The following is a 55581-nucleotide window of genomic DNA, read 5'->3' as shown; positions in this document are numbered from 1 at the left end:
CACCTCCCGCCCCGCGGCAGCCAGCAGGTCCAGCAGCTCGGCGAGCGTGAGGAACTGCTCCGCGGCGGTGCCCCGGTCAGCGGGAACTTCCATGCCCTTCCAGCTGCTAAAGTCCAGTTCCCGCAGCTGTGCCAGGGTGTATGCCGATACCGGGCCGGTCCCGTTGGAGGTCCGGTCCACAGCGGAATCATGCAGAAGGACCGGCTCAAAGTCGGCGCTGAGGTGGACGTCGCATTCAACGCCGTCGGCGCCTTCGGCCACCGCCTGAAGGTATGCAGCCCGGGTGTGTTCCGCGTACTGGCCGCTGGCTCCCCGGTGGGCATAGATCTGGATCGGCACGTGGGACCTTTCGCTCGGTTGGGCTTTCACCGTACGCGAGCGCGCCCTCCTCCCGGGACACCGACGCGTGGGCGCAGCGTGGCGCCGAAGCCGTGCTGCTGATTAGATGGCAGTGCGGTACAGGCGCGGGCTCGCCGCGCACCGGGAGACCGGAACCGCAGCCGAGCTGGGACTGGAGGAGCGCCGGTGAGCACACCGCTGCTGGAAAAGGATGCCGTTAAAGCCGCTGCGCTGCGCCGGATGAAACTGGTGGCCACCGGGCTGCTGGTGCTGCTGGGCATCATCTTCGTGGTCGCGTTCGCCCTCCAGGACCGTTACCCGTGGCTCCAGTACGTACGGGCCGCGGCCGAGGGCGGCATGGTGGGCGCCTTGGCCGACTGGTTCGCCGTGACGGCCCTCTTCAAGCATCCGCTGGGCCTGAAGATCCCGCACACCGCGATCATCCCGCGCAACAAGGACCAGATCGGGGCCACCCTGGGCGACTTCGTGGAGGACAATTTCCTCTCCGACGAAGTGGTCAAGACCAAGCTCGATTCGATCGGCATTGCCCAGCGGGCCGGCGCGTGGCTGTCCCGGCCCGAGGGCGCCGAGCGGGTTGCCACCGAAGGCGCGGCTGCGATCCGCGGCATCCTCAGGGTCCTCGACGACGAGGCCGTTCGGGACGTCCTGGAGTCGATGTTCCGGCGCCACATCGTGGATGTTCCCTGGGGGCCGCCCTTGGGACGGATGGCCGAGCGCGTCTTCGAAGAAGGCCACCACCACCAGCTCGTGGACCTTCTGGTGGACAGCCTCAACGACTGGGTGCACCAGAACCCGGAGGTGGTGGCCCGGCTGGTAGCCGAGCGGTCGCCGTCGTGGGTTCCGGGGTTCCTCGATGACCTGGTGGGAGAACGGGTGCAGGTGGAGCTTGGCCGGTTCCTGGACGCCGTGCAGGACGATCCGAACCACCAGGTTCGCCGCTCGCTGGATGAATACCTCCGCGGGCTGGCCTCGGACCTGCAGCATGACCCCGGCGCGATGGCCAAGGCAGAGCGGATCAAGGAACAGGTGCTCGACGATCCCCGGGTGAAGGAACTGATGGCGCAGACCTGGGCAACCATCAAGGGCGCACTTGCCAATGCCGTGGATGACTCGGACAGCGAGCTCACCAAGAACTTCACATCCGCCGTACAGGACTTCGGGACCCGGCTGGTCAGCGAACCCGAGCTGGCCGCGAAGGTCAATGCCTACCTTGGCGACGCCGCCGGCTACCTGGTGCGGACCTACCGCAAGGACATTGCCGGCGTTATTACCGAAACGGTTGAGCGCTGGGACGCCGAGGAGACCTCCGAAAAGATCGAACTGCAGGTGGGCAAGGACCTGCAGTTCATCCGCATCAACGGCACCGTGGTGGGCTCGCTCGCCGGCTTGGCCATCTTCTCAGTGGCCCACGCCATCTTCGGCTAGCCCGCGCTGGCCAATGCGGCCAGCGCTAGCCGCGGATCTCGGGGAGATCCCGGATTTCGGCGGCAAGTTCGCCGGGGATGGTGTCCGGCGCCTGGCCGAATGCCCGGTGCGAAGCCTTGATCACCGACCGGCCCATGGTGTAGTTGCCGGCACCTCCAATGACCGCCCCGACTCCGAGAGGCAGCGCCCGTCCCACGATCACGGACCCCTGGCGCGCCAGCATTTTCTTGAGGAACTGCTTGCGGATCGTGGAGCCGATCGTGCCGAGCATGCCCGAGGACGCTCCGCCCAGGGCACTGCCCCAGGGCTGGCCCTTGCTGAGCTGCTGCATCATGGCGGTGCCCTCTTCGCCGAGCATGATCGCCATGACCACCGTGCGGGAGCGGTCCGGGTCCTGTAGGCGCACGCCGTGCAGCTCGGCGACGGACTGTGCGTACAGCGCCGTTGCCTCGAGGAAGCCCACCGTGGCTGCCACGGAAAGCCCCAGCGCCGCTGCGGTACCGACCGCGGGAACAATCGCAGTCGCACCCACCGCGGCTCCTCCGCCGGCGACGGCGGCGAGGTAGTGGTGTTCCAGGATCTTCACCAGCTCAGCGGCAGACGCTTCCGGATGCTTTCGCTGCAGGCGCCGAAGATTGGCCAGGACCAGGGGCCGCTGGACTTCCACGGCCCGTTCGATGCCCCGGGCAATATGGGTCTTGGGACGTCCGTCGCGGTCAAAGACGGCTCCGCCCGCAAGCCGAAGTGCGCTGTTGGCTTTGAAGCCCATGGATGCTCCTTTGGTAGTGGAAACCGGAAGGCCGCTTATTCAGCCTACGCGACCGGCCGTGCAGCCGGACTTAACCGGAACGGGCCCACGGAATAGCTTCCGTGGGCCCGTTCTCGGCTGCGGGCGCTGCGCGCATGCTTGTCTTACTAGGCGCGGGCGCCGCGCTTCGTGATCATGCCGTAAACCAGCAGGACGATCACGGAACCGAGGATAGCTACGAGCCAGGTCTGGATCGAGAAGAATTCCTCGAGGCCAATGCCGAAGATCGCGTTGCCGATGAAGCCGCCCAGCAGGGCGCCTACAACACCGAGGACCATAGTGATGATGATGCCGCCGCCCTGGCGGCCCGGAAGCAGTGCCTTTGCAATGGCGCCTGCAATGAGTCCCAGAATAAGGAAAGCAATGATACCCATGTGAATACTCCTTGCTGTGTGAGTGACTGGTGAAAGTCTGCGTGACCTGTGGGCCACGCTTTCCATAAGCGTACTTCATAAGCATGCTTACGCGCAGCCGTTTTCTTGCGGATTCCGTCCGACGGGAAACATAACGCCTAGTCAGAACGCTAATAAGGTGCCTTATTTTTCTCTGCCGGAAGGGCAAAAGTGCGTAGGAAAATGACCACATCCCGCACTTCACCAGCGCCGATCCGGTGGCCCATGCCTGGGTAGGTGCGTGCGGTGAGGAGCGTGTTCTCCTCCAGCCACTGGCCCGCCGCAGCGACGGCGTCGGAATGGATCACCCAGTCCGCGCGGTCCCGCCCCCAAAAGAACGGCACCGGGCTGGCCAGCGGTTCAGCCATCGCCAGCAGCTCGCTGCGCACGATGAACCCGGACAGCCCAATCACGCAGGTGAATTCCTCCGGGCGGAGCCGCAGGGCGGTCACCGCCATCGCCATGCCCTGGGAGAAGCCCAGCAGTGAGACGCCGCTGAAACCACCCCGCCGCTTCAGATCGGAAACGGTGTTCAGGAGACTGCTTCCCGCAGCCAGGACGTCGGCCTCGTCCGACTCCAGCATTGGATCCAGCAGGAACCATCCGCTGCGCCCGCCAACGTTGTACGGACCCCGGAGCGCTGCGCCGGTAATGCCCTCCGGCAGGTGCGGAAAGAGTCCAGTCAGGGCGGACTCATCTGATCCGTAGCCGTGCAGCATGACAAGAAGATGTGTTCCAGCCCATGCCTCTTCGGGGACGGACCAGGTGACCGGATGCATGCCCCCAGCCTAGGTGCCGCGGAGCGTTCCCCGCGTTTGTGCCGCGCAACCGCCCGCGGTCCGCTCTCCCATTGCATTGCCCCCCACCGGGAACCTACCGTTGCAGACAGCGCATAGTCGTGCGTCGCGGCCACTGAATGCGGGGGCACATGTTCGCAGGAAAGAACCGGGGCGCCATCGTGACGCTCACCGCCAATCCGAGCCTTGACCGGACAGTAGAGCTGTCAGGGGTCCTTCTCCGCGGTGCCGTCCAGCGGGCCTCAGGGGCCCATGAGGAGCCCGGGGGCAAAGGCGTGAACGTCTGCCGGGCACTTGCAGCCTCCGGTTTTCCCGCTGTGGCGGTGCTTCCGGGAGACAACGCTGATCCGGTGATTCAGGCACTGCGAACCACGGGCATAGCGCACCGGAACCTGCCGATCGGCGCCCCGCTGCGCGCCAACCTCACCCTGACCGAACCGGACGGCACCACCACGAAGATCAACCTCCCCGGGCCGGAACTGGGCGCTGCGGCCCAGGAGAGCCTCCTGGCCCTGGCCGTCGATGCATGCGGAGGCCCCGAGGGAACCGAACCGGCAAGCTGGCTGGTCCTGGCCGGCTCACTGCCGCCGGGAGTTCCCGCGGACTACTACGCAGTTGTGGCCCATGCCCTGCGGGCGCGGTTCGAAGCCGCAGCCCCGCTGCTGGCAATTGATTCCTCCGGCCCTCCCCTGCTGGGAGCGCTGCTGCATGATGCAGCACCTGAACTGCTCAAACCCAACGGGGAAGAACTCTCCGAGGTAACCGGCGTGGCCACCGGGGAAGAGCTGGAAGCGGATCCGTCGCTGGCCGCCGGGGCCGCCATGACACTGATCGAACGGGGTGTGGGCGCGGTGCTGGCCACTCTGGGCGCCCGGGGCGCACTCCTGGTAACCGCCGACGGCGCGTGGCTGGCAACCCGGCCCCCCGTCGCCCCAAAGTCCACGGTTGGAGCGGGGGATTCCTCACTTACCGGCTACCTTCTGGCGCAAACCGAGGGACGAACCCCGCCGGAATGCCTGCGTCAGGCCGTGGCACACGGCGCAGCCGCGGCCTCGCTGCCGGGAACCACCGTGCCCTCTCTCGAACAAACAGATCCCGGGGCCGTAACCGTGAGCCCGCTGAACCTCCACCCAGTGCCCGCCTCCGCCGCCCGGCGTGGCCCGGCTGCACGCACGCCGAAGGAGCAGGACTGATGTCAGAACTTATTACCCCTGATTTGGTCACCTTGGACCAGAACCTTGGCGGCACACGGGAGTCCGTGATCCGGCACCTTGCGGAGAAAGTGTCGGCCGCAGGCCGGGCATCCAACCTCGAGGAGCTCTTCACGGATGCCATGGCGAGGGAACAGAAAACGGCCACGGGTGTTCCGGGCGGAATCGCTATCCCGCACTGCCGTTCCACCGCAGTCACTCAGGCAAGCCTGGCGATGGCCCGGCTGAAACCGCCGGTGGACTGGGGCGCCAAGGACGGGCCGGCGGACATCGTCTTCTTCATTGCCGCGCCGGAAGGCGCGGACCAGGAGCATCTGCAGCTGCTGGCAAAGCTGGCGCGGTCCCTGATCAAGAAAAACTTCACGGCATCCCTGCGCAGCGCGGCCACACCGGAGGCGGTTGTCGAACTGGTAGACGGCGCTCTGGGCCTGGGGCCCGTCCCGGAACCGGACCGGTCCGGCACTGCCGGAAGCCCTGCCGCGGATGCTGCGCCGGCAGGCTCCAGCGCCGCAGCAGAGCATGCAGCCGCCGGCGCGGCAGCCGGAGGAGCCGCCGCGGCTGCCGGCGGTGCACCCCGGGGCGCACATGCCGAAGGCACTGCCGGCCAGCACCGCGCCGGTGAGGCGCACGGCGGAGGCGGGACGGCGACGTCGGGCGACGCACCGGCGTCCGCGGCCGGCCCCCGGCCTGGGCGCCTGGTGGCGGTGACCGCCTGCCCCACCGGAATTGCCCACACTTATATGGCCGCAGATTCCCTCGCTGCCGCCGCGGCGGAGCGCGGGATCGACCTGCAGGTTGAGACGCAGGGTTCGGCGGGTTCCTCCCCGCTTGATCCCGAGGTGATTCGAAACGCTGACGCCGTCATTTTCGCCGTCGACGTCGATGTCCGGGACAAGGGACGCTTCGCCGGAAAACCGCTGGTCAGCGGTCCGGTCAAACGCGGCATCGACGAGCCCGGAGTCATGATCGACGAGGCCCTGGCCGCAGCCAAGGACCCCAAAGCGCGAAGGGTCTCCGGAGGAGGCGGCGGCGGGGACGAACGCGCTTCCGCCGGCGGTGAGAGTTTCGGCGGGCAGCTCAAGCGGGCCCTGCTGACCGGCGTCAGCTACATGATTCCGTTTGTTGCCGGCGGCGGCCTGCTGATCGCCCTCGGGTTCCTGCTGGGCGGATACGAGCTCTCCCTTGCGAATGATGAAGGCATCTTGAACGGTGACGTCATCCTGGACGGGACCAGCATCTTCTCGCTTCCCTCTGAAGGACTGATGGCTTACCTGGGGGCGGTCCTCTGGAAGATCGGCAACCTTTCCCTGGCCTTTCTCGTGCCGGCTTTGGCTGGATACATCGCCTACGCGCTGGCTGACCGGCCCGGCATCGCACCCGGATTCACCGCCGGATCCGTCGCACTGTTCATGGATGCCGGCTTCCTCGGCGGCATCGCCGGCGGCCTGCTGGCCGGCTACGCGGCCATGTGGATTGGACGGTGGTCGGTGCCGAACTGGCTCCGCGGCCTGATGCCCGTGGTGATCATCCCGCTGCTTGCCTCGCTTTTCGCTTCCGGCCTGCTGCTGCTGGTCCTCGGCGGACCGATCGCCGCCCTCACCCTGGCCCTGAACGACTGGCTCTCCGGACTCACGGGTGTCGCGGCTGTAGGCCTGGGTGTCATCCTGGGGCTGATGATGGGCGCGGACCTGGGCGGACCGATCAACAAGGTGGCCTACGCGTTCGCGGTTGCCGGCCTGAGCGAAGGAGCCTTCGACAACCAGGCGCCGTGGCAGATCATGGCCGCCGTCATGGCAGCGGGCATGGTGCCGCCGCTGGGCATGGCGCTGGCCACCGTCCTGGACAAGAGCCAGTTCTCCCTTGCCCTGCGGGAGAACGGCAAGGCAGCCTGGGTGCTGGGGGCGGCGTTCATTTCCGAAGGCGCCATTCCGTTCGCGGCGTCTGATCCGCTGCGCGTCATCCCGTCCACGATGATCGGCGGCGCCGTTGCCGGTGCCATCTGCATGGCCGCCGGGGTAACCTCCCAGGCACCGCACGGAGGAATCTTCGTCTTCTTCGCCATCGGCAATTTCCTGATGTTCCTCGTGGCAATCATCGCCGGCACCATCGCAAGCGCGCTGGTCCTCGTGGGACTCAAACGCCTGACTGCCCCCAAGACCACCGAGGAGCCCGTCGTTGCCTAGGAGTACGGTCTTTATTTACAGAGAGGTTCAGTGATGCGCACCATCAAGGGAATCGGAGTCAGCCCCGGCCGGGTTCTGGGGCCTTCACTGCGGATGCCCCCGCCCGTGCCGGAGCCCGACGCCGACTCCAAGTACGCGCCGGACAGTTCCGTTGACCAGGAGAAGGCCCGCCTGAAGGACGCAGCGGATGCGGTGCGGGAGGACCTCAAGCACCGCTCCTCCGTTGCATCGGGAGACGCGAAGGCAGTCCTGGACGCAACGGCGATGATGGCCGCGGATCCAATGCTGCTCAAGGCTGCCGGCAAGCACATCAATCAGGGCATGTCGGCAGAACGGGCGGTATGGGAGGCCGGACTGGAAGTCGCAGCCATGCTGCAGGGCCTGGGCGGATACATGGCAGAACGCACGCAGGACGTGCTGGACGTCCGCTCACGCATCGTTGCGCAGCTGGACGGCCTGCCCGCCCCCGGCATCCCGGCGTCGGACGTTCCGTTCATCCTCACGGCGGAGGAACTGGCACCCGCGGACACCGCCACGCTTGATCCGTCCCTCGTCATTGGACTGGTCACCAGCGGCGGCGGCCCGCAGTCCCATACCGCCATCCTGGCCCGTTCCCTGGGCCTGCCCGCGGTGGTCGGAGCCGCGAGCGCGGATTCGATCATCGACGGCGCGGAGATCTACCTGGACGGCGGAACCGGAACGGTGGTGGTCAACCCCGGAGTTGCCGAGCGCGAAGCGGCACAGAAATACGCAGCCCGTTCCTCACTTCCGGCGTTCAACGGAGCAGGCAGCACGTCCGACGGGCACCGGGTACCGCTGCTGGCCAACGTCGGGTCCGGAAAGGACGCTGAGGCCGCCGCTGCGGCCGGGGCCGAAGGGGTTGGACTGCTGCGCACCGAGTTCTGCTTCCTTGGCAGGGACTCCGAGCCCAGCGTGGACGAACAGGTTGCCGCCTACGGTGCGGTCTTTGACGCCTTCCCCGGGCGAAAAGTGGTGGTAAGGACGCTCGACGCAGGAGCAGACAAGCCGCTGCCGTTCCTGACTGACAAGAGCGAACCCAATCCCGCACTGGGTGTGCGCGGCTTCCGCACCGATCGTTCCGCGCCCGGCGTCCTGACCCGCCAGCTGGAGGCGATCGCGGACGCGGCAGGCTCGCATGACTGCGACGTCTGGGTCATGGCCCCGATGATCTCCACGGCCGACGAAGCGTCTGATTTTGCCGTGATGTGCGCGGCAGCCGGCCTGGCGACGCCTGGCGTGATGATCGAGGTGCCCGCCGCGGCCATCAAGGCCGAGGCGGTGCTTTCCAAGGTGAAGTTCGCTTCGCTGGGCACCAACGACCTCACGCAGTACTCCATGGCCGCGGACCGGCAGCTGGGCACCCTCGCGTCCCTGAATGACCCGTGGCAGCCGGCCGTGCTGCAGCTGATCGCCATGACCGTCCAGGGCGCCGCGCTGGCCGGGGCAGCGGACAGCGTACCGCGCAACGTTGGCGTGTGCGGTGAGGCTGCCGCGGACCCGGCCCTCGCCGTCGTGCTGACCGGGCTGGGCGTGAATACCCTGTCCATGACGCCTCGGGCATTGTCCACCGTTGGCGCGGTCCTCTCCTCAGTGACCCTCGCCCAGGCCCAGGAACTTGCCGGAACCGCACTGGTAGCCAGGACCGCTGCCGAAGCCCGGACCCGGGTTCGGAGCCAGCTCCCCCTCCTTGAACAGCTTGGCCTGTAGCGCAGGCCGGCAGAACACCAACCCGGAAGGAAAAACCCCATGCCAGAACGCGAAGCGACCATAGCCAGCAGGGTAGGGCTGCACGCCCGCCCCGCCTCGCTCTTTGCCGAAGCGGCTGCCGCCCAGCCCGTGGAAGTCACCATAGCGATGCAGGGCGAGCCGGCGGAGGAAGCCATGGACGCCTCGAGCATGCTCTCACTCATGAGCCTCGGCGCCTCCCACGGAGACGTGGTGGTGCTGCGTGCCGAAGGCGAGGGCGCGGACGCCGCACTGGATGAGCTGGTGAAGGTCCTCGAAACCGATCTCGACGCGACCTAGGAGCTCGGTCGCCGGCCACCGTCGGTACGGGGGCCGATACAAAGCGAAGCCAGCGGCCGTGGGCCGCTGGCTTCGTTAGCAACTTCACGCTGACCCCCCACAGGCAGCGGACGTTACATATTCATTAGTCTGGCACAGGGTCATGAATTTGTGAACAAAACCGGTGATTTCCAACTCACATTTTTGTAACGTTTCCCAAGCCTGAGAAGCCCCCCGGATGCCGCATCTGCCGCCGATGCGATACCCACATGACGGCAAGGCCGAGAGTCACCAGAATGACCGCTGAAAACGGGAGAAGCAGCATGAACACCCCGATGTCCGCGACCAGGGTGAGACCGGTGAAGACCACTACCAACGCCAGCCCCAGGCCGAAGAACCCGGACCCCACGCGGTGCGGCAGCCGGTAGCGGGAATTCCTTGCTGCGGCGAGCGCCGGCGCGCAGACACAGGCAGCGACATAGGCGGGATACAGCCGCCCAAGCATGCCGTAAACCTCCACGCTCACCTGGTCGCCGTAGTCCAGCAGTCCGGTTGAAGTCACGGGGATGTCGCTGGCCACGAAGAATCCGGCTGTCAGCACAGCCGTGAGCCCAAGGACAGCGAGCCCCACCGGCCCCACGATGAGCCGTCGCGCCCATTCGGCACCGTAGGCAGCCGCGCCGCGCAGGCCCAGAATCAGGAAGACGCCGTACAGCGAGTAGCGCAGCAGCAGGTTCGCGAGGTTGAACCCGCCCAGGAGCGGATCGATGAACTCGTAGAACACCGGCAGGCTGAGTCCGGTCGAGACGGCTATGAGCAGCATGCAGAAAAAGATGCTGCGGTTGCGGCCGCGGATGGCGTCCGGCAGCCGGAACAGCGCAAAAAGGGAACTCAGCGCGAACGCCGAGACCTGAACGGCAAATCCTGCGGTCATCCCAGATTCTCCAAGAGTGCGTGGTCATACTTATCGTCTTGTTCACGTTTGCGCAGCACCTTGGCCAGCGCGTCCAGCCTGTCCCTGGCGAGCGAGACAAGTTCAGCGTCGGTGAGCGCCGCCAGGGCCTCTTCGCGGCCCGAGGGCGGCCAGCCGCCCTCCTGGGGTTCCAGCACCCCGGTAACCACCAGCCCACTGGTCAGGGACACACCCGCCTGGCGCGCAGCCTCGACGGCGAGCTTCGTGGCCAGGCGTCCGGCGGTCAGCTGGGCGGAGATGTTCTGGGGAGCGATTCCCGTGGCCGCGGAAAGCTGGTGGCGCAGGTCCCCGGGATCCACGGCGTCGAACCATGGCCTCACCGCTATCGAGTCGGCATACGCTGCTACCTTTGGCACGGCCGGATGCTCGCGGTCCGCGCCGGCCCTGGCCAGGAGGTACTCCAGGATGCTCTGGTACGGGACCTGGCTGATGAGCTCGGCAGGGGACGGGGCACGGCGGCCTTCGGCCAGGCCCCTGAAACCGTCGAATTGGGAGAGCTCTGCTACCGGGTCCTGGCCGTAGGCCCGCGCCACGCGGACGACGGTTGCCACGGCTACGTTTCCCCGCACCAGCTGCTGGGCCAGGGTTGAGCGCTTGATACCCGTCCTGCGGCATAGATCCGCGGTGGATTCAGTGGGAGCAACACGGTTCCGCCAGTTCTGGAAAGCCTTAGCGGAGACCCCCATCTAACCCCCATAGCTGCTCGATTGGATTCCCTGCGACCGGATCAGTATACTTCTAGCACTGGCTCCCCCCTCTGCGTTCCCCCCATATGCAGAGGCGGGAGCCAGCTCCAATTAACGCCGGTTAACGCCGGCGCCTATGGTGATTCTCCGCTGAGCCGCGGACTGTCCGCGGCGAAACGCCGATTAGTCGGCCCGCCTCCTGGCGGCGTCCCTGGCCCGCTCCCAGGCAGCTTCAAGCTCATCCACCGCACTGCCGTAGCGATCCACGGCCGCATCGTCAGCCTCGACGGACCCGGCGGCTTCATGCGCCGCCATCGCCTCACGCGCCGCCCGGGCGAGCTGGCTGGTTTCCTTTTCGCGCACGTCTGTCAGACCCGGGAACTCCGCGCCCTTCCAGGGGTCGAGTTCATACGAACCCCATTCCAGCAGGATGGCTTCACGCCGCCGGGCGAGGGAATCAATGCGGCGGCGCCGAATTTTCTCCACCCTCGCACGCTTCCTGGCCCGGTGCCGGCGGTCAACCCAGTACCAGACACCGGCGGACCCGCACAGGGCTAGCAGACCGACTACCGCTCCGGCGCCTGGCGCAGCGAGTCCTGCCCAGGCGATCGCCGCGACAACTGTCAATCCACCGGTGAGGCCTACCCAAAAAAGCCGCTCGCCGTCCTGCCTGCGCAGCGCCGTGTCCAGGGCTGGGGCGCAGAGTCCCATAGCAGCGGCGGCCAGCAGGAGGGCAGGCAGTCCCGCCGGAAACCCTGGATCCATGCGCCGGCCTCCTCTCCTTGCGACCCGTCGATACCGGCTGCGCCACCAAAAACTTACCAAGTATGCTGATAAACAGTGTCTCCGCCGAGGTATTCGGAAGACTCAAGCATTGCATGACGTCTCATAGCTAAGGAATGACATGTTGGTACCTGCCCCGCGCGGTGAACTCACCTCCGCGCTCCTGAGCGTGCTCCAGGACGGCCCGCAGGCGACTGCGGAGCAGTACGGGAAGCTCGACGGCGCCGCTGAACGGGCCCTCGCCGGCTCAACGGACATCCTGCGCGCCGATGACCTGCAGCTGGCCCTCTTCCTGCTGTACGAGCTCCACTACAGCGGACTGGACGGCGTAGATGCGGACATGGAATGGCAGCCGGAACTCATCCGGGTGCGCAGGAAGCTGGAGGCCGCCTTCGAGGCCGCCCTCCGCCAGGCCGTTCCAGTACCCGAGGCCCCCTCCCCCGCTGCGGAAGAGGTAGCCCAGACCCTGTTCAAGCTGGCTGCCGGCGATGACGGTCCCAGCGTGGCCCGGTTCGTTGCCCGGCATGCAACAGAAGACCAGCTGCGGGAATTCCTGGTGCTGCGTTCGGTATACCAGCTCCGCGAAGCTGACCCGCACAGCTGGGCGATTCCCCGCCTGCCCGTGGGACGCGCAAAGGCGGCCCTGGTGGAAATCCAGGCTGATGAGTACGGCGGCGGGCGGCCGGAACGGATGCACTCCGCACTGTTCGCGCGCACCATGGAAGGTCTTGGGCTGGATACCGCGTACGGGCGGTACCTGGACCGCATTCCGGCCCTGGTCCTCGCTTCCTCCAACGCCATGTCCCTTTTCGGATTGAACCGGCGGCTGCGGGGCTGCATCGCCGGGCACCTCGCCGCCTTTGAAATGACTTCATCCATCCCAAACTCGTTCTACACCCGCGGCTTCAAGCGGGCCGGGTATGGTCCGGAGGTCACCTTCTACTTTGACGAGCATGTTGAGGCGGATGCGGTGCACGAACAGATCGCTGCCAGGGACCTCGCCGGGGGGCTGGCTGAAGCTGAACCCCACCTGTTGAAAGACATCCTCTTTGGAGCTGCGACCGTCCTCACGCTCGATGCCCTGCAGGGCGCGGAGCAGCTGGAGGCGTGGAAGGAAGGCCGGAGCGCGCTCCGGGAGGACGTCCTGTCCCGGGTTGGCGCACAGGCCCTGGACGCAGCAGCAGCGGGCGCAGGAGGAATGGCATGAGCAGGCAACCGGCACCGGGCGGAGATGCAGTGTCCGTGCCCGGATCAGAGGTCACCATCGTGCCGTCTGCCGGCGCTCGGGCCGGAGAACCGTTCGCTGTGACTGAGTGTCCGGGCGGCCCGCTGCTGGTGCGGGGGGACTTCGAGATCATGGACAGCAGCGGCAACGAGGTGCCGAAGAACCGGGAGACGGTGGCGCTCTGCCGGTGCGCCGGATCCCGGATCAAACCCTGGTGCGACGGCACGCACAAACTGCTTCGGCGGGCCAGCGAAAACTGACGGCTCCTGCCGCGGGCCAGCAGCCCCGGACAGCAGAACACCCCGGCTCCAGACGGAACCGGGGTGTTCTCGCTTTTCAGCGGCGGGTGGGCCCTGTGGGGCTCGAACCCACGACCCACGGATTAAAAGTCCGATGCTCTACCAACTGAGCTAAAGGCCCCCCATCGATACGGCGGCACACGGCTGCCACATCGACTTTTCCACTTTATCGCACCCCTTGGTAATCGTGGAAACCCCGCCGGGGGCAAGAATCAACCCCGGACGGGCAAGTGGTTCCCATCTGCCGCGAGCGGCTTCGATTCCAAACACCGGCGGGAGTATTCTCAAACCATGACTGAGTCGAATGCATCGGTTCCCCGTCACCACAAGCCCAAGCTGTACGCCCCCATGGACTTCGCCAACCATCCCGGCGGCGCCGATCCTGCGAGGGTCTCGGAAGCCGCCCACCTGGCAGCGCAGGCGCTGGTGCACCACGGCAGGGAAAGCGATGACCCCGAGGTCACCCGCCGGCTCGTAGAGCTGGCTGACCAGCAGGGCCTCGAGGCGGTCGCGGAGATCTGGGCCACGAGTCCGGCCAGGTCCCTGCCAGGTGCCCTTTGGCGCCTCTACGCCCTGAGGGCCGCGGTCCAGCAGAACCCGGAGAAGGTCGCTGGCCTCTATGCCGCCGGCATGGAGGCAGCGCAGGTCTCCAGGGTGGTCTCCGGCGTCGCCGAACCCATGGGTGCCGAGGAAGTGCGCACCATGGCGGACACGATTCTTTCGGGCGCCTTCGAAGGGGATTTCGACGTCGCCCTGGAGCGTTTCGCCGCATTCTGCCGGGTAGTTGCCCTCGGTGAAACCCATCACGCGGACTCAACGGAAGCTGCCAGCAGCACGCGGGCCACCGAGCTGACCCGCAATGCCCGGCAGCTGCTGCTCACCGCGGAAGATCTTGAGCATTCGGCCGAAGCATGGCGCCGCGGGGAGCTGGACTGAGCCCGGCGCACCGTGCCCCGGCTGTGGACACTCCGGTTGACATCAGGGACCCCGAGTAGAAGACTGAAAGTGGTGTCGGACCGCGGAACCCCCGGGCTTCAACTTAGAGCCGCTTCGAGCGGCCTTCCGCCGAGAGGCGCTCCCGGTCCGGCACCGTTACTTTTTTCCGCATCGGATATTCTTACCGGTGTGATGACCCCCCAGCGCAACAGGCCAGTCCGGTGAAGCTCCGGCTGTTTCCCGAAGAAAACGCCGGCCTTGACCTGCTGTCCCGAATGGCCGCACAGGCCGTCAGCGGTACGGCCACCCTCTCCGAGGCACTGGGAGCGGAGCCGGAAGAATTCCCCAGGCTCGCGGAGGAACTGCACGCCCTGGAGGCGGAGACCACCGATCTGCACTTTGCGCTCATGACGCAGATGCGCACCAGCTTCATCAACCCGCTCCCCCGGGAAGACCTGTACGACCTCTCCCTGATCCTGCTGGCCCTCATGGAGCGGCTGGACAGCGCAGCGGAGATCGTCTCGCTGTACAAGCTGACCAACGTTTCCCGCCGGGCTGCCGAACAGCTGGAGGTCCTGGGCCGGCAGGCCGAGCTCTCGGTGGCGGCCATGCGCACCCTTGCCTCACTGGAGGACCTGGAAGACTACTGGATCGAAATGCTCCGGCTCAGCAAGCGGGTGGAACGCACGCACCGCATGTGGCTCGCCGAACTGATCCACGACCACAAGGCCCTGTCCTACATCCGCCACCGTGACCTGGCCGACCAGCTGGCCGCAGCTTCGAAGGAGCTTCGCCGCCTGGGCACCTATGTGGGCAACATCCTGGTCCGGGAATCGTAGTTGACCACCTTACTGCTGGTGGCAGTGTTCGCTTTTGCGGGCGCCTACGCTTTCATCAACGGCTTCCACGACGTCTCCAACTCCGTGGCCGCCGCCATCCGGACCCGGGCACTCACGCCCGGTGTCGCCGTCGTGCTGGCCAGCGTTTTCAACCTCCTCGGCGCACTCATGAGCACTGCGCTGGCTTTGGTGCTGGCGGACCTGTTCGTGAAGCTGCCCGCAGGCAGCTCGGGCCTGGGCATCCTGATCGCAGCCCTGGCCGCTGCCTGCGCGTGGGGCCTGTGGACGTGGTGGCGGCGCATGCCTTCGTCCTCCACGCACGCGCTGGTGGGCGGAATCGTTGGCTCCTCCGCGGCCTCGCCCCTGGTGGGCGGCCCGAGCGTTTCCGAGTCCTTCGAGCTGCTCTGGGACCAGATTGCCCTGCCACTGCTGCTCTCACCCGTTCTGGCTTTTGTCCTGGCGTACCTGCTGGTGTTCCCGGTGATGTGGCTGATGCGGTACAGCTCGCTGCGGCGCGGGGATGCCGGCAACCGAATCGCGCAGTCAGTACTCTCAGCTGCGTTCTCACTGGGCCACGGCATGCAGGACGGACAGCGGACCATGGCGGTCCTGGTGCTCGGACTGGCCGCGGCCGGCTATTCCAGCGGCGCCGGGATTCCCTGGGGCGTGCAGGTGTTCGCCGGCGTCGCGCTGGCAGTGGGTGCGCTCTTCGGCGGCTGGCGGATCACCCATACCCTGGGCTACCGGCTGGTGCGGATCGATCCGCTGCGCGGAATGAGCGCCCAGGCCGTGGCCACGGGAATGCTCTTCCTGGGCGGACTCTGGCTCCACATCCCGCTCTCCAGCACGCAGACCATGACCAGCGCCGTCGTGGGCGCCGGTGCGAACCGCCGGTTTGCCGCCGTCCGGTTCATTCCGCTGCGCGAAATCCTCTTCACCTGGCTGGTCACGGCCCCGGCTGCAGCCCTGCTGGGCGGCATCTTCCTGCTCGCCCTCAGCCCGCTGCTCTAGGCCCGCAGCTTTCGGCCCGCAGCTTTCGGCCACGCACTGCCCCTAACCCCGCCCGGCTGCATCGAGATTGCAGAAACTGCCCGATACAAGACTGTAACGGGCAGTTTCTGTGATCTCGATAGGTTGGGTGGGACGGGGCCGGATTACCCGAAGCGGCCGGAAACGTAGTCCTCGGTGGCCTTCACCGTCGGGTTGTTGAAGATGACCGTAGTGTCGTCGTACTCGATGAGCTTGCCGGGCTTGCCCGTGCCGGCGATGTTGAAGAACGCCGTCTTGTCCGAAACACGGGCGGCCTGCTGCATGTTGTGCGTGACGATCACAACCGTGTAGTCGCTCTTGAGTTCCTCGATCAGGTCCTCGATGGCCAGCGTGGAAATCGGGTCCAGGGCGGAGCAGGGCTCGTCCATGAGGATCACTTCGGGGGACACTGCAATGGCGCGGGCGATGCACAGGCGCTGCTGCTGGCCGCCGGAAAGGCCGGACCCGGGCTTGTCCAGCCGGTCCTTGACCTCGCGCCACAGGTTGGCGCCGGTCAGGGACTTCTCAACCAGGTCATCCGCATCGGAGCGGGAGATCCGCTTGTTGTTCAGCTTCACGCCGGCCAGCACGTTGTCCCGAATGGACATGGTGGGGAACGGGTTGGGCCGCTGGAAGACCATGCCAATGTGGCTGCGGACCGTCACGGGGTCCACGCCGGGGCCGTACAGGTTTTCCCCGTCCAGCAGCACCTCACCCTCCACCCGGGCGCCGGGGAGGACCTCGTGCATGCGGTTCAGGGTGCGCAGGAAGGTGGACTTGCCGCAGCCGGAGGGGCCAATGAACGCGGTGACGGAACGCGCATCGATCTTGATGCTGACGTCTTCGACCGCCAGGAAGTCGCCGTAGTAGACGTTGAGGTCCTTGACGTCGATTCGCTTGGACATTTAGTTCCTTCTGTTCTGTTCCTGGGGAGTTCCCGTCCGGGTCCTCCCGTGCCGCCGGGGCGGTGAGGGGTCTGGGGTCAGCGGCCCGTCTTGGGCGCGAAGATGCGGGCAACCAGGCGGGCGCCGAGGTTCAGCAGCATCACCATGAGGATCAGCAGCAGCGCCGCGGCCCAGGCACGCTGGGTACTCGGGTCGGTGTTGGTAGGCGACGTGGGGCTCATCAGCTGCCGGTAGATGAAGGTGGGCAGGGATGCCATCCAGCCGGCAAAGACGTTCAGGTTGATGGTGTTCACGAATCCGGCGGTCACCAGCAGCGGAGCGGTTTCGCCGATCACGCGGGCAATGGCCAGCGTTACGCCGGAGGCGATGCCGGAGATGGCCGTGGGCACCACGACCTTCAGGATGGTCCGCCACTTCCGCACGCCAAGGGCGTAGGACGCTTCGCGCAGTTCGTTGGGAACGATCTTGAGCATCTCCTCGGTGGAACGCACCACCACGGGGATCATCAGGACGGAGAGCGCGACGGCGGCAACGAAACCGGTGCGCGTTCCCGGGCCGAAGACCAGGCCAAAGAATGCGGCGGCAAAGAGGCCGGCAACGATCGAGGGGATGCCGGTCATGACGTCCACGAAGAACGTGATGGCCCGGGCCAGCGGGCCGCCCTTGCTGTACTCCACCAGGTAGACGGCGGTCAGCAGGCCGATCGGCACGGAGATGATCGTGGCCCAGAGGGTGATTAGCAGGGTGCCCATGATGGCGTGGTAGGCGCCGCCGAGGACCGGCCCGCCGTTCGCCACGGTCTCGTTGTCCACGGTGCCGGTCATGCCGCCCATGGAGGTGAACAGGAAGTCCATGCTCAGTCCCGGGATGCCGCGGACCAGGACGGTGAAGATCACCGAGACGAGGGGAACCAGCGCCAGGATGAACGCGCCGTAGACCAGGTTGGTGGCGAACCGGTCGGCAGCACGGCGGCTGCCTTCGACAGCACGGGTGGCGATAGTGCTTCCGGCTACGAAGAGCACCGCGGCGAAGATGGCGAAGGTGGCGATGCTGAAGCCCAGCAGGGCCGAGAACGCGGCCCCGAGGACGATCGACGCGGCGAAGGCGGCCCAGAGGGCCCAGCCGGGAAGCTGGTTCTTGGTCAGGGACGCGGAGCGGGTCAGCGTGGTGTCAATCATCAGTTGGCTCCCGAGAATTCTTTGTGGCGGCTGATGATCCAGCGGGCAATGACGTTCACGATCAGGGTGATCACGAACAGCACCAGCCCGGCGGCGATCAGCTCAGAGAGGCGCAGGCCGTAGGCCTCGGGGAAGTTCAGCGCAATCTCTGCGGCGATGGTCTGGTTGCCGGGGCGGATGAGGCTGGCGATCAGGCCGCCGGAAGAGAGCACCAGGGCCACGGCCATGGTCTCGCCGAGGGCGCGGCCCAGGCCCAGCATGACGGCGCTGATGATTCCGGGGCGGGCAAACGGGAAGACCGCCATCCGGATCATTTCCCAGCGCGTGGCACCCATGGCCAGGGCAGCTTCCTCATGCAGCTTTGGCGTCTGCAGGAAGATTTCCCGGCTCAGCGAGGTGATGATCGGCAGCACCATAACCGAGAGCACGATTCCTGCGGTCAGCATGGTCTTGCCGGTCTGGCTCGCCGGACCCGCAAAGAGGGGGAACCAGCCGGCGTTCTCCGCAAGCCAGTTGTACGGGCCCACCAGGGCCGGCGCCAACACGGTCATACCCCAGGCGCCGTAGACGACAGAGGGAATGGCGGCCAGCAGGTCGACGACGTAGCCAAGGCTCTGGGCAAGCCGCCGGGGCGCGTAGTGGGAGATGAAGAGTGCGACGGCGATGCCCACCGGAGTGGCGATCAGCAGCGCGATCGCAGCGGCAATTACCGTGCCGATGACCAGCGGGAAGATGTAGGCGAGGAAGCCTGATCCGCCGGAGATGTCATCGGAAGAAGCGGTGAAGGTGGGAAGTGCCTGCCAGAGCAGGAAAGCGGCTACCGCAAAGAGGACGGTAAGGATCAGACAGCCCGCCAGCAGTGTGATGCCGGAGAAGACTTTGTCCCCCGCGCGCCCGGCACCGCCGGTGCCCTGTATTGACTTGCTTGACACTGCACAACCCTTCGAACTTCGTTGGCAACTTGCTTGATGTGGACAAGACACCGCACTCGCCAGTTTTCACTGATCGGGTGCCAGATTCAAGCTGGCCCCCGGCCCGGCAAATGCCCCCGCACCGCGCTCGTGGCGCCGTGCGGGGGCATCTGCCGGCTTCCCTTCGGTTAGGAAGCGGCCTTGATGGAATCAATCGCCTTGGCGGCCTGCTCCTGCAGCGCGGCGGACATCGGCGCGTTACCTGCGGCTTCGCTTGCGGCGGCCTGGCCCTCTTCGCTGACCACGTAGGAACCGAAGGCCTTGATCAGGTCAACGGTCTCCTGGCTCTCGTAGGTGGTGCAGTAGAGGTGGTAGGAGACCAACACCACAGGGTAGGCGCCGGATTCAGTGGTATCGCGGGCCAGGTCCATGGCCATGTCCAGCTCGGGACGCCCCTCGCCCTCGACCGGGGTGGAGGCCTCAACGGCCTTGGCGGCGGCGTCGGCGCTGTAGGCAACGTACTCCTCGCCCACCTTCACCGCCACAGTGCCCATAGATCCGACGGCTGAGGCGTCCGCGTAGGTGATGGCACCGTCGGTCGAGCTGGCTGCGGAGACGACGCCGGGGGTTCCCTGCGCGTTCTCCTGGCCGTCAAGCTCAGCCGGCCATTCGCCGCTGGCCTCGGTGGTCCATACATCCGGCGCCGCGGCGGCCAGGTATTCGGTGAAGTTTTCGGTGGTGCCGGATTCATCGGAACGGTGGACCACGGTGATGGCGGTGGCGGGCAGCTCGGTGCCCTCGTTCTGCGAAGCGATGGCCGGATCGTTCCAGGTGGTGATCTCGCCGCGGAAGATACCGGCGGCCGTGTCGGCGTCGAGGTTCAGCCCGTCCACGCCTTCAAGGTTGAAGGCGATGGCAATCGGAGAGATGTATGCGGGGACGTGCAGCGCACCGTCGGGACCGCAGGTTTCAAGGGAAGTCTGGACTTCCTCGTCCTTCAGGTAGGCGTCCGATCCGGCGAACTGAACACCGCCGGCAAGCAGCGCCTCGCGGCCGGCACCGGAGCCGTCCGGGGAGTACTGGATGGACGCGTTCGGGTTGGCCTCGCTGAACCCTGCGATCCAGGCGTCCATGGCCGAGGCCTGCGAGCTTGCTCCTGCGCCGGAGAGCGTTCCGGTCAGCGCGGAGTCCGAAGATTCGGTACCGGCTCCTGCGTTCGTGGCGTTGTCACTGCCGCAGGCTGCCAGGGCAAGCGCTGCAACCGAGAGTACGGCCGCGGTGCGGCCAATGCGGAATACCTTCACAGTCGTGGTCCCTTTCAAGGGTGGTATATCCGGCGCGTCAACGCCGGGAAAACTTTTCGCTGGAACGTCTTTCCGCGTTCCAAGAGACAGAGTTGCGCGCCAAGGTGAACAAAAAGTGAACTGCCGCCAAGCAGAACTGGAATAGTTCCGGGACACGTCACAGACTTCGTGGCTTCTCTTCCCGAAGGCCAGCCGTCCTAGACTGTTCCCATGCCAGCCCGCGACCGTCTCAGCGCCTCGAGCAGGTTCCTGCGCAACCGGTTCCGGATAGGCCTCAAGCGCAGCGGCGCGTCCGTGTATCCCGCACTGCAGATGACCATCTGCGCCGTGGGCGCCTACGCATTCGCTGAATACGTGCTGGGACACCAGGGGCCGCTCTTCGCAGCCACCGCGGCGCTCATCTCCCTTGGCTTCTCCCGGGAACCGCGCACCCGCCGTGTCCTCGAAGTGGGAATCGGCTGCACGCTGGGCATCACCATCGGTGAACTGCTGCTCCATGTACTGGGCAACGGTCTGTGGCAGGCCGCCGTCGTGCTCTTCGCCTCGCTGATGCTGGCCCGCTTCCTGGACCGCGGCGTCATTTTCACGACGCAGCTTGGCCTCCAGTCCCTGCTGGTGGTGCTGCTGCCGGCCCCGGACGGCGGAGTCTTTACCCGCAGCGTGGACGCGATCGTGGGCGGTGTCTTCGCCCTGGTTGTCACCATGCTTGCGCCGCGGGATCCGCGCCGCGAACCTAAATCCAACATCCGCGAACTGCTCAGCGAGCTCTCCGCAGTGCTGCGCCAGGTCGCCGATTCGCTGGCCCGCAGCGATTCGACCCTGGCGTGGCACGCGCTGGTCAGGGCCCGCAACACCCAGCCGCAGCTGGACATGCTCTCCCGCAGCATTCGGGACGCACGGGAGATTGCGCGCATCTCGCCGGCCTATAGAAGGCATTTGGCGGAGCTGGGAGACCTGCGCGGTTCCGTGGGCTACCTGGACCTGGCGGTGCGCAACAGCCGCGTGTTTGCCCGCCGCACCACCTCGGTCATCAACCACGCCTCGCTCTCGGATACGGCGGTGGACAAGGTCTCCGAGGTCATCAACGACACCGCCGACGCAGTGGACATCCTGGCCCGCGCGCTCGGCGGCGGGGAATCACAGCCAACCCGCGAGCGCCACCTGCGCCAGGCCCGGAACGAGCTGGCCGCCGTCGCTTCCCGGCTGCACCCGGCGTCCCTGGACGTGACGGACCTCTACGGGGATGCCCTGGTGATGCTTTTTCGGCCGCTGGTGGTGGACCTGCTCGAGGCCACCGGACTCACTCACGAGGAAGCTGTCAGCTACCTTTCAGAGGTCTAGCCGCCGGCTGCTGAACTGAATAGCATTGTCAGTGCCGGCAGATAGCCTGTTGGCATGGCAACAAAGACTTCCCGGGCGAAAACCGCCAACTACCGCTGCACTGAATGCGGCTGGACCGCGGTCAAGTGGGTTGGCCGCTGCGGTGAGTGCCAGGCCTGGGGCACAGTGGAAGAAGCCGGTGAGGTCCTGGCCCGCACTACGCCGGCATCAGTGGTGGCCCGCCCCGCACAACTGATTGCCGACGTCGATGCCACAACCGCCGCGTATCAGCCCACCGGTGTGGGCGAACTGGACCGCGTCCTCGGCGGCGGGCTGGTTCCCGGCGCGGTGATCCTCCTGGCCGGCGAGCCGGGGGTGGGCAAATCCACCCTCCTGCTGGACGTCGCCGCGCGCGTGGCCGGCCAGGGCCGGGACGTCCTCTACGTCACGGGGGAAGAATCCACGGCGCAGGTGAAACTGCGCGCGGAACGCATCGGTGCCGTCTCCTCCAGCCTCTACCTCAGCGCCGAGACCGACCTGGGGCAGGCCCTCGGCCAGGTGGAGCAGGTGAAGCCTGCCCTGCTGATCGTTGACTCGGTGCAGACACTGAGCAGCGCGGCCGTGGACGGCAGTGCCGGCGGCGTCAGCCAGGTACGGGAGGTCGCGGCGTCGCTCATCAATGCCGCCAAGACGCGGAACATGACCACCCTGCTTGTGGGGCACGTAACCAAGGACGGTTCAATCGCCGGTCCGCGGCTGCTGGAGCACCTGGTGGACGTTGTCTGCCAGTTCGACGGGGACAGGCACTCGCGGCTGCGGCTGGTCCGCGCGGTGAAGAACCGGTACGGCCCTACGGACGAGGTTGGCTGCTTTGACCTCACGGAGGACGGCATTGAAGGCTTGGCCGATCCGTCCGGCCTGTTTGTTTCCCGCACCAAGGAACCGGTTTCCGGCACCTGCATCACCGTGACGCTGGAAGGGCGGCGTCCCCTGGTGGCGGAGGTCCAAGCCCTGCTGGCGGAGACCGGCAACGCGCAGGCCCGCCGCGCCACCAGCGGACTCGATTCGTCCCGCGTGGCAATGCTGCTGGCCGTCCTGCAGCAGCGGGCCTCCATGAATCTCTCGAAGGATGACAGCTACGTGGCGACAGTGGGCGGCGTGAAGCTTACCGAACCGGCCACTGACCTCGCCGTTGCACTGGCGGTCGCCTCCGCGAAGATGAACAAGCCCCTGCCCGCGCGGCTGATTGCGTTCGGCGAGGTGGGCCTGGCCGGGGAAGTGCGTCCCATTCCCGGAATTGCCCGCAGGGTCCAGGAAGCCGAACGCCTGGGCTTCAGCCACGCCGTGGTGCCGGCTTCCCCGAACGGTCCCGGCCAGGTGCCGCCAGGCTTCAAGGTGCGGGAGGTCTCCACCCTTTCCGAGGCGCTGGAACTGCTGTTCTAGGGCGCGTCCCGGGCCGGTTATGTTCCCGGAGGCGTAATACTCCGGGAACTGAAGTGGCAGATGGGTGCAGGTTGCCCACTACTATGGGGAAGTGTCTGCGCATATCCACGCCCAGAACGCCCCGTGGGCCGGAGTGGCCGGAAGGAAGTGACCATGGCTCGCACCCCCGAGGATGCGCTAAAGGCAACACTCGCAAGGGTTGCGCCGGGAACGGCGCTGCGCGACGGCTTGGAGCGCATTCTCCGCGGCCGCACGGGCGCACTAATCGTCCTGGGGTTCGACCGCACGGTCGACTCAATCTGCTCCGGCGGGTTCGACATCGGCATTGAATTCTCCTCCACCCGCCTGCGCGAACTGGCGAAGATGGACGGAGCGATCGTCTGCGATAAGGACGGCGCCAACATACTCCGCGCTGCCGTTCAGCTGGTCCCCGACCACACCATCGAGACGCACGAATCCGGAACCCGCCACCGGACCGCCGAGCGGGTGGCCATCCAAACCGGTTTCCCGGTGATCTCCGTGAGCCAGTCCATGCAGATCATTCAGCTTTACGTCGGCGGCCTCCGTCATGTCCTGGAAGGATCCGAGCCGGTCCTGGCCCGCGCCAACCAGGCTCTCGCCACCCTGGAGCGGTACCGCACCCGGCTGGACCAGGTCACCAATTCGCTCTCCGCCCTGGAAATCGAAGCCATGGTCACCGTCCGCGACGTCGCCGTCACACTCCAGCGCCAGGAAATGGTGCGGCGGATCTCGGAGGAAATCTCGCAGTACGTCCTGGAGCTCGGCGTCGACGGCCGGCTCCTGTCCCTCCAACTGGAGGAACTGACCACCGGCCTTGGCCCGGGCAGCGAAATGATCGTCCGTGACTACGCGGATATCGGCGGCACCCAGGGCGACGTGGACCAACAAATCGCAACCCTGCAGGGCCTGAGCCCGTCCGACATGGTGGACTTGGGCAAGATCGCCGCCGTGGTCGGTTTCCAGCCCGGCCAGGATTCCCTTGAAGCAGTAGTCCAGCCGCGCGGTTACCGCCTGCTGAGCAACATTAAGAGCGTCCCGCCTGCTGTCTCCAACCGGCTCGTGGACCACTTCGGCGGCCTGCAGAACCTCATGGCAGCCAATATCGAAGACCTGATGCAGGTGGACGGAATCGGTGAACAGCGCGCCCGCACCGTGCGTGAAGGCCTCTCCCGCATCGCGGAGACCAGCCTGCTCGATCGGTTTATGTAGTCCGCCCGCTGCCTTGCTAATCGAGCTGGAAAACGGCCTTTTCGCTGGTCGCCTCGCCCAGCCTGGCCGTATAGACGTACCAGCCGGGGTTGGGGTTGCTGGCCACGGCCGCGCAGCCGGGAGCCGAGCGTAGCCGGTCCCAGGTGAAGTTCGCCTTCTCGGTTGCTCCCGGCTCGAACTCCTTCAGCAGGTCCTCAGCCCCGTCCTGGCAGTCCGCGGAGGAGAAAATCCGGTCCGACCCGGACGTGACGACGAATTCCATCTGCGTGGTGCCCACGTTGATCCTGCACGGTTCGGCGCCGGTATTGGTGACTGAAAGGGTCAGCAGCGGATTCGATCCTGCGGCGTAGGCGGCAGCATCCGTGGTTGCCTCCACCCTCACAGCGGACGGAGGGCACATGCCCTCTTCCGGGGGCGTGGCTTCGCCGCTGGCCTCAGGTGTGCTGCTGGTTTTCCCCTCGGCATCAGCGGCCGGACCGGGAGAACTTTCGGGCGCTGTCCGGAAAGGTTCAGAGGCGGGCGCGTCCTTGCCGCCGGAGAGTGTGGCGGCAACCACGACGCCGGCCCACACCACGGCTCCCAGTACCGCCAGCACCAGCAGGGCCAGGACCATCCTGCGGCGGCGGTAGACGGCTTGGCTTAGTTTCCGGTCGCTGCCCGTCCCGCGACCGGAGACACCGCTGGTTTGTTGCCCCGCGTTGCGCCGGGGTCCGTTTGCCGCCATGCGTTAAGGCTATGAACCCCGTCCGGGATTACGGTGCACCCCACGCCGGTCAGTAGAGTATTGCTGGTCATTACCGAGGGAGTTGCATGGAACCGGAGCACACGCGGCAGCTGCACGAGCGCATAACCTCCTGGTTCTCGGCGCAGGCCCGCGACCTGCCGTGGCGGCATCCCGGCTGCTCGCCCTGGGGCATTCTCGTGAGCGAAGTGATGCTGCAGCAGACTCCCGTGGTTCGGGTGCTGCCGGTCTGGTGTGAGTGGATGGAGCGCTGGCCGGAGCCTGCGGACCTGGCTGCCGAGCCCAGCGGTGAAGCAGTGAGGGCCTGGGGCCGGCTGGGCTATCCCCGCAGGGCGCTGCGGCTGCATGCAGCGGCCGTGGCGATCGCGGCCAACCACGGAGGAAGAGTCCCGGATACGCATGCCGCACTCCTGGAACTGCCGGGGGTGGGTGACTATACGGCTGCCGCGGTGGCTTCCTTCGCCTTTGGACGCCGCGAAACCGTGGTGGACACCAACATCCGCAGGGTCCACGCCCGGCTGGTGACCGGGAACGCACTGCCCTCCCAGTCGCTGACCGCTGCGGAGAAGAAACTTGCCGTTTCGCTGCTGCCCCGGGACGACGCAGAATCCGTTGCATGGAATGCCTCGGTCATGGAACTGGGTGCACTGGTGTGCACGGCCCGCTCCCCCCGCTGCGGAGAATGCCCGGTCCTGGACGAATGCTCGTGGGTTCGGGCAGGCCGTCCCGAACCGCACTATGTCCCCAAGGGACAGGCGTGGCACGGCACCGACCGGCAGGTCCGCGGAGCCATGATGGCTGTGCTGCGCGAGGCGGAAGGTCCGGTGCTGCGCGAACTGCTGCTTACCGGCCCGGTGGACCTGGTGGCTCCGGAGGCCGGAGCCGAGCTGGCTCCGCTGGCTGCGCTGCACGCCCTGGCTGCCCCGCAGGAGCAGCTTGAACGCGCACTCCAGGGCCTGCTGCGCGATGGCCTGGCGGAAGCCGCAGGTCCCGGCGTGCGCCTGCCTGCCTAAGCCAGAGGTCCGCGGCTAAATCTCCCCGAACCCGTTGCGTACCTCCAGGCCCAGCATCTCCACGGCCCGGGCCGCGTCCGGGCCATGGGCTGAAACGGTCAGCGTATCGCCGGCTTTCAGGCCCAGCGTCATGAGCATCATGACCGACTTGCCGTCCACCCCGTTAATGGTGATGTCCGCGTCCAGGTCCGCCATCGCCTGCGCGACGACGGCTGCCGGACGGGCGTGCAGGCCCATTGGATTGATGAGCTGCCAGGAGGCATCGTGCCCGCCGTCGTCGTCCTGGTCGATGTCATCCAGGGTGTCCGCGGGCGGGGGAAGGGGACCGCCGTCCTGCGCAGTTCGTACCGTTCTCCCGGCGCCCATGGTGGCCGTTACGCCCTCGGCGTCCCGGATCACGGCTGCCAGGTCCTGGCCCGTCTGGGCGGCGACGGCGGCGGCAACCGCACCCTCCACCAGCGGAGCGTCTGCCAGCCGCACCTTCTCCCGCTGGTCGGGCTCAAGGAACTCCAGCGCCATCTCAGCGGTCATCACGGCAGAGCCGAGGTCAGCCAGCAGCGCTGCCCCGGCACCGCCGTCGGCCCGGACGATGCCGGCCTGGATCTTCTCCAGGCTGGTCCCGATTCCGCCGTCGTCCGTGCCCCCGGCAGCGATGATCGCTACGTCGGGTGCCATTTGCCCCGCAAGTTCCGCAAGACCTTCAGCCAGCTTCTCGCTGTGGGAGACGATCACCAGCCCTACTTTCATGCCTGCCCCGCGGCCGCGCGGGCGGCCGCCTGCAGGATCAGTGCGGTGGACGCCGCGCCTGGATCAAGGTGCCCGGCACTGCGTTCACCGAGGTAGCTTGCCCGGCCCTTGCGTGCCACCAGCGGCTCCGTTCCGGCGAGGCCTCCTTCGGCGGCGTTGGCGGCCGCGGAGAGTGTCTCGACGGCGTCGGAACCTGCTCCAGCGGCCGTTTCCGCGGCTTCCACGGCCGGGGTGAAGGCGTCAATCATGGTTTTGTCTCCCGGCTCGGCCTTGCCGCGGGTCACGATGCCGTCCCGCGCCGCAGCCAGGAACGCGACGACGTCCCCCGCATCCAGCACTTCCTTGCCGGCGACTGCGGTGGAGCCGCGCAGGAACGCGGTGCCGTAGAGCGGCCCCGCTGCACCTCCCACCTTCGACATCAGGGTCATGGCTGCGAGCTTGAACACGTCTGCGGGCGTACCCGGCGTCCCGTCGGCGTCGAGCTTTTCAACAATGGCGGTGAAGCCCCGGTCCATGTTCTCGCCATGGTCAGCGTCACCGATGGCCCGGTCCAGGTCGATCAGCCGCTGCCGGTTCTGGTCCATCGAGGCCGCGGCACCGCGCATCCAAGTGTCGGCCCACTGCGCATTCAGTTCCATACTCAGGCTCCCCACCGCAGGGCCGCGGTATGGACCGGTGAATCCCACAGGTCGATCATCTCGTCGTCGAGTTTCAGCACCGTGATCGAAGCACCCTGCATTTCCAGGGCGGTGATGTAGTTCCCCACAAGTGAGCGCTCAACGTGCAGCCCGCGGTCAGCCAACATCCTGGCAGCATGCCGGTAGACAATGTAGAGCTCGCTGAGCGGTGTGCCTCCCATGCCGTTGACGAACAAAAGCACCCGCTCACCGCTGCCGGCACCGAGGTCGGACAGGATGGGTTCAACAAGCTGCTCGGTAATGGCGTCGGCGGCAGCCATGGGCATCCGGCGCCGGCCGGGTTCGCCGTGGATACCGACGCCGAGCTCAATCTCGTTCCCGGCGAGGTCGAAGCTCGGTTCCCCGGCATGCGGGACCGTGCAGGCGCTGAGGGCCACCCCCATGGACCGCACGCCGGCATTGACGCGTTCAGCCAGGTCCGTGACGGCGTCCAGGGAATCTCCCCGTTCCGCTGCGGCACCGGCGATGCGCTCCACCAGGACGGTGCCGCCCACCCCGCGGCGTCCGGCGGTGTAGAGCGAGTCCTCCACGGCGACGTCGTCATTAACCACTACGGACTTCACCTCGATCCCCTCAGCCTGTGCCAGCTCCGCGGCTGTCTCGAAGTTCAGGATGTCCCCGGTGTAGTTCTTGACGATCAGCAGGACTCCGGCGCCTGAATCCGTGTTCGTAATGGCGGGAAGGATCTGGTCCGGAGTCGGGGAGGTGAAGACGGCTCCCGGCACCGCGGCGTCGAGCATTCCACGGCCCACGTACCCGGAATGCAGCGGCTCATGGCCGCTGCCGCCGCCGGAGACCAGGGAGACCTTGCCGGAAACCGGGGCATCCCGGCGTGTTACGTACGCCGGCTCTGTGTGGACCTTGACCAAATCGTGGTGGGCCATGCCGAAGCCTTCCAGCGATTCGGCCACCACGGCGCGCGGATCATTTATGAGTTTTTTCATGGCTGACGCTCCTTTGCCCGGAGGCTCCACTGCGCTGGAACGGGCCCCTTCGCCCGCTCTCCTGAGTGAGGCAACCCTACCTCCGCCGGGGTGGGCCTGCACAGACTTGCGCCCTTCCGTTAACGCACTGAAGGAAGAGCCGGATTGGCCCTTCCTTCAGTGGTTCCCCGGCCGGCAGCGACAACAGCGACCGGGAGCGGTGGGTATCCCTAAGGACCCAGGAGGTCCCGCGTGGATTTACTTACCCTTGAAAGCGTCCTTGACGTTTTCGCCGGCCTGTTTCATGTTGGCCTTTGCCTGGTCTCCCTGGCCGTCGGCTTCCATGCTGTGGTCACCGGTGACCTTGCCGACGCCTTCCTTGATCTTGCCGCCGAGCTCTTCGCCCTTGTTCTGCATCTTGTCGTCTGCACCCATATCCGGCACCCGCTTTCTGATCGGCTGGACGGCCATCCGCATAAGCGGTTCGCCACGTGGATAACCGTCCGGCATTTCTTGATGCTAAGTACCCTTACTGTATCGTTTCCTGCGGCCGTTCTCCAGTGGGGCCGCAAAGTTCACCTGTGCGCGAACATCGCGGATCATGCGGGTATTGCCCAGGGTGTTCGGTTTTACCCGGGCAAGGTCCAGGAATTCAGCAACACCCTCATCATGTGAACGCAGGAGTTCCGAGTAAACCTCGGGATCCACAGCGCTCTGGCTTTCCATGACGGTAAATCCGTGGCGCTTGAAGAAATCGACCTCAAAGGTCAGGCAGAAAACCCGGGAGACGCCGATTTCGACGGCATCGGCAAGCAGCTGGTCCAGGAGCGCGTGCCCGACGCCGCGGCCCTTCCAATCGGGGTGGGCGGCCAAAGTGCGGACCTCCGCAAGGTCTTCCCACATCACGTGCAGCGCTCCGCAGCCAATCACCGCACCCTCGGCATCCTCGGCAATCCTGAATTCCTGCAGGCCCTCGTAGTAGGCAACGGTCTCCTTCGCCACCAGGACACGCTCCTCGGCCAGCGGCGCCACCAGGTCCCGGATGCGGAGGACGTCGGAGGTGCGGGCGCGGCGGATGGTGAAGGTTGCCTTCTGTGCGGTTGCAGTCATTGCTTCAGTCTAGGACTTTTGATGCTTCGGCTTGTTCGGCGGGGCGCAGGGTGCAACACGCAGGGGCTGCAAAAAAGGAGCCCCCGGTTTCCCGGGGGCTCCTTTTACCCGATGCACTGCGGCACGGGATTTTGCTTTACTGCCCGTCGCCCACGCCGGCTTCAATGGCCGACGGAGCTTCTTCGATGGCACGCGGGGCGCCGTGGCCGGTAAAGGTGAACTTGGCGTCGTCACCCTCACCTTCGACGTCCACCGAGACCGTTTCCCCGGGCTTGAGATCCCCGAAGAGGATCTTCTCGGAGAGCTGGTCCTCGATCTCGCGCTGCATGGTGCGGCGGAGCGGCCGGGCACCCATGGCGGGGTCGTATCCGCGGGTGGCCAGCAGCACCTTGGCGGCGGGGGTGAGCTCGATGCTCATGCCCTTCTCCGCAAGGCGCTTGCCGAGGCGCTCCAGGAACAGATCGACAATCTGGACAATCTCTTCCTGGGTCAGCTGCGGGAACACCACGGTGTCATCCACGCGGTTAAGGAACTCGGGGCGGAAGTGCTGGCGCAGCTCCTCCGTGACCCGTGCCCGCATCCGGTCGTAGCCGGTCTTGGTGTCCGTGCCGGACTGGAAGCCGGTCATGACGCCCTTGGAAATGTCCTTGGTGCCAAGGTTGGTCGTCATGATGATGATGGTGTTCTTGAAGTCCACCACCCGTCCCTGGGAGTCGGTCAGGCGGCCGTCTTCCAGGATCTGCAGCAGGGAGTTGAAGAGGTCCGCGTGGGCCTTCTCAACCTCGTCGAACAGAACCACGGAGAACGGACGGCGGCGGACCTTCTCGGTCAGCTGCCCGCCCTCTTCGTAACCCACGTATCCGGGAGGGGCGCCGAACAGCCGGGAAACGGTGTGCTTCTCGGAGTACTCGGACATGTCCAGGGTGATCAGGGCTTCTTCGTCGCCGAAGAGGAACTCTGCCAGCGCCTTGGCCAGCTCGGTCTTACCAACACCGGTGGGACCGGCGAAGATAAAGGAGCCACCCGGACGCTTGGGATCCTTCAGGCCGGCACGCGTACGGCGCATGGCCTGCGAGATCGACTTGATGGCTTCGTCCTGGCCGATGACCCGCTTGTGCAGTTCATCTTCCATCTTGAGCAGCCGCGTGGACTCTTCCTCGTTCAGCTTCACAACGGGGATGCCGGTGGAGTTGGCGAGGACTTCGGCAATCAGTTCCTCATCCACCTCCGCGATGTCGTCAAGGCCGCCGGACTTCCACTGGCGTTCCTTCTCAGCACGCTGGTCCTGGAGCTTCTGCTCCTTGTCCCGCAGGGAGGCAGCACCTTCGAAGTCCTGCGCGTCGATCGCGGATTCCTTCTCCATCTTCAGGGCGGAGATGCGCTCGTCGATTTCCTTCAGCTCCGGCGGAGCAGTCATTCGACGGATGCGCAGGCGGGCACCGGCCTCATCGATCAGGTCGATTGCCTTGTCCGGCAGGAAGCGGTCGCTGATGTAGCGCTCGGCGAGGGTAGCCGCCGAAGCCAGCGCGGCGTCCGTGATGGACACGCGGTGGTGTGCTTCGTAGCGGTCCCGCAGGCCCTTGAGGATTTCGATCGCGTGGGCAACGGAAGGCTCGTTGACCTGGATCGGCTGGAAACGGCGCTCAAGCGCTGCGTCCTTCTCAATGTGCTTGCGGTACTCGTCCAGCGTGGTGGCACCGATGGTCTGCAGTTCACCGCGGGCCAGCATCGGCTTCAGGATCGAAGCTGCGTCGATGGCGCCTTCAGCGGCACCGGCGCCCACGAGGGTGTGGATCTCATCGATGAAGAGGATGATGTCGCCGCGGGTGCGGATTTCCTTAAGGACCTTCTTGAGCCGTTCCTCGAAGTCGCCGCGGTAACGGGAACCGGCCACGAGCGAGCCGAGGTCCAGTGTGTACAGTTGCTTGTCCTTGATGGTCTCAGGGACATCGCCGCGGACAATCGCCTGGGCCAGGCCTTCGACGACGGCAGTCTTGCCGACGCCGGGCTCGCCAATCAGGACGGGGTTGTTCTTGGTGCGGCGGGACAGCACCTGCATGACCCGTTCCATCTCGTGTTCACGGCCGATCACCGGATCAAGCTTGCCTTCACGCGCTGCCTGGGTGAGGTTGCGGCCAAACTGGTCCAGAACGACCGATCCCGCGGGCTGGCCTTCCTGCTGCTGGCCGCCGGCGGAAACGGGCTCCTTGCCCTGGTAGCCGGAGAGCAGCTGGATAACCTGCTGGCGTACGCGGTTCAGGTCTGCGCCGAGCTTGACGAGGACCTGGGCCGCAACACCTTCACCCTCACGGATGAGGCCCAGCAGGATGTGCTCGGTTCCAATGTAGTTGTGCCCCAGCTGCAGCGCTTCGCGCAGTGAGAGCTCAAGTACCTTCTTGGCCCGCGGGGTAAAGGGGATATGGCCGGACGGGGCCTGCTGGCCCTGACCGATGATCTCCTGCACCTGTTCGCGGACGGCACCCAGGGAAATGCTCAGGGATTCAAGGGCCTTAGCGGCTACGCCTTCACCCTCATGAATGAGCCCAAGCAGGATGTGCTCGGTGCCGATGTAGTTGTGGTTGAGCATGCGTGCCTCTTCTTGGGCAAGCACGACAACGCGACGGGCACGGTCGGTAAATCTTTCAAACATGAGGCACACTCCTAGCTAACGCGTAATTCGATGCTACGGCGGTTGCCGCCGCTTAAGGGGCGTGTTCGCCATGGGCGTGACCTCCGGGGGCGTTTTAGCCCTGGGCGGCTCGGTAGGCCTCGATGATCTCGCTGTTCACGCGGCCGCGCTCGGAAACGGTGTAGCCGTTGCTGCGTGCCCATTCACGGATCTGCGCTGCTTCGTTGCTGCGGGAAGCACCTGTGCCGCGGGGGCGTCCGGTGCGTCCTCCGGTCTTGCGGCCGGCATCAACATACTGCTTAAGTGCCGCACGCAGGTTCTTCGCATTGTCATTGGAGAGGTCAATCTCGTACTGTGACCCATCCAATCCAAAACGGACCGTTTCATCGGCACTTCCGCCGTCGAGATCGTCTACCAGAATAATCTTTACCTTTTGCGCCATGACGAGGCTCCTATGCATGAAGTGGGGCAATGCTGTTTATTTCGAGACCACTTCGAGTATGGCGCAATTGGTAATGCCCCGTCAAAGCAGGAGAGGCATTTTCTTTAGTTATTCTTTTTCAGCCGAACCGGCAGGGTCAATTTCGGCACCGGTATCCGGCTGGACATTCTGATCTGCTTCGCGTTCAGCCTCTGCAAGGGCTTTTCGCTCGGACCGGTCAGCGTTCAACACTGCCTTCATCACAAAATAAAAGAGAGCGGCGACACATATGGAGGGCAGCAGTACTTCCACATATTCCATGTTCTAACCCATTTCAGGCTTTAGGAGGGGGAACAGTATTGTTTCCCGGATTCCGGCGTTCGTGAAAAGCATCACCAGGCGGTCGATGCCCAGGCCAATGCCGCCCATGGGCGGCGCCCCGTACTCCAGGGCCCGGAGGAAGTCCTCGTCCAGGGCCATGGCTTCGTCGTCACCTGCAGCGGCCCTGCGGGACTGCTCCGTCAGCCGCTCGCGCTGGATGACCGGATCGATGAGCTCGGAGAATGCCGTGCCGCGCTCCATGCCTCCGATGATCAGGTCCCAGGCCTCGATCAGGCGTGGATCCTCACGGTGCGGGCGGGCCAGTGGTTGGGCCGACGGCGGATAGTCGCAGACGAACGTGGGCTGCAGCAGCGTCGGTTCTACGATTTCACCGAAGAGCTCGATGACCAGCTTCTCCGCATCCCATTTGGGGTCCACCTTCACGCTGTGCTTCTCCGCTATTGCGCGCAGCGTCCCGGCATCGGTGTCCGGGGTGATGTCCTGGCCCACTGCCTCGGAGAGGCCCGGGTAAACGGACAGCCAGCGCCATTCCCCGTCCAGGTCAATGGTTCCGGCCGGGGTCTCGATCTGCCGGCTGCCTGCGGCATCCGCGGCGTTGAGGATGATCTCCTTGATCCGGTCCGCCATGACGTACTGGTCCGCGTAGGCCTCGTAGCATTCAAGCGTGGTGAACTCAGGGCTGTGCGTGGAGTCCACGCCTTCGTTGCGGAAGATCCGTCCCAGCTCGTAGACACGCTCGATGCCGCCGACGACGGCGCGCTTGAGGTAGAGCTCGGTGGCGATGCGCAGGGTCATCGGCTGGTCGAAGGCATTCAGGTGCGTCTCGAACGGACGCGCCGCGGCACCGCCGTGGATCAGCTGGAGCATGGGGGTCTCCACTTCCACGTAGCCGTGGCCGTGCAGGGTGTCGCGGACGGCGCGGATGATCGCCGCCCGCTTGTAGACCATGTCCCGGGCCTCGTCGCGGACCATCAGGTCCACGTAGCGCTGCCGGACCCTCGTTTCTTCATTCAGGTCAGCGTGCAGTACCGGCAGCGGGCGCAGGGCCTTCGAAGCCATGGACCAGGAATCAGCCATGACGGAGAGCTCTCCGCGGCGGGAGGAAATGACCTCGCCGCGGATGAAGACGTGGTCACCCAGGTCCACGGAGGCCTTCCATTCAGCCAGTGCTTCCTCGCCGATCGAGGCCAGGGACAGCATGGCCTGCAGGCGGGTGCCGTTCCCCTCCTGCAGGGTGGCGAAGCAGAGCTTTCCGGTGTTGCGGATGAACACCACGCGGCCGGTGACCCCAACGGTTTCACCGCTGGCTTCGTCGGCCTGCAGGTGTCCAAACGTGTCCCGGACCTGGCGGAGCGCGTGCGTGCGCTCGACGCCGACGGGGTAGGCTTCCTGCCCCCGTTCGAGCAGTTTTGCGCGCTTTTCCGCACGGATGCGCATCTGCTCGGAGGAATCTGCTGCTTCGGGAACGACATTAGAGGGGGTCACGGTTCTTAAGTCTACCCAGCCCGGTCAAAGCTGCTGACGGGGCACTATCGCGCAGCAGCCCGGGAATGCAGTTCAGCCGTGCAGTTCCGCGTTGTCGATCAGCCGGATTCCGCCTACCCGGGCGGCCACCAGGGCCAGCGCGGGCCCGGAAAGCACATCCTGTTCCCCGGCCGGGACCGGCTCGAGAGTGAGCGGATCTACAACTTCGAAATAGTCCAGCTCAACTCCCGGGGCTGCCGAGACGAGGGCTGCGGCGGCCGGCAGGTTCAGCGGCCGGCGGCTGGCGGCGTTCTCCTGCAGCCGCGCGAGGGCGCGGGAAAGGACCAGGGCACTGTTCCGGTCCGCTTCGGCAAGGAAGACGTTCCGGCTGGACTCGGCCAGCCCGTCAGCTGCCCGCACAATGGGAACGGGGTAGATCTGGACCGGGAAGTTCAGGTCCGCCGCCATGCGGCGGATCAGGGCCACCTGCTGAGCGTCCTTCTGCCCAAAGTAGGCCCGGAACTCGGCCGGTACTGCGGGCTGGACACAGTGGAACAGCTTGGCCACCACGGTGAGCACGCCGTCGAAGTGTCCGGGGCGGGAGGCACCCTCGAAGCGGGTTCCCAGGCTGCCGGAGCTGATCCGGACCAGCGGAGGGCCACCCGGGTACATGGTGTCCTCGCTCGGCGCGAACACCAGGTCCACGCCTGCCTTTCCCAGCAGGTCAAGGTCCGCGTCCAGGGTGCGAGGGTAACGGGCAAGGTCCGCGGGGTCGTCGAACTGAAGCGGGTTCACGAAGATGCTGGCCACCACCACGTCATTGTCAGACCGTGCGGCCTGCGCCAGTGCGGCGTGCCCTGTGTGGAGGGCTCCCATGGTGGGAACCAGGCCGAGTGCCGGACGGTCTTTGCCGGTGGCTTCCAGGAGTTCGGTTACAGCCTTGCTGAGTTCTGCGGGGGTTGTTGCCAACCGGGGGTGGTTCACCGGGGTCCTTCGGGTTCGGAATTAAGTACTTCAATAATTCTCTCTCCCTGCGCAGGTGTCAGCAGACCGCGTTCAACCGCCCGGCGGGCAGTGGCGGCTGAAAGTGCCTGGTAGGCCTGGGCCAGATCGGGTGCAGCATCGCGGCCCAGGGCGCGGGCATGCGCCTGGACGGTGCCCGTGTCTCCGCGGGCCACGGGGCCGGTCAGGGCATGCTCCCCCGAGGCCAGCGCGTTTTCAAGGGAGGCCCGCATCAGCGGGCCCAGCAGCCTGCCCGGCTGTTCCACGCCGAGGCCCTGCAGCAGTTCCGAAGACTGGGCCGCGATGGTCACCAGGTGGTTGGAGGCGTGGGCCAGCGCAGCATGGTAAAGCTCACGGTCCGCCTCATCGATAACCACGGGTTCGGCACCCATTTCAACCACCAGGGCCTGCGCGATCGGCAGCACAGCCGTAGGCGCGGTGACGCCGAAGGAGCAGTCAGCCAGGCGCGTGAGGTCGAGGCTGAGGCCGGTGAAGGTCATGGCCGGGTGCAGGGCCAGCGGGATGGCCCCCGCCCGCCGGGCCGGTTCCAGCACCGCGGTTCCGAAGCGGCCGGAGGTATGGGCCACCAGCTGCCCGGCCTGCCAGGCGCCGGTGGCAGCCAACCCGGAGACCAGCGGCAGCAGGGCGTCGTCGGGCACTGCAAGCAGCACCAGCTCGGAACGCTCGATGATGTCTGGGATTTCAAGCACGGGAACGCCCGGGAGCAGGTTCTCTGCCCGCTCCCGGCTGGCTTCGGAAACTGCCGAGACGCCGACGACGGCGTGTTCGGCAGCGCGCAGGGCGGCGCCCAGGACCGCTCCCACCTTGCCTGCGCCGACGACGCCGATGCCCAGCCGGCCGCGACGGCGCTGATCAGCGGTGTTCATTCCAGTGTTCCTCCATCTTTGGCCCTGCGGCCTGCGGTTCCTGTCCCGTCTCTTGACTTTCCCCCTGCGGTGGCGCTGCCGGGGGCACGGCCGGGCCGGTGGCGGTTTCGCGGTGCAGCCAGCGTTCGGTCCGGTCACGGCGCCGGGCATCCGCGGCGCGCACGGATTGCCCGTTGAAGAGTTCCAGCAGCACGGCCTGGTCCAGCTGCCGAATGCGCGGCGCAACCGGGCCGGGCGTCGAATGAAGCCGCAGGTCAGCGATCCGGAGTTTGCGTGCCAGCGGACCCTGTTCCAGCGCCATGGACTGGATCCGTTCGTGCGGGACCACGGTGAGGCTGCGCCACAGCCGGCCGGTCCGGCTCAGCAGCGCAGTCTCGGTGAGCGCATACCCGCTGCGCCGCCACTGCAGGGGCGCAACCCAGCGCGCCCGGCGCGGGGATGTGGTGAATCCGTGCTCCGGGCCGCTGCCTTGGAGTCCGGCCGTGAACAGTCCCACCGGATCTTCGGTGCCCGGGTTGGGCAGAACGAGCGCCAGGATCTGGAGGGTCTCCTGGATGGTGCCGGCGGGCAGCAGGCGGGTGCGTGCTCCGTCAGAGCCCGGCGAGGCGCCGTAGCCTGCCACGTTGACGGAAATCCGGTACCAGCCGGCCGGTCGCCACAGCAGGGGCTGTGTCACGGACACGGCCTGGATGCGGCCCGGGGGAACAGTCTGGGCGCGGGTATCCAGGAGTCCATAGCGGATGCGGACCCCGTCCCGGGAAACTGCAGCCCGGAAGTTCCAGGCCGTGCTGAGCATTGACCAGTATCCGCTGGCGACGGCCAGTCCCACGGGAATGAAGACAGCCAGGGAGACACCTTCGCCGGTGACCGCCGTGAGGGTCACTGCCGCGATGACGCCCAGCAGCAGAACCACGGTATTCCCGGAGAGCAGCGCCGCCCCGATGACCCGGCCGGGCCGAAGGGCAAGAATGGGGTATTCCGGTGCTTCCGCTGCGGTCCGGGCGGGTCCCGCGGCACCGTCCGGGTGGCCTGCGGTGTCATCGGCCGCGAGTTCCTGCCGGGTGTTGGCCCGGGCTCCGGACGCGCGTTCCAGAATGGTGGCGCGCAGCTCACGGGCATGGTCCATGCGCAGGTAGGCCAGGCGCACCGCCGATTCCCCGGCGTCGGCCACTTCGAAGCGGAGCTCGCCCAGTCCGAAGAGCCGTGCAAGCAGCGGCTGGTTGATGTCGATGGCCTGCACCCGGTCCAGCCGCGCCTGCCGGTGCTGGCGGAACAGGACGCCGGACCGGACCCGGACATGGTGCTCGCTCACCTGGTAGCGGGTGAACCACCAGGACAGGAAGAACACTACGGAGATCGCCAGGACCAGGATCACCAGCCCCATAACGGCCCAGATCAGCGGCGTGCCGTCCGGCAGCGGTCCGCTGGGCCGCTCGCGCAGGAAGAAGGCTTCAACCGAGTCCCTGCCCACGAAGTAGGCGATGGCGGCAAGGGCGATCCAGCCCCGCACGAGCGGGGAGACGGGATGGACCCGCTGCCAGTCACCGTCCGCGGTGCCGGCTGCCTCCGGTGTCGGCCCGCTCACAGCCCCGCCAGCTGCGCCTCGCCGCGCGCAGAAAGATGTTCCCGCAGCCTTGCGCCCTCGGCGGCGGGAAGCCCCGGAATGGTTGCGTTGGTGGCTTGGGATGCCGTGTGCAGCTTGAGCGTGCACAGGCCGAAGAGGCGTTCCAGGGGTCCGACGGCAACGTCCACGTACTGCATGCGCCCGTAGGGAACCACCAGGGTGCGCTGGAAGAAGATCCCTGAACGCAGCAGCAGGTCCTCGTTGCGTTCGGCGTAGCCGATGGCCTGCACCTGCCGGGGCACCAGGATGCCTCGCCAGATGAAACCGGCCAGGAAAACGGCCGGAAGCCCCCACGCGAGCCAGGCCGGGAAACCGGACCAGATGCCCAGACTGCGCAGGATGAGCGGAATGCTGGCCAGGGCCAGGGTGATGACGGCCTCCGCTGCAAGGGACAGCAGCCTCAGCGTCAGGTAGCGCTCAGAGACCCGCTGCCAGTTCAGGCCCTGCGGATCTATGGCCTGGTTACGCATACTCTCCCCCGCTGTTGTTTTCATCGTCGCCGTCTTTGTCCTCCGGCGGGAGCTTGCAGAACCGCTCCACCACCAGTCCGGTAGCTATCATGATCATCCCGCCTGCGGTCATGGCAAGTGAAGCCCAGGTGGGTGCATGGTTGGGGCGCATTTCCCACAGCCGCAGCTGGTCCAGGAAGATCCCGCCGTGCCAACCGAGCAGGAGCGCACCCGCGTACGCCGTAGCCTGCGCCAGGACCAGTGTCCGGGCGGCGGCGATGGGGTCCAGCGGTTTCTCCCGCTCACCGTCGCGCCAGCGCCGCACGCGCAGGCCAAGGAAGAGGGTGAAACCGACAATGAAGGCTAGCGTGAGGAGGGCCGTGAAGTTCAGCACCGGCGCTGGAAAACCGTTGCGCGTGGCCCAGGCGTTCACCTGCCAGCCGGCGATGCCAAAAACCACTGCCGTGACGGCGAGCCAGCGGTACCGGATACTCCTCACGGGATCCTCACTCCCCCTCGAAGGGTATGACGCCGGGCAGGTCCGGCGCATGGGCGGCCAGATCGGCCACCGGAACTCCGTCCAGCGTGGCGCCGGGATCCATCCAGGCCCAGGGCTGGAGCACGAAGGCCCGTTCCGCGGCACGCGGATGGGGAACGGTCAGGACCTCGTCGTCGATGCGGCTGGTGCCGTAGGTAATGATGTCGACGTCCAGCGTCCGGGGCCCCCAGCGCACCTCACGCGTGCGGTGGTGCCGGTTTTCAATGTCGTGGCAGTGGTCCAGCAGGGCATGGGCGTCCAGGGTGGTTTCGAACTCGGCCACCAGATTCAGGTAGTCCGGCTGGCCCGCCGGACCGCCCACGGGAGCCGTACGCGCCACTGGTGAAACAGCCACGAGCTTCATACCCGGGTGGTCTGCCAGGGCGGCCACGGCATCGGCCAGGGCGCTGCGGGATTCCCCGAGGTTGCTGCCCAGCGCAAGGACCGTGCGGACGGCGCTCATGCGCGTTCCCGGTGGATCTGGATTTCGACGTCGCCGAACGGAACGGTGATGGGCGCGTGCGGTTTGTGCACGGTGACGTCCACTGCCTCCGCCACGCCGAAGCCGGCCAGCACATGGGAGGCGATCCGCTCGGCGAGGGTTTCGATCAGGTTCACCGGTTCCCCGGCAATGATGGCGCAGACCTGTTCGGCAAGCTCGCCGTAGTGCGCCGTCAGGGTCAAGTCGTCAGCGGCGGCCGCCGGGCGCAGGTCCGTGTGGAGAACCAGGTCCACGGTGAATTCCTGGCCGTCGCGCCGCTCATGGTCGAAGACACCGTGGTATCCGGTTGCCGTCAGGCCGGAAAGGCGGATCCGGTCGCGGACGGGCGCAGGGTTCGCGGGCGCAGGGTTCGCCGGGAGAGCCACGCTAGCCCTGCCAGGCTGCGGCAACCTTGACCGCGTCCACGTTCGCGGCGACGTCGTGCACGCGGACGGCCCAGACACCCTGGCTCGCGGCCAGCGCCGTGGTGGCCAGGGTGGCGCTGTCGCGCTCGGCCGGCGGCGCGGCCTTGCCGGCCGTAGTCAGCAGGGAGCCGAGGAAGCGCTTGCGGGACGCACCGATCAGGACCTTGTGCCCCAGGACCGTCAGCCGGTCTACGTTGCGCAGCAGCGCCCAGTCATGTTCGGAGTTCTTCGCGAAGCCCAGTCCCGGATCCAGGATGATCTGCTCCGGGGCAACGCCGGCTTCGTAGAACCGGTCCCGCAGGGTGGTGAGTTCAGCAATGACGTCTTCAACGACGTCGTCGTAGCTGGCCTTCGGATCCTGGCTGCGGACGCTTCCGCGGCTGTGCATGAGGACGTAGGGAACCTTGGTGCGGGCGATCAGTTCCGGCATCGCCGGGTCCAGCTCGAGTCCGGAAACGTCATTGATCAGGCCGGCGCCCGCCTCGATCGCCTTTTCGGCAGTGGAAGCATTCATGGTGTCCACGCTGATCAGGGCCCCGGCTTTGACGAGGGCCTCGACCACCGGCAGGATGCGGCGCTGTTCCTCCTCGGCGCTGATGCGCTCGGCGTCCGGACGGGTGGATTCACCCCCGACGTCGATGATGTCGGCGCCGTCATAGTGCATCTTCAATCCCGCACGGATGGCGGCATCCGTGGTGTCATGCTGGCCGCCGTCGCTGAAGGAATCCGGGGTGACGTTCAGGATTCCCATCACCAGGGTGCGGCCTTCGGGCAGGTCCCCGAACCGCTTCTTCCTGGCCCCGGGCCGGATCACCGGCAGGGGGTTGGTGGCGGGACCGGTTCCGGGGGTGGCAGCTAGCGAATCCATCGAGTCGTCCTATCGTCCGAGTATCAGGCTCATTGCTTCTGCACGCGTGGCGGTCTCGCGCAGCTGGCCGCGCACGGCCGAGGTAACCGTCTTGGCACCGGGCTTGCGCACGCCGCGCATCGACATGCAGAGGTGTTCACATTCAATGACGACGATTGCGCCGACGGGCTGCAGGTTGGCCATCAGGGCGTCCACGATCTGCGTGGTGAGCCGTTCCTGGACCTGCGGCCTGCGGGCGTAGACGTCAACCAGGCGGGCCAGCTTGCTCAGCCCGGTGACCTTGCCGTCATGGGAGGGGATGTAACCGATGTGCGCCGAACCGTGGAACGGAACCAGGTGGTGCTCACAGGTGGAATAGAAGGGAATGTCCTTCACCAGCACCATTTCCTCATGGTCCAGGTCGAATGTGGTGGCCAGCAGGTCCGAAGGGCTTTGGTGCAGGCCGGCGAAGATCTCCGAATAGGATTTCGCCACCCGGGCGGGAGTTTCCCGGAGTCCGTCGCGGTCAGGATCCTCCCCGATGGCAAGGAGGATTTCGCGCACCGCCAGTGCTATGCGGGGCTGGTCCACCTCGGGGGCCGTCTCTTTCAGCCCGGTCAGGCTCAGTTCATCGTCGAAATCCGTCACTGCACGATCCTACCGTGGACGCTGGAAGCGGCTGGTCGGCCGGAGCCCTGGTGCTCCGGCCGTCCAGCCTTTCGGTTATTCGAGGTTCGAGGAGCCGGTGTGGCTGCCCCGCCCGCTGTTCTCAGGCTCCGGGAGCCCATTGGCGGAGACGTCGAAGTCCTGCGGGATATCGGCGTCGGCAATTTGGTCCTGCGGAGCCACGGTGTCCGGGTTGGGTTCACCGGCGGCTGCGGCCTCCGCCCGTTCGCGCGGCGAAACCACCGGAGGAATGTCATGCACCGGGCGCGTGGGCTTGGACAGCCAGACCTCACGGACATCCCGCTTGCGCACGTCCCTGAACACGTCAGCGATTTCGGCCTGGTTCAGGGTCTCGCGTTCAAGCAGCTCAAGGGCCAGGCGGTCCAGTACGTCACGGTTCTCGGTGAGGATCTGGTAGGCCTCGTCATGGGCGTTGTCCAGCAGGCGCCGGACTTCCTCATCCACCACGTACGCCACCTGGTCCGAGTAGTTCCGCTCCTGGCCCATGTCGCGGCCCAGGAAGGGTTCTCCCCCGCCGGAACCGAGCTTCACGGAGCCGATCCGCTCGCTCATGCCGTACTGCGTGACCATCTTGCGGGCGGTGGCGGTGGCCTTCTCAATGTCGTTCGAGGCGCCGGTGGAGGGATCGTGGAAGACGATTTCCTCCGCGACGCGGCCGCCCATGGCGTAGGCCAGCTGGTCCAACAGTTCGTTGCGGGTGACCGAGTACTTGTCATCCTGCGGCAGGACCATGGTGTAGCCCAGCGCGCGCCCTCGGGGGAGGATGGTTACCTTGGTCACCGGGTCGGTGTTGCGCAGTGCCGCGGCCACCAGCGCGTGGCCGCCCTCGTGGTACGCGGTGATCTTGCGCTCGAGTTCCTTCATGACACGGCTGCGCTTCTGCGGGCCGGCGATCACGCGGTCAATTGCCTCGTCCAGCGCGCGGTCGTCGATCAGCTGCGCATTCGATCGTGCGGTGAGCAGGGCTGCTTCGTTGAGCACGTTCGCCAGGTCCGCGCCGGTGAAGCCGGGGGTCTTGCGGGCTACGCTCTCCAGGTCTACGCCGGGTGCCATCGGCTTACCCTTGGCATGGACCTGCAGGATGTGCAGGCGGCCCTGCATGTCCGGGGCCTCAACACCGATCTGGCGGTCGAAGCGGCCCGGGCGCAGCAGCGCCGGATCCAGCACGTCCGGACGGTTGGTGGCGGCGATCAGGATGACGTTGGTGTTGCCGTCAAAGCCGTCCATTTCCACCAGGAGCTGGTTCAGCGTCTGCTCGCGTTCGTCGTTGCCGCCGCCTACGCCGGCTCCGCGGTGGCGGCCGACGGCGTCGATCTCGTCAACGAAGATGATGGCAGGAGCGTTGTTCTTGGCCTGCTCAAAGAGGTCGCGGACACGGGAGGCACCGACGCCGACGAACATCTCCACGAAGTCCGAACCGGAGATCGAATAGAACGGCACACCGGCTTCGCCGGCCACCGCGCGGGCCAGCAGGGTCTTACCGGTTCCGGGCGGGCCGTAGAGCAGCACGCCCTTGGGGATCTTTGCCCCTACGGCCTGGAACTTTGCCGGTTCCTTCAGGAATTCCTTGATTTCGTGGAGTTCTTCCACCGCTTCATCGGCACCGGCAACATCCGCGAAGGTCACCTGCGGCATGTCCTTGTTGGTGAGCTTGGCCTTGGACTTGCCGAACTGCATGACCTTGGATCCGCCGCCCTGCATGCGGGTGAGCAGGAACCAGAAGATGAGGCCCAGGATGATGATGGGCAGGAAAAGGCCCAGGAAACTGGTGAACCAGTTCGACTGGACGGGCTGGTCCGTGAAGCCGTCCACGTCGGAGTTGTTCACGGCCTCGACAATGTCCTCGCCGCGGGCGGAACCGAAGAAGAACTGGACGTTTTCACCCTTGTCCTCATACGGTTCCCGCAGGGTGAGGTCCACGCGCTGGTCGCCGTCGTAGATCTTTGCCTGTTCAACCTTGTTGTCAGCCAGCAGCTTCAGGCCAACATTGGTGTCAACCTGGGAAGCGCCGGAGGGGGCAAGGTTGGGAAGGATGATCAGCAGCGCGGCAAGAGCCAGCACGATCCAAATGATCGGTCCCTTGAAGAAGTTCTTGGATTTCATTCGTCGTCAGGGCAGATGCCCCGTCCCTCCTGATCAACAACGCTGATACTGCGCGGAATTCGTTGGCTAGCAATGTCTAGCTATACATCGTCTCCAAGAAACACACGGTCCAAAGCCCGCATTAGTTCCCTCAGGGCGTAGCCCGGTTCCGTGATTCCGCTCATGCGGGCCGGGTACGAAAAACCCGCCGGTCCGCACCGGGCACCGAAGTGCGCCGGTTTGGACCAGCGGGTTCAGCAGGCCGGTGGACCGCCTGCAGGCTTTATTCGTAGACGTGGGGCGCCAGGGTGCCGATGAAGTCCAGGTTGCGGTACTTCTCGGCGAAGTCCAGGCCGTAGCCGACCACGAATTCGTTGGGGATCTCGTACCCGACGTACTTCACGTCGATTTCCACCTTGGCGGCATCCGGCTTGCGCAGCAGGGTGCAGATCTCCACGCTGGCCGGTCCCCGGGACTGCAGGTTGGTGCGAAGCCAGGACAGGGTGAGGCCGGAATCGATGATGTCCTCGACGATCAGCACGTGCTTGCCCAGCAGGTCGGTCTCAAGGTCCTTCAGGATCCGGACGACGCCGGAGGACTGGGTGCCCGAACCGTAGGAGGAAACCGCCATCCAGTCCATTGAAACGTGGCTGTGCAGGGCACGGGACAGGTCCGCCATGACCATGACGGCACCCTTGAGCACGCCGACAAGCAGGATGTCGCGCCCGGCGTAGTCGCGGTCGATTTCCGCCGCCAGTTCCTTGATTCGCTCGGCAATCTGTTCCCTGGTGTAGAGAACGTGTTTGAGATCTGACTGGACGTCGTGTGAATCCACGAATGGCTCCCGGGTGCGAGATGTTGCAGCTGGACTTAGGCGCTGCTCTTTTTCCTAAAAACAAGATTGCCATAGCTTGGGCTGCCTTGGGGAACCGGCTTTGTCCGCACCTGCCTGTACGCGGAGACCTTCCCTGCCAGCTGCACCGGCCCGGCCGAACCTTCGCGGCGCAGCAGCGCCTCCACCGCACGCACCCTTTCCCAGCTGGGACGGGCGGCTCCAAGTTCCGCTGCGGCGAGCGCCAGAACCCGCTGCCGCAGCGCCGGGGGCAGCTCGCGCAGCGCCTGTTCTGAGAGGAGGATCTCTTCCGGGTTGCCTCCGACCGCGGGATTACCGGCTTCGGCACGCAGCCGCTCATAGGTTTCGGCGGCCTGGGCGTCAAGGTAGTCGGCGTCCTGGGCGAGGATCCGGGAGCTGCGGAAGAGCGCTTCGGCGATCCCGGGGCCCAGTTCGGCTTCGAGGAACGGCAGTACCGAGGTCCGCACGCGGGAGCGCGCGAAGGACGGGTCAGCGTTGGTGGGGTCGTGCCAGGGATCCAGCTGCTGCGCGGCGCAGATTTCTTCGACTTCTTCCCGGCGCAGGCCCAGGAACGGGCGCAGGTAGATGCCGCGGCGGGCGGGCATGCCGGCCAGGGAACGCGTTCCGGATCCCCGGGCGAGGCCGAGGAGGACCTGTTCGGCCTGGTCATCCAGCGTGTGGCCGAGCAGCACCGCGTCCGCTCCCGCTGCGGCAGCGGCGGCGTCGAGCGCTTCGTAGCGCACCGTGCGCGCCGCAGCCTCCGGTCCCATGCCCGATTCCGGAACTTCCACCCGGTGGACGGTAACCGGGTCCAGCCCCATGGCACGCAGCTTCGCCGACGCGGCTTCGGCGATCTCCGCCGAGCCGGCCTGGAGCCCGTGATCGACGACGGCGGCACCTACCGCGTAGTCCCCGCGGCGGTGAAAGAACGACGCCGCTTCCGCCAGGGCAAGCGAGTCCGGGCCGCCGCTGCAGGCCACCAGCAGCACCGGCGGGCTGGCCGGATTGGGCGCCAGGCCGGCGTCGCGCAGGAAATCCTTCAGCATGGCACGCGCCTTGCCGAGGGTGGGGTTCAGGCGGCGGCGGGCACGCACCGCCGGGACCAGGGGATGCACTGGGGTCTCGCTCACGTGCTGCCTAGAGTCCCATCCGCTTGATCCAGAGGTCCGGGTTGTGGATTTCCGCCTCGGTGGGCAGGTTCCCGGCTTCTTCCCAGACCCGGTTGAACCCTTCCATGCCCACCTTGTCCACCACTGCGCGGACAAACTTCGACCCGTCTGCGTACTGCCGCATCTTGGCATCGAGGCCCATGATGCGGCGGAAGAACTTGTCCAGCCAGCCGCGGTTGATGCCGCGGTCGTTGAAGCGGCGGCGAATGGTTTTCACGCTGGGGATGATGCTGGCATCCACCGCATCCATGACCACGTTGGCGTGCCCTTCCAGCAGGCTCATGACAGCGGTGACGTGGGACAAACGTGCTTTGTCCGCCGGGTCCTGCAGCAGGGTCAGGACGTCCAGCTGGCGCTCCGGAACACCGTCGGACGGAGTTTCATCCCTGCCAGCAGCCACGGCGGAGAGCTGTTTGGCCATGGAGCTGATCCGTTCCGGCAGGGTCTGCGCCTTGTCCATCAGTCCGGTGCTCAGCAGCCGGATCTGCTCCAGCAGGTGGTCCCGCAGCCAGGGGGCGGCGGCGAACTGAACCCGGTGGGTCTGTTCGTGCAGGCATACCCAGAGCCGGAAGTCTGACGGCTCAACATTCAGCTCCTGTTCGGTGCTGATGATGTTGGGGGCGACCAGCAGCAGCCGTCCTCCGGTTTTACCGGGGCTGTTGGATGCCAGCGCGGCGAACGGATCGTACTGCCCCAGCACCTTGCTGGCCAGGAACGCCAGGACGGCACCGAGTTCGGCGCCGGTGACGGTACCGGCAATGGCGGTGTTGGTGGCCTTGACGGCTTCGGGCCTGGTTTCGGCCAGGTGCTCCAGCATCGGGTTCATCAGGGCGGCGAAGCTCTGCGAGTTGGCTTTGGCCCAGGACGCCCGGTCCACGATCAGGACCTGGGAGTCCCGCAGGTTCTCCGCGGCGTCCAGGCCGGTGATGCGGTGGACGTGGGCTACGGATTCATCCGCCAGCCGGCGCAGGTCCGCGACGGCGGCCTGGATTTCGCGGCGGCTCATCTTGGGTCCCGGGGCCACCAGGGTGGCAGCGGTGGCAGCGGCGAAGTCCCAGTTCACCAGTCGCGCGGCGTTTGAGGTGCTCAGGTGCTGCTGGTTGCTCTCCATTGGTCCATTCGACCACAGGGACGCCGCACTGCGCTCCCGGAGCCGTTGCAAGATCCCCCGAGAGGCCAGTTACGGCTCGTTTGAGGGGGTGAAGTCAAGTGGTGGGTGCAACGCTGGGGTTAGGCGGCCGGGGAAAGAACTGGCGGCAGGGCTCAGCGACAGCCGCAGCCGGCCAGCACTGCGGCGGCGTCATCCACGGCAGCGCGGGCCTCGGCAGTGTTGCCGTCCAGGCCCCGCGCCACGAGCGTAAAGGACAGCAGCCGGCCGTCCGCGTCCGTCACGTAGCCGCTCAGGGCCGTCACGGCGCGCAGGGTTCCGGTTTTGGCCCGGACCAGGCCGGCAGCAGCCTCGCTCCCGTACCTGCCCTGCAGCGTCCCGCTAAGACCTGCCACGGGAAGCCCGCGGGCAACCGCGCGGAGCCCGTCGTCGCCCGTTGTCAGGACGGCACGGACGGTCTGTTCCAGTTGGCGGGCGGTGACAGAGTTCTCCGCGGCCAGCCCGGAGACGTCGGCGAGTGACATGCCCGCTGTGTCCACGCCCAGGCCGGCGATTTCGGCTGCCACCGTTGCCGTGGCACCCGCAAAATCCGCCTCCCGGCCGGACGCCTTCGCCGCAGACCGGGCCAGGGCCTCGGCCAGGTAGTTGTCCGAGACCAGCAGCATCTGCTCCACCTGTTCGGAGACTGTAGCCGACTCGACCGCGGCCAGTTCCCGGGAACCGGCTGGTGCGGTGCCGCGGGCCACGCCGTCCGCAACCGTGATCCCCTGTGCTTCCGCGGACACAGCCAGGGCGTCCCGGAACGCCGTGGCTGCTGCGAGCGCTGCGTCGTCGGTACGCTCCCCGCCCTGCCGTGTCTCGTCCACCCAGGCCGAATTGACCGCCAGGGCATGCACCGGGGCGATCTCCCCGGCTGCGACGTCGGCCTCGTTCCAGGCCCCGGACAGTCCCGGACCGGTGAAGAGGGCGTCATCGACCTGCACGCGGACCGTCCCGTCGCCGGGAACCAGTTGCTGCAGCGCCTCCGCGGCCAGCGTGGCCAGGCCGGCGCGGCCAACGACGCCGTCCTCCCGCGACTCTCCGCTGCCCAGCAGCACGTCTCCGCCCCCGCGCAGGGTGAGCACTGTCTCCCCGTCTGCCCTGGCCGCGTGAACGGCGGTCTCAAAGCGCGAGTCCGGGTCCAGGGTGCGGACCACGGCGGCGGCGGTAAGGATCTTCAGGGTGGAGGCCGGCATGCCGGCGGCCTCGGGGCTGCGTTCATAGAGCACGGTGCCCGTGAGCGCATCGGACACCACCGCCGAAATGGTGCCGGCTCCCTCGAAGGCCAATTCAGCGTCGAGCAGCGAACCGAGCACTGCGGCATCGGGAACGGGCGCGGCAGGGTCCAGGGGCGTGATGAAGGGGTTGACGGTCAGCTGCGCGGGCGGGCGCTGATGGGACGGCACTGCGCTCTGGCGCTCCGGTGCGGTTCCGGAAAGGGCCTTGACCACCGGCGGACCGGCGTAGACGGCAACGGGAACCAGCAGCAGGGCAAAGGCAAGCAGCAGGGCAATGCCGGAGAAGATCCTCGCCAAAGCCCACCATTTCCTATTTTCCGTGCCTGGTTCCCCAGGTTCCGCCTGCAGCGGCGGTATTCGGGCAGCTGGAAACGCCGGGAAACCCGCCAGTGCCTCAGGACATATATCTTTAACACTAGACCGGCGCAGTGAACCAAACGGACATTCCCAAAGGGACGGGGGAATTCCGGCTGCGTCCATGCTCGCAAAGTGCATGTGCCATGCACGATCATCTCTGTCCGTTTGACCGGCCCTTTTACGTGGCCGCACCCCTAGGAGCCGTTATGAAACTCGACGTAACGATCGAGATCCCCAAGGGATCCCGCGTCAAGTACGAAATCGACCACGAGACGCACCGCCTGCGCCTGGACCGCGTGCTGTTCACTTCCATGCAGTACCCCACGCACTATGGCTACTTCGAAAACACCCTCGGCGAAGACGGCGATCCGCTGGACGCCATGGTGATGCTGCAGGACTTCGACCTCATTCCGGGCGTGCTGGTTGAATCCCGTCCGATCGGCGTCTTCAACATGGTCGACGACGGCGGCGGAGATGCCAAGGTGCTCTGCGTCCCGGCGGATGTGCGCTTCGACCACATTCAGGACATCTCCGATGTTCCGGACTTCCTGCTGGATGAGATCAAGCACTTCTTCACCAAGTACAAGGACCTGGAGCCCGGCAAGTGGGTCGAGGCAGCTGACTGGGCCGGCCGCGAAGCCGCCGAGGCCGAGGTCGAAGCCTCCCTGGCGCGTTTCGAGGCACTGGGTGAGCAGCGCGAAGAGGACGAGCCCCAGGGCCGCGACGTCGACGCAGACCCCGCGAACAACTAAGGGCGCCTTCTCCCTTTCTCACCACCGAGACAACAGAAACTGCACGTACCAGCGCTGGTACGTGCAGTTTCTGTCATTTCGGGGGAAGTGCGGCACGCCGCTCAACCGATATCGGTTGTCCGGTGGGGTTGCTCTGCCATGCTGATGCCATGCATTTCGTGCTGACCATCAACCAGCGGGATTCCCGCGAAGCAGGGGACCAGGTTCCGGACCTGGTGCGCTCACTGCGCCATATTCCCGCTGCAGTGGATTTCCAGCGGTCGGTGGGGGACGAGGCCCAGGGCATCCTGGCCCATCCCTCGGCCGCAGTTGATGCCGCGCTGATAGCCATCCGTGCCCGCCGTTGGAATGTGGGAATCGGCGTCGGCGAACTCCTCCGCCCGCTCCCGGCCAACGTGCTGCAGGCGGAGGGTTTTGGCCTGGTCTACGCACGCCGGGCCGTGGAGCGTGCCCAGCGGTCGGGCGACCGGATCCCGCTGGCCGTGGAGGGTCCCGACGCCGAGGTGGCGTCCGAGGCCGAGGCGGTGCTGCGCCTGCTGGGCCAGCTCGTTGCCAGCCGGACCGCTGCGGAGTGGAAGGTCCTTGACCTGATGACTCCCGGAGCCCGGGGACAGCAAAAGTACGTTGCCCAGGAACTGGGCATCACGGCCCAGGCCGTCAGCAAGGCCGTGGTGCGCTCCCACTGGGTCGAGGAATGGGCCACACGGCCCGCGGCCGCCCGCCTGCTGGACCTGGTGTCCGGTCCCGTTGCCCTGCCGCCGGCTCCCCTGCCCTATGCGGCCAGGTAGGCGCTAGAGCGGATCCAGCAGGCTGCGCAGGACCTTCGCGGCGCCGTCCTCGTAGACCGAGCCGGTTACTTCGGTGGCGGCTGAGAGCACTTCGTCCGGGGACTGGCCCATGGCAACTCCCCGCGCTGCCCAGGAGAGCATTTCAATATCGTTCCGGCCGTCTCCCACCGCGACGGTGTGCCGGGGATCGATATCCAGCCGGCGGCGGACCTGTTCAAGGGCCGACGCCTTGGTCACGCCCGCGGCGGCGATGTCCAGCCAGGCGGTCCACCCCACTGAATAGGTCACCCCGTGCAGGCCGATGGCGGCTACGGCGTCGCCAAACTCCTTGGCGGTGCTGTCGGTGCTGAAGACCACCACGCGCACGGCCTTGCTTTCCCGCAGGTATTCGAAGTCCACGGCCTGCGCTTCCGCGCCGAAGCTGGCGTCCTGGAATCGCTCGGTGGAAAGGAACCGCCCCTCATGGTCTTCCAGGGCGAACTTGGCAGCCGGCAGTGACACGCGCAGGGCGTCCAGTGCGGGACGGGGGTCAAAGACCACCCGGTCGATGATTTCGTAGCCATCCGGCAGGGAGGGATCCATCTGAAGGGTGACGCCGCCGTTGGAGCAGACGGTGAAGCCCTCGGTCAGGCCAATGCTCTCCAGGACCGGAAGGGCGGCGCCATAGGACCGGCCGGTGGAGATCACCAGGTGGTGGCCGGCGTCGATCGCATCCCTGGCCGCGGATCGGACATCGGGGGACATGTGTCCGTCGTGGTCCACCAGGGTTCCGTCGACGTCCAGGGCAATGAGGTGTTTGCTGCCAGTGTTGAACCGGTCTTCGGTGCCGGCAGAAGTGAGAGTTGTCATCGATTCATATAAACAGACGCGGGTAAATACCGGTAGGACGCGGTTCACACCGGGCACAAACAGCCGGTGAACTGTTGCTGCGCCCGTGCTGCCCCGCGGATCCAGGGGCAGCACGGCAACAGCTACTGGACGGGCAGAACTTCCAGGCCGCCCAGGTAGGGCCGCAGTGCCTTCGGGACGTTGACCGAGCCGTCCGGGTTCTGGTGGTGCTCCAGGATGGCGACGATCCAGCGCGTGGTGGCCAGGGTGCCGTTCAGCGTGGCGACGGCGCGGGTCCTGCCGTCCTGGCGTTCGCGGATGTTCAGCCGGCGGGCCTGGAACGTGGTGCAGTTCGACGTGGAGGTCAGCTCGCGGTAGGCGCCCTGGGTGGGAACCCAGGCTTCGCAGTCGTACTTGCGGGCTGCGGACATGCCCAGGTCTCCGGCGGCTGTTTCGATGACGCGGTAGGGCAGCTCCACCTTGGCGAGCATCTCCTCTTCCCAGGCCAGCAGCCGCTGGTGTTCCGCGGCGGCTTCTTCAACCGGGGTGTAGGTAAACATCTCCACCTTATTGAACTGGTGCACCCGGATGATGCCGCGGGTGTCCTTGCCGTGGGATCCGGCTTCGCGGCGGTAGCAGGAGGACCAGCCAGCGTAGCGGACGGGCCCGGCGCTGAGGTCCATGATCTCGTCGGAGTGGTAGCCGGCCAGCGGAACCTCGGAGGTTCCCACCAGATACAGGTCGTCCTCGGCGAGGCGGTAGATCTCGGCGTCGTGTGCCACGTCGAAGCCCGTGCCCTGCATGGTCTCTGGACGGACCAGGGTGGGGGTAATCATGGGGATGAAGCCGGCCTTGACCGCCTGGTCCATGGCCATCTGCAGCAGGGCCAGCTCCAGGCGCGCTCCAACGCCGCGCAGGAAATAGAACCGGGATCCGGAAACCTTGGCGCCGCGTTCCATGTCGATCGCACCGAGCAGTTCGCCCAGCTCGAGGTGATCGCGCGGGGTAAAGCCTTCGGCGTCGAAGTCCCGGGGCGTGCCAACGGTCTTCAGGACCGTGAAATCGTCTTCGCCGCCGGCCGGGACGCCGTCTTCCACGACGTTGGCGACGCGGCGGACCAGGGCCTCCTGCTCGGCCTGCACTGCGTCTGCTTCGGTGCCGGCAGCCTTGACGGCCGCAGCCAATTCCTTCACCTCCGCCAGCAGGGCCTGCTTCTCTTCGCCCTTGGCCTGGGCCACGCGCTTGCCAAAGGCATTCTGCTCGGCACGCAGGGTCTCGTAGCGGGTCCGGGCCTCGCGCCGGCGGGCATCCGCGGAAATGATCGCGTCCACCAGCTCCGGATCGGCCAGCCGGGCGCGCTGGGATGCTCGGAACTTCTCAGGATTTTCTCGCAGCTCATTTACATCGATCACGTCTCAAGAGTACCGAAAACAGCTTCCGGGACCCGCACCCTGACCGGCGGCTATCCTGAAACCACCATGCCCGCCGAAATTACCGTACTCCTGCTCATTGTGGCCACTGCCTTGCTGGCTTCGATCGCCACCTGGCAGGTGATCTCGCGGCGGCACCGGCGGCAGGCGGCTGCCGGGCGGATCACCCGCCCGGTCGCGTCGGCGAGCCAGCGGGTAGCCGTGGTGATCAACCCCGTCAAGGCCCAGGCGGGCGAGGCGAAAGCAGCACTGACGGCCGCATGCAAAATGGCCGGCTGGGAACCGCCGCTGGTTTTCGAGACAACCGTGGACTCCCCCGGCTACCGCCAGGCGCTGGACGCGCTGGCGGCGGGCGCCGACGTCGTACTGGCGGCCGGCGGTGACGGCACGGTCCGCGAGGTGGCACGGGCACTGGCCCACCAGCCTGCGGCGATGGGGCTGCTGCCGCTGGGAACCGGCAACCTGCTGGCCCGGAACCTCGGCGTGGCCGTCAATGATCTGTCCGGCAGCATCCAGGCTGCCCTGCACGGAACCGAGCGACGGATCGACATGGGCCGGGTGGAGCTCGAGAACTCACGCACCGGCGCCCGGTCAGCCAGCAACTTCCTGGTCATGGGCGGCATCGGCCTGGACGCCGAAGTCATTGCCGCAACCCGGGATGACCTCAAACGCCGGGTGGGGTGGCTGGCCTACAGCGAGGCAGGCATCCGGCTGCTGCCCGGGCCGAGGCGGCGGATGCGGATCCAGCTCGACGACGTTCCCGGCCAGGTCCGCAAGGTCCGCAGCGTACTGTTCGCCAACACCGGCAAGCTGCCCGCCGGAATCGATTTCATTCCAGCCGCTGCCCTGGACGACGGGATGCTGGACATTGTGGTCCTCACTCCCCGCACCGTCCTGGGGTGGCTGGCGGTTGCCGGCAAGGTGGTGACCCGGAACCGCAGGGAACTCTCCCTGATCGAATACACCAGGGCGCGGAAGGTCACTGTCAGCACCGAGGAGCCGATCATTACCCAGCTCGACGGCGACCTGACAGGCGCCGCAACACGGGTGAGCGTGAGCGTCGACCCGCGTTCCCTGCTTGTGCGGGCGCCGGACGCAGGAACCGGTCCGGCCGCACTGGCTGGCGGCCGGACCGGTGCATTCAGGCGCTTCGGCGCCGGGTAGGCCGGCTTAGTCCTGCGTGCCTTCTGAATCGGTGTAGCTGCCTTCGGTCTCAGCAGCGTTGTGCGAGGTCGACGGCGGCTGCTTGCGTCCGTCGGCGTCGGTGTACTCGCCTTCCTCGTGCTTCACGGATGCCGGGGAGGCCTGTTCGCGGATGAGCTCCTGCTCTTCGGCGAAACGAAGGTCATTTCCCTGGTCGCCAATGTCTCCGCGGTAGTTGTCGTCGCCGCTGGCCTGCCCGCTGGGCTTGGGGTTGGTGAGCTGCTCGTCTTCGTTCGGGTACTCGCTCATGGTCCGCCTTTCGCTGTGATGGCTTCTCCCGCCGGCAACTGGCGCCAACGGTATATAAGCATACTTACCATAGACCCGGACGGTTTTCCGCGGGTTATTCGCTCAGCATTTCCCGCACAGCTGTCTCAGAGGCGGAGTATCCGGCCACCGGAATGACATCCCCGTCAAGAAACCGGTCAACCAGCCGGGGGTCCACGTAGGACTTCCGCGCTACGGCCGGGGTGTTGCCAAGCCTTTCGGCGACTTCCCGGATGGTCTGCGCCACGGCCTGCTGCTGCGCCCGCTTGGTTGAAGCGGTCCGTGCGGCCCGGGCAAAGCCCATGGCCGCCGAGACTGTTGCCTGCCACGTCCGGAAATCCTTGGCACTGAAATCTCCGGCGGTCACCTCCCGGAGAAAGCTGTTCAACTGGGAGGCGTCAATGCTGTGCCACTGCCCATCCACCCCCACGTAGGCAAGCGCGGTGTCCGGCTCCGGACGCTCGAGCATGGGCACAAGCGCCGCGACGAGGTCCTCGTCATCAAGCTCCACGTGCCATTCCTGGCCGCTCTTGCCCGGGAAATCCAGCAACAGACGGGTGTCCTGGACCGTAACGTGTTCCACCCTCAGGGTGGTAGTGCCGTAGGACCCGTTCATCTCCGCGTACCGGGATCCGCCCACCCGGAGAGCCCCTGAATCAACGATCCGCAGGGCCGCGGCCAGCGCGCGGTCCGGCCCGTGACCGTCCGAGCGGAGGTACTTGGTGATGATCCGGCGAGCGGACGGCAGCGCCTGGGCAAATTCGAGGGCGCGGTCGAACTTCTCCCGGTCCTTCATCTCGCGCCAGTGCGGATGGTAGATGTACTGCCGGCGTCCGGCGCCGTCCTGGCCGGTGGCCTGGATGTGGCCGTTGGCGTAGGGGCTGATCCAGACGTCCTGCCAGGCAGGCGGAATCGCGAGGGAACGGATCCGGCGCAGTTCCGCCGGATCCTTCAGCACCTCGCCCTTCAGCCCGCGGTAGCTGAACCCCTTGCCCCAGCGAAGGCGGGTGTAGCCGGGATGTTCGCAGTTACTGCGTCGCAGCCGGGGCATGTCAGCCGTTAATCAGGGATTCGAGCCACTGGTCCGCCGCCTCGAAGGCGGAGTCGGAGGTGTGCGGCAGGACGTGGGCGCGGCGGTGGTCCGCACGCGGATAGGAGCCCAGGAACCTCAGCTCCGGTGACACCCGGTGCAGGCCCTTGAGCGCGTCCGCCACCCGGGCATCGGAAACGTGCCCGTCGGCGTCGATGCTGAAGAAATAGTCGCCCAGGAAGGCCCCGGTGGGCCTGGACTCGATTCGGCTGAGGTTGACTCCCCGGGTGGAGAACTGGTCCAGGATCTCCATCAGTGCGCCCGGGCGGTCCTCGGGCAGGGGGATCACCACGGTGGTCTTGTCCGCGCCGGTGGGTTCCGGCAGCAGCCCGGGCAGGCTGATCAGGATGAACCGGGTCACGGCGTCGGAAATGTCTCCAATGTCCCGGGCAATCACGTCCAGCCCCAGCCGTGAAGCGACCAGCGGGGCGCAGATGGCTGCGTCGAACCCGGGGGATTCATCCAAGAGCCCGACGGCGGCGGCCGCCGTGGAGGAGGCGGGCAGGTATTCCGCTTTGGGAATATTCGCTTCCGCCCAGTTGCGGCATTGGGCCCAGGCGTGGCTGTGCGTTGAAACCCGGCGGACCTCTTCGAGTTCAACGCCCGGCCGCACTGCCAGCACAAAGGTGATGGGCACCAGGATTTCGCGCAGGATCCGCAGCGGCTGCCCAATCGAAATGGCGTCCAGGGTGGCGCTGACGCCGCCCTCCACCGAGTTCTCGATCGGTACCACCGCAGCGTTCGCATGACCTGAGCGGACCATCTCCAGTGCGGAGGTGACGCTGGTGGAGGGGATCCTTACCGCTTCAGCGGCACCGGGGACCTGCAGCAGCGCAGCTTCGGTGAAGGTTCCCTCGGGTCCCAGATAGGTGTAGACCATGGTTCCCGGGAGCTTGGACCGCCCCGGGGTGCCCTCAGGACTCATACGACGGTCGGTTCCTGCCCGTTTTCGGAGACCATTTCCTTGCCCGCTTCAAGCCAGGCACCCATGCCGCCGGTGACGTTGACCGCGGAGTATCCGTGGGATTCGAGCCACTGGGTGGCACGCGCGCTTCGCCCGCCGGAACGGCAGATGACGGCCAGGTC

At 66.4% G+C, this 55581-nt stretch carries 58 protein-coding genes and 1 tRNA gene (2 of these 59 cut by a window edge); 17 read left to right on the top strand and 42 right to left on the bottom strand.

Annotated features, from left to right (window positions below; genetic code table 11):
* Positions 1–339 carry the 5' portion of a glycerophosphodiester phosphodiesterase gene (locus tag ITX31_RS11360; protein WP_194783447.1) on the bottom strand. It extends 561 nt beyond the left edge of the window, so the window shows 339 of its 900 coding nt (coding positions 1–339); the start codon lies at positions 337–339; the stop codon falls past the left edge of the window.
* 240 nt (positions 340–579) lie between these two features.
* Here ITX31_RS11360 and ITX31_RS11355 point away from each other — a divergent pair, with 240 nt between their 5' ends.
* Complete coding sequence (locus ITX31_RS11355; RefSeq protein WP_194783642.1) at positions 580–1785, top strand: DUF445 domain-containing protein; 1206 nt, start codon at positions 580–582, stop codon at positions 1783–1785.
* Positions 1786–1810: 25 nt separating this feature from the next.
* Here ITX31_RS11355 and ITX31_RS11350 read toward each other — a convergent pair whose 3' ends face one another.
* From ITX31_RS11350 to ITX31_RS11340, 3 genes are all read right to left on the bottom strand, one after another.
* Entirely contained in the window at positions 1811–2554 is a 744-nt protein-coding gene (locus ITX31_RS11350) for a hypothetical protein (RefSeq protein WP_194783446.1), read from the bottom strand.
* Positions 2555–2700: 146 nt separating this feature from the next.
* A complete protein-coding gene (locus ITX31_RS11345; RefSeq protein ID WP_194783445.1) occupies positions 2701–2967 on the bottom strand; it encodes a GlsB/YeaQ/YmgE family stress response membrane protein in 267 nt (88 codons plus the stop codon).
* Between the two features lie 149 nt (positions 2968–3116).
* On the bottom strand, positions 3117–3764 hold the full coding sequence (locus ITX31_RS11340; RefSeq protein WP_194783444.1) for an alpha/beta hydrolase: 648 nt from the start codon (positions 3762–3764) through the stop codon (positions 3117–3119).
* Between the two features lie 149 nt (positions 3765–3913).
* Between ITX31_RS11340 and ITX31_RS11335 the strand changes: the two genes are divergently transcribed.
* From ITX31_RS11335 to ITX31_RS11320, 4 genes are read left to right on the top strand one after another with little or no spacing between them, the layout of a single operon-like run.
* Positions 3914–4975 carry a 1-phosphofructokinase family hexose kinase gene (locus ITX31_RS11335; RefSeq protein WP_194783443.1) on the top strand — a complete coding sequence of 354 codons (1062 nt, stop codon included), beginning with the start codon at positions 3914–3916 and terminating at the stop codon, positions 4973–4975.
* Entirely contained in the window at positions 4975–7176 is a 2202-nt protein-coding gene (locus ITX31_RS11330) for a PTS fructose transporter subunit IIABC (RefSeq protein WP_194783442.1), read from the top strand. The genes ITX31_RS11335 and ITX31_RS11330 overlap by 1 nt, the downstream gene beginning before the upstream one ends.
* Positions 7177–7209: 33 nt before the next feature.
* Complete coding sequence (gene ptsP / locus ITX31_RS11325) at positions 7210–8904, top strand: phosphoenolpyruvate--protein phosphotransferase (protein ID WP_194783441.1); 1695 nt, start codon at positions 7210–7212, stop codon at positions 8902–8904.
* A 39-nt stretch (positions 8905–8943) separates the two neighbouring features.
* Positions 8944–9222 (top strand): HPr family phosphocarrier protein, encoded by a 279-nt coding sequence (locus ITX31_RS11320; RefSeq protein WP_194783440.1) that lies wholly within the window; start codon positions 8944–8946, stop codon positions 9220–9222.
* A gap of 175 nt (positions 9223–9397) precedes the next feature.
* Here ITX31_RS11320 and ITX31_RS11315 read toward each other — a convergent pair whose 3' ends face one another.
* From ITX31_RS11315 to ITX31_RS11305, 3 genes are all read right to left on the bottom strand, one after another.
* Positions 9398–10135: a hypothetical protein gene (locus ITX31_RS11315; RefSeq protein WP_194783439.1), complete on the bottom strand. Its 738-nt coding sequence runs from the start codon at positions 10133–10135 to the stop codon at positions 9398–9400.
* Positions 10132–10860 carry a hypothetical protein gene (locus ITX31_RS11310; protein WP_194783438.1) on the bottom strand — a complete coding sequence of 243 codons (729 nt, stop codon included), beginning with the start codon at positions 10858–10860 and terminating at the stop codon, positions 10132–10134. Before ITX31_RS11310 ends, ITX31_RS11315 begins: the two co-directional genes overlap by 4 nt.
* Positions 10861–11043: 183 nt before the next feature.
* Positions 11044–11625, bottom strand: a complete 582-nt coding sequence (locus tag ITX31_RS11305) for a hypothetical protein (RefSeq protein WP_194783437.1) — start codon at positions 11623–11625, stop codon at positions 11044–11046.
* Positions 11626–11764: 139 nt separating this feature from the next.
* Between ITX31_RS11305 and ITX31_RS11300 the strand changes: the two genes are divergently transcribed.
* Complete coding sequence (locus tag ITX31_RS11300) at positions 11765–12850, top strand: iron-containing redox enzyme family protein (RefSeq protein ID WP_194783436.1); 1086 nt, start codon at positions 11765–11767, stop codon at positions 12848–12850.
* Entirely contained in the window at positions 12847–13128 is a 282-nt protein-coding gene (locus ITX31_RS16090; protein ID WP_194783435.1) for a CDGSH iron-sulfur domain-containing protein, read from the top strand. The genes ITX31_RS11300 and ITX31_RS16090 overlap by 4 nt, the downstream gene beginning before the upstream one ends.
* 87 nt (positions 13129–13215) lie before the next feature.
* Here ITX31_RS16090 and ITX31_RS11290 read toward each other — a convergent pair.
* A tRNA-Lys gene (locus tag ITX31_RS11290) sits at positions 13216–13288 on the bottom strand.
* A gap of 170 nt (positions 13289–13458) precedes the next feature.
* Here ITX31_RS11290 and ITX31_RS11285 point away from each other — a divergent pair.
* The 3 genes from ITX31_RS11285 to ITX31_RS11275 all read left to right on the top strand — a co-directional run bounded on the left by ITX31_RS11285 (position 13459) and on the right by ITX31_RS11275 (position 15953).
* Positions 13459–14103 carry a hypothetical protein gene (locus ITX31_RS11285; protein ID WP_194783434.1) on the top strand — a complete coding sequence of 215 codons (645 nt, stop codon included), beginning with the start codon at positions 13459–13461 and terminating at the stop codon, positions 14101–14103.
* Between the two features lie 221 nt (positions 14104–14324).
* Positions 14325–14942, top strand: a complete 618-nt coding sequence (locus tag ITX31_RS11280; RefSeq protein WP_194783433.1) for a DUF47 domain-containing protein — start codon at positions 14325–14327, stop codon at positions 14940–14942.
* On the top strand, positions 14943–15953 hold the full coding sequence (locus tag ITX31_RS11275) for an inorganic phosphate transporter (protein WP_194783432.1): 1011 nt from the start codon (positions 14943–14945) through the stop codon (positions 15951–15953).
* 143 nt (positions 15954–16096) lie between these two features.
* On the opposite strand, the gene pstB is transcribed toward ITX31_RS11275, so the two are convergent.
* The 4 genes from pstB to pstS form a co-directional block, all read right to left on the bottom strand.
* Positions 16097–16876: a phosphate ABC transporter ATP-binding protein PstB gene (gene pstB, locus ITX31_RS11270; RefSeq protein ID WP_091600773.1), complete on the bottom strand. Its 780-nt coding sequence runs from the start codon at positions 16874–16876 to the stop codon at positions 16097–16099.
* A gap of 77 nt (positions 16877–16953) precedes the next feature.
* Entirely contained in the window at positions 16954–18054 is a 1101-nt protein-coding gene (pstA, locus tag ITX31_RS11265) for a phosphate ABC transporter permease PstA (protein WP_194783431.1), read from the bottom strand.
* On the bottom strand, positions 18054–18986 hold the full coding sequence (gene pstC, locus ITX31_RS11260; RefSeq protein WP_194783430.1) for a phosphate ABC transporter permease subunit PstC: 933 nt from the start codon (positions 18984–18986) through the stop codon (positions 18054–18056). Before pstC ends, pstA begins: the two co-directional genes overlap by 1 nt.
* Positions 18987–19153: 167 nt before the next feature.
* On the bottom strand, positions 19154–20269 hold the full coding sequence (gene pstS, locus ITX31_RS11255) for a phosphate ABC transporter substrate-binding protein PstS (protein ID WP_194783429.1): 1116 nt from the start codon (positions 20267–20269) through the stop codon (positions 19154–19156).
* Positions 20270–20479: 210 nt separating this feature from the next.
* On the opposite strand from pstS, the gene ITX31_RS11250 reads away from it, so the two are divergent.
* From ITX31_RS11250 to disA, 3 genes are all read left to right on the top strand, one after another.
* A complete protein-coding gene (locus ITX31_RS11250; RefSeq protein ID WP_194783428.1) occupies positions 20480–21610 on the top strand; it encodes an FUSC family protein in 1131 nt (376 codons plus the stop codon).
* A gap of 54 nt (positions 21611–21664) precedes the next feature.
* The gene (radA, locus tag ITX31_RS11245; RefSeq protein WP_194783427.1) at positions 21665–23032 is read left to right on the top strand and encodes a DNA repair protein RadA; all 1368 of its coding nucleotides are present in this window, start codon (positions 21665–21667) and stop codon (positions 23030–23032) included.
* A gap of 153 nt (positions 23033–23185) precedes the next feature.
* Positions 23186–24262, top strand: a complete 1077-nt coding sequence (gene disA, locus ITX31_RS11240) for a DNA integrity scanning diadenylate cyclase DisA (RefSeq protein WP_194783426.1) — start codon at positions 23186–23188, stop codon at positions 24260–24262.
* Between the two features lie 16 nt (positions 24263–24278).
* Here disA and ITX31_RS11235 read toward each other — a convergent pair whose 3' ends face one another.
* Positions 24279–24986, bottom strand: coding sequence for a hypothetical protein (locus tag ITX31_RS11235; protein ID WP_194783425.1), 708 nt, complete (start codon positions 24984–24986; stop codon positions 24279–24281).
* 86 nt (positions 24987–25072) lie between these two features.
* Here ITX31_RS11235 and ITX31_RS11230 point away from each other — a divergent pair, with 86 nt between their 5' ends.
* Positions 25073–26017 carry an A/G-specific adenine glycosylase gene (locus ITX31_RS11230; RefSeq protein ID WP_194783424.1) on the top strand — a complete coding sequence of 315 codons (945 nt, stop codon included), beginning with the start codon at positions 25073–25075 and terminating at the stop codon, positions 26015–26017.
* 15 nt (positions 26018–26032) lie between these two features.
* Here the strand turns inward: ITX31_RS11230 and dhaM are convergent, their stop codons facing one another.
* From dhaM to dacB, 23 genes are all read right to left on the bottom strand, one after another.
* Positions 26033–26764: a dihydroxyacetone kinase phosphoryl donor subunit DhaM gene (gene dhaM, locus ITX31_RS11225; RefSeq protein WP_194783423.1), complete on the bottom strand. Its 732-nt coding sequence runs from the start codon at positions 26762–26764 to the stop codon at positions 26033–26035.
* Positions 26761–27402 carry a dihydroxyacetone kinase subunit DhaL gene (gene dhaL, locus ITX31_RS11220; protein WP_194783422.1) on the bottom strand — a complete coding sequence of 214 codons (642 nt, stop codon included), beginning with the start codon at positions 27400–27402 and terminating at the stop codon, positions 26761–26763. Before dhaL ends, dhaM begins: the two co-directional genes overlap by 4 nt.
* A gap of 2 nt (positions 27403–27404) precedes the next feature.
* Entirely contained in the window at positions 27405–28406 is a 1002-nt protein-coding gene (gene dhaK / locus ITX31_RS11215) for a dihydroxyacetone kinase subunit DhaK (RefSeq protein ID WP_194783421.1), read from the bottom strand.
* Positions 28407–28643: 237 nt separating this feature from the next.
* The gene (locus tag ITX31_RS11210; RefSeq protein ID WP_416354809.1) at positions 28644–28895 is read right to left on the bottom strand and encodes a CsbD family protein; all 252 of its coding nucleotides are present in this window, start codon (positions 28893–28895) and stop codon (positions 28644–28646) included.
* Between the two features lie 9 nt (positions 28896–28904).
* Entirely contained in the window at positions 28905–29495 is a 591-nt protein-coding gene (locus ITX31_RS11205; RefSeq protein ID WP_194783420.1) for an amino-acid N-acetyltransferase, read from the bottom strand.
* Positions 29496–29631: 136 nt separating this feature from the next.
* The gene (locus tag ITX31_RS11200) at positions 29632–32145 is read right to left on the bottom strand and encodes an ATP-dependent Clp protease ATP-binding subunit (RefSeq protein ID WP_091600786.1); all 2514 of its coding nucleotides are present in this window, start codon (positions 32143–32145) and stop codon (positions 29632–29634) included.
* Positions 32146–32239: 94 nt separating this feature from the next.
* On the bottom strand, positions 32240–32566 hold the full coding sequence (locus tag ITX31_RS11195; RefSeq protein ID WP_152224979.1) for a histone-like nucleoid-structuring protein Lsr2: 327 nt from the start codon (positions 32564–32566) through the stop codon (positions 32240–32242).
* Between the two features lie 108 nt (positions 32567–32674).
* Entirely contained in the window at positions 32675–32866 is a 192-nt protein-coding gene (locus ITX31_RS11190; RefSeq protein WP_194783419.1) for a hypothetical protein, read from the bottom strand.
* 3 nt (positions 32867–32869) lie between these two features.
* Positions 32870–34324, bottom strand: coding sequence for a lysine--tRNA ligase (lysS, locus tag ITX31_RS11185; RefSeq protein WP_194783640.1), 1455 nt, complete (start codon positions 34322–34324; stop codon positions 32870–32872).
* Between the two features lie 120 nt (positions 34325–34444).
* The gene (panC, locus tag ITX31_RS11180; RefSeq protein ID WP_194783418.1) at positions 34445–35320 is read right to left on the bottom strand and encodes a pantoate--beta-alanine ligase; all 876 of its coding nucleotides are present in this window, start codon (positions 35318–35320) and stop codon (positions 34445–34447) included.
* 11 nt (positions 35321–35331) lie between these two features.
* Positions 35332–36240, bottom strand: a complete 909-nt coding sequence (locus ITX31_RS11175) for a Rossmann-like and DUF2520 domain-containing protein (protein ID WP_194783417.1) — start codon at positions 36238–36240, stop codon at positions 35332–35334.
* A complete protein-coding gene (locus ITX31_RS11170) occupies positions 36227–37825 on the bottom strand; it encodes a PH domain-containing protein (protein ID WP_194783416.1) in 1599 nt (532 codons plus the stop codon). Before ITX31_RS11170 ends, ITX31_RS11175 begins: the two co-directional genes overlap by 14 nt.
* The gene (locus ITX31_RS11165; protein WP_194783415.1) at positions 37822–38334 is read right to left on the bottom strand and encodes a PH domain-containing protein; all 513 of its coding nucleotides are present in this window, start codon (positions 38332–38334) and stop codon (positions 37822–37824) included. The genes ITX31_RS11170 and ITX31_RS11165 overlap by 4 nt, the downstream gene beginning before the upstream one ends.
* Complete coding sequence (locus ITX31_RS11160; protein ID WP_323745658.1) at positions 38327–38812, bottom strand: DUF3180 domain-containing protein; 486 nt, start codon at positions 38810–38812, stop codon at positions 38327–38329. Before ITX31_RS11160 ends, ITX31_RS11165 begins: the two co-directional genes overlap by 8 nt.
* A gap of 7 nt (positions 38813–38819) precedes the next feature.
* Positions 38820–39314 carry a 2-amino-4-hydroxy-6-hydroxymethyldihydropteridine diphosphokinase gene (gene folK / locus ITX31_RS11155; protein WP_194783413.1) on the bottom strand — a complete coding sequence of 165 codons (495 nt, stop codon included), beginning with the start codon at positions 39312–39314 and terminating at the stop codon, positions 38820–38822.
* Entirely contained in the window at positions 39311–39718 is a 408-nt protein-coding gene (gene folB / locus ITX31_RS11150) for a dihydroneopterin aldolase (protein ID WP_194783412.1), read from the bottom strand. Before folB ends, folK begins: the two co-directional genes overlap by 4 nt.
* Position 39719: 1 nt before the next feature.
* Positions 39720–40625: a dihydropteroate synthase gene (folP, locus tag ITX31_RS11145; protein ID WP_194783411.1), complete on the bottom strand. Its 906-nt coding sequence runs from the start codon at positions 40623–40625 to the stop codon at positions 39720–39722.
* Between the two features lie 9 nt (positions 40626–40634).
* Positions 40635–41252, bottom strand: a complete 618-nt coding sequence (gene folE / locus ITX31_RS11140) for a GTP cyclohydrolase I FolE (RefSeq protein WP_323745657.1) — start codon at positions 41250–41252, stop codon at positions 40635–40637.
* 75 nt (positions 41253–41327) lie between these two features.
* A complete protein-coding gene (ftsH, locus tag ITX31_RS11135) occupies positions 41328–43394 on the bottom strand; it encodes an ATP-dependent zinc metalloprotease FtsH (RefSeq protein ID WP_194783410.1) in 2067 nt (688 codons plus the stop codon).
* A gap of 262 nt (positions 43395–43656) precedes the next feature.
* Complete coding sequence (hpt, locus tag ITX31_RS11130) at positions 43657–44208, bottom strand: hypoxanthine phosphoribosyltransferase (RefSeq protein ID WP_152224999.1); 552 nt, start codon at positions 44206–44208, stop codon at positions 43657–43659.
* A 35-nt stretch (positions 44209–44243) separates the two neighbouring features.
* Positions 44244–45272 carry a tRNA lysidine(34) synthetase TilS gene (gene tilS, locus ITX31_RS11125; protein ID WP_194783638.1) on the bottom strand — a complete coding sequence of 343 codons (1029 nt, stop codon included), beginning with the start codon at positions 45270–45272 and terminating at the stop codon, positions 44244–44246.
* Between the two features lie 91 nt (positions 45273–45363).
* Positions 45364–46506 carry a zinc-dependent metalloprotease gene (locus ITX31_RS11120; RefSeq protein ID WP_194783409.1) on the bottom strand — a complete coding sequence of 381 codons (1143 nt, stop codon included), beginning with the start codon at positions 46504–46506 and terminating at the stop codon, positions 45364–45366.
* A 152-nt stretch (positions 46507–46658) separates the two neighbouring features.
* Positions 46659–48077: a D-alanyl-D-alanine carboxypeptidase/D-alanyl-D-alanine-endopeptidase gene (gene dacB, locus ITX31_RS11115; RefSeq protein ID WP_228529144.1), complete on the bottom strand. Its 1419-nt coding sequence runs from the start codon at positions 48075–48077 to the stop codon at positions 46659–46661.
* Positions 48078–48343: 266 nt separating this feature from the next.
* Here dacB and ITX31_RS11110 point away from each other — a divergent pair, with 266 nt between their 5' ends.
* The gene (locus ITX31_RS11110) at positions 48344–48889 is read left to right on the top strand and encodes an inorganic diphosphatase (protein WP_194783408.1); all 546 of its coding nucleotides are present in this window, start codon (positions 48344–48346) and stop codon (positions 48887–48889) included.
* Positions 48890–49038: 149 nt separating this feature from the next.
* Complete coding sequence (locus tag ITX31_RS11105; protein ID WP_194783407.1) at positions 49039–49677, top strand: hypothetical protein; 639 nt, start codon at positions 49039–49041, stop codon at positions 49675–49677.
* Between the two features lie 3 nt (positions 49678–49680).
* Here ITX31_RS11105 and ITX31_RS11100 read toward each other — a convergent pair whose 3' ends face one another.
* Entirely contained in the window at positions 49681–50526 is an 846-nt protein-coding gene (locus ITX31_RS11100; protein ID WP_194783406.1) for an HAD family hydrolase, read from the bottom strand.
* Positions 50527–50648: 122 nt separating this feature from the next.
* Complete coding sequence (gene serS / locus ITX31_RS11095; protein WP_194783405.1) at positions 50649–51917, bottom strand: serine--tRNA ligase; 1269 nt, start codon at positions 51915–51917, stop codon at positions 50649–50651.
* 66 nt (positions 51918–51983) lie between these two features.
* Between serS and ITX31_RS11090 the strand changes: the two genes are divergently transcribed.
* The gene (locus tag ITX31_RS11090) at positions 51984–53099 is read left to right on the top strand and encodes a diacylglycerol/lipid kinase family protein (protein WP_194783404.1); all 1116 of its coding nucleotides are present in this window, start codon (positions 51984–51986) and stop codon (positions 53097–53099) included.
* Between the two features lie 6 nt (positions 53100–53105).
* Here the strand turns inward: ITX31_RS11090 and ITX31_RS11085 are convergent, their stop codons facing one another.
* From ITX31_RS11085 to ITX31_RS11070, 4 genes are all read right to left on the bottom strand, one after another.
* Complete coding sequence (locus ITX31_RS11085) at positions 53106–53387, bottom strand: hypothetical protein (protein WP_194783403.1); 282 nt, start codon at positions 53385–53387, stop codon at positions 53106–53108.
* A gap of 94 nt (positions 53388–53481) precedes the next feature.
* Positions 53482–54456 carry a DNA topoisomerase IB gene (locus ITX31_RS11080; protein WP_194783402.1) on the bottom strand — a complete coding sequence of 325 codons (975 nt, stop codon included), beginning with the start codon at positions 54454–54456 and terminating at the stop codon, positions 53482–53484.
* 1 nt (position 54457) lies between these two features.
* The gene (pheA, locus tag ITX31_RS11075; RefSeq protein ID WP_228529143.1) at positions 54458–55420 is read right to left on the bottom strand and encodes a prephenate dehydratase; all 963 of its coding nucleotides are present in this window, start codon (positions 55418–55420) and stop codon (positions 54458–54460) included.
* Positions 55417–55581, bottom strand: partial view of a rhodanese-like domain-containing protein gene (locus ITX31_RS11070; protein WP_228529303.1) — the 3' portion only. It continues 153 nt past the right edge of the window; 165 of the gene's 318 nt are visible here — the last part of the coding sequence; its start codon lies off the right edge, out of view — the gene reads right to left on this strand; its stop codon occupies positions 55417–55419. The genes pheA and ITX31_RS11070 overlap by 4 nt, the downstream gene beginning before the upstream one ends.

Source organism: Arthrobacter gandavensis (assembly GCF_015355785.1).
Classification (GTDB): Bacteria; Actinomycetota; Actinomycetes; order Actinomycetales; family Micrococcaceae; genus Arthrobacter_B; species Arthrobacter_B gandavensis_A.
Note: the sequence above shows the minus strand (reverse complement) of the source record. Positions and strands in the feature narration are given on the sequence as shown.

Excerpts from the sequence above, each read along its gene's own strand:
- ITX31_RS11355 (WP_194783642.1), top strand. The coding sequence starts at position 580 with ATGAAACTGGTGGCCACCGGGCTGCTGGTGCTGCTGGGCATCATCTTC.
- ITX31_RS11350 (WP_194783446.1), bottom strand. The coding sequence starts at position 2,554 with ATGGGCTTCAAAGCCAACAGCGCACTTCGGCTTGCGGGCGGAGCCGTC.
- ITX31_RS11345 (WP_194783445.1), bottom strand. The coding sequence starts at position 2,967 with ATGGGTATCATTGCTTTCCTTATTCTGGGACTCATTGCAGGCGCCATT.
- ITX31_RS11340 (WP_194783444.1), bottom strand. The coding sequence starts at position 3,764 with ATGCATCCGGTCACCTGGTCCGTCCCCGAAGAGGCATGGGCTGGAACA.
- ITX31_RS11335 (WP_194783443.1), top strand. The coding sequence starts at position 3,914 with ATGTTCGCAGGAAAGAACCGGGGCGCCATCGTGACGCTCACCGCCAAT.
- ITX31_RS11330 (WP_194783442.1), top strand. The coding sequence starts at position 4,975 with ATGTCAGAACTTATTACCCCTGATTTGGTCACCTTGGACCAGAACCTT.
- ptsP (WP_194783441.1), top strand. The coding sequence starts at position 7,210 with ATGCGCACCATCAAGGGAATCGGAGTCAGCCCCGGCCGGGTTCTGGGG.
- ITX31_RS11320 (WP_194783440.1), top strand. The coding sequence starts at position 8,944 with ATGCCAGAACGCGAAGCGACCATAGCCAGCAGGGTAGGGCTGCACGCC.
- ITX31_RS11315 (WP_194783439.1), bottom strand. The coding sequence starts at position 10,135 with ATGACCGCAGGATTTGCCGTTCAGGTCTCGGCGTTCGCGCTGAGTTCC.
- ITX31_RS11310 (WP_194783438.1), bottom strand. The coding sequence starts at position 10,860 with ATGGGGGTCTCCGCTAAGGCTTTCCAGAACTGGCGGAACCGTGTTGCT.
- ITX31_RS11305 (WP_194783437.1), bottom strand. The coding sequence starts at position 11,625 with ATGGATCCAGGGTTTCCGGCGGGACTGCCTGCCCTCCTGCTGGCCGCC.
- ITX31_RS11300 (WP_194783436.1), top strand. The coding sequence starts at position 11,765 with ATGTTGGTACCTGCCCCGCGCGGTGAACTCACCTCCGCGCTCCTGAGC.
- ITX31_RS16090 (WP_194783435.1), top strand. The coding sequence starts at position 12,847 with ATGAGCAGGCAACCGGCACCGGGCGGAGATGCAGTGTCCGTGCCCGGA.
- ITX31_RS11285 (WP_194783434.1), top strand. The coding sequence starts at position 13,459 with ATGACTGAGTCGAATGCATCGGTTCCCCGTCACCACAAGCCCAAGCTG.
- pstB (WP_091600773.1), bottom strand. The coding sequence starts at position 16,876 with ATGTCCAAGCGAATCGACGTCAAGGACCTCAACGTCTACTACGGCGAC.
- pstA (WP_194783431.1), bottom strand. The coding sequence starts at position 18,054 with ATGATTGACACCACGCTGACCCGCTCCGCGTCCCTGACCAAGAACCAG.
- ITX31_RS11250 (WP_194783428.1), top strand. The coding sequence starts at position 20,480 with ATGCCAGCCCGCGACCGTCTCAGCGCCTCGAGCAGGTTCCTGCGCAAC.
- radA (WP_194783427.1), top strand. The coding sequence starts at position 21,665 with ATGGCAACAAAGACTTCCCGGGCGAAAACCGCCAACTACCGCTGCACT.
- disA (WP_194783426.1), top strand. The coding sequence starts at position 23,186 with ATGGCTCGCACCCCCGAGGATGCGCTAAAGGCAACACTCGCAAGGGTT.
- ITX31_RS11235 (WP_194783425.1), bottom strand. The coding sequence starts at position 24,986 with ATGGCGGCAAACGGACCCCGGCGCAACGCGGGGCAACAAACCAGCGGT.
- ITX31_RS11230 (WP_194783424.1), top strand. The coding sequence starts at position 25,073 with ATGGAACCGGAGCACACGCGGCAGCTGCACGAGCGCATAACCTCCTGG.
- dhaM (WP_194783423.1), bottom strand. The coding sequence starts at position 26,764 with ATGAAAGTAGGGCTGGTGATCGTCTCCCACAGCGAGAAGCTGGCTGAA.
- dhaL (WP_194783422.1), bottom strand. The coding sequence starts at position 27,402 with ATGGAACTGAATGCGCAGTGGGCCGACACTTGGATGCGCGGTGCCGCG.
- dhaK (WP_194783421.1), bottom strand. The coding sequence starts at position 28,406 with ATGAAAAAACTCATAAATGATCCGCGCGCCGTGGTGGCCGAATCGCTG.
- ITX31_RS11210 (WP_416354809.1), bottom strand. The coding sequence starts at position 28,895 with ATGCCGGACGGTTATCCACGTGGCGAACCGCTTATGCGGATGGCCGTC.
- ITX31_RS11205 (WP_194783420.1), bottom strand. The coding sequence starts at position 29,495 with ATGACTGCAACCGCACAGAAGGCAACCTTCACCATCCGCCGCGCCCGC.
- ITX31_RS11200 (WP_091600786.1), bottom strand. The coding sequence starts at position 32,145 with ATGTTTGAAAGATTTACCGACCGTGCCCGTCGCGTTGTCGTGCTTGCC.
- ITX31_RS11195 (WP_152224979.1), bottom strand. The coding sequence starts at position 32,566 with ATGGCGCAAAAGGTAAAGATTATTCTGGTAGACGATCTCGACGGCGGA.
- ITX31_RS11190 (WP_194783419.1), bottom strand. The coding sequence starts at position 32,866 with ATGGAATATGTGGAAGTACTGCTGCCCTCCATATGTGTCGCCGCTCTC.
- lysS (WP_194783640.1), bottom strand. The coding sequence starts at position 34,324 with ATGCGCATCCGTGCGGAAAAGCGCGCAAAACTGCTCGAACGGGGGCAG.
- ITX31_RS11175 (WP_194783417.1), bottom strand. The coding sequence starts at position 36,240 with ATGAACACCGCTGATCAGCGCCGTCGCGGCCGGCTGGGCATCGGCGTC.
- ITX31_RS11165 (WP_194783415.1), bottom strand. The coding sequence starts at position 38,334 with ATGCGTAACCAGGCCATAGATCCGCAGGGCCTGAACTGGCAGCGGGTC.
- folK (WP_194783413.1), bottom strand. The coding sequence starts at position 39,314 with ATGAGCGCCGTCCGCACGGTCCTTGCGCTGGGCAGCAACCTCGGGGAA.
- folP (WP_194783411.1), bottom strand. The coding sequence starts at position 40,625 with ATGGATTCGCTAGCTGCCACCCCCGGAACCGGTCCCGCCACCAACCCC.
- ftsH (WP_194783410.1), bottom strand. The coding sequence starts at position 43,394 with ATGAAATCCAAGAACTTCTTCAAGGGACCGATCATTTGGATCGTGCTG.
- tilS (WP_194783638.1), bottom strand. The coding sequence starts at position 45,272 with ATGCTGAAGGATTTCCTGCGCGACGCCGGCCTGGCGCCCAATCCGGCC.
- ITX31_RS11120 (WP_194783409.1), bottom strand. The coding sequence starts at position 46,506 with ATGGAGAGCAACCAGCAGCACCTGAGCACCTCAAACGCCGCGCGACTG.
- ITX31_RS11110 (WP_194783408.1), top strand. The coding sequence starts at position 48,344 with ATGAAACTCGACGTAACGATCGAGATCCCCAAGGGATCCCGCGTCAAG.
- ITX31_RS11105 (WP_194783407.1), top strand. The coding sequence starts at position 49,039 with ATGCATTTCGTGCTGACCATCAACCAGCGGGATTCCCGCGAAGCAGGG.
- ITX31_RS11100 (WP_194783406.1), bottom strand. The coding sequence starts at position 50,526 with ATGACAACTCTCACTTCTGCCGGCACCGAAGACCGGTTCAACACTGGC.
- ITX31_RS11090 (WP_194783404.1), top strand. The coding sequence starts at position 51,984 with ATGCCCGCCGAAATTACCGTACTCCTGCTCATTGTGGCCACTGCCTTG.
- ITX31_RS11085 (WP_194783403.1), bottom strand. The coding sequence starts at position 53,387 with ATGAGCGAGTACCCGAACGAAGACGAGCAGCTCACCAACCCCAAGCCC.
- ITX31_RS11080 (WP_194783402.1), bottom strand. The coding sequence starts at position 54,456 with ATGCCCCGGCTGCGACGCAGTAACTGCGAACATCCCGGCTACACCCGC.
- pheA (WP_228529143.1), bottom strand. The coding sequence starts at position 55,420 with ATGAGTCCTGAGGGCACCCCGGGGCGGTCCAAGCTCCCGGGAACCATG.